This window comes from Cupriavidus necator, from assembly GCF_013141915.1.
Taxonomy (GTDB): domain Bacteria; phylum Pseudomonadota; class Gammaproteobacteria; order Burkholderiales; family Burkholderiaceae; genus Cupriavidus; species Cupriavidus necator_B.
The window spans coordinates 1-55,763 of the sequence record NZ_SROX01000022.1; the positions used below are offsets into that span (position 1 = coordinate 1).

Below are 55,763 nucleotides of genomic sequence, written 5' to 3' on the forward strand. Positions count from 1 at the left end.
CCCCGGAACGCTCGTGATGAACTGAATCTCTCTGCAATGGAGGCAACGTGACCACCCCCGCCACTACCCCAGCAGATGAGATCGCCGATTGCCCGTTCTGTGGTGAACCGGACGGGGAATGCGCCGAAAGCGCAGTGCCGAACAAGTTCGCGGTCTACTGCAACGGTTGCTTCTGTGAAGGACCGACTGCCGATACGCAGGCAGCCGCCATCTCCGCCTGGAACCGCCGAGCCACCCCCTCACCGGGGAAGGCGACGGAGCCGGTGGAGGACTTTCAAGCGCTATGCGACAGCCTGCCGGAAGGCGTGAATTGGGGCGATCCTCTGACGCTTGAGATTGCCGTAGCTCTCGCCTCACCGGGGAAGGCGGAGGCAGAGCGGTGGCAGCCGATTGAGACGGCGCCGAAGGATGGGAGCATGTTCCTGTGCTGGGTAAGCGCGGTCCGCCACACCCGCATCGACGGAGAGTTTGGCCTGCCGGCTGATGTGTCGGAGCCAGACTTCTGCCAATGGAATGCAAACGGCGGCGACGGTTACTGGGACAACATGATGGGGCAGATCGGCGACGAGTATAGCGTCACGCACTGGATGCCACTGCCAGCCGCACCGGGCGCCATCCAGCAGGGGAGCAACCATGACTGATCGTGATCTGTTGGTGCTGGCGGCTAAGGCGGCGGGGATGCGTCTGATGCGAACACCTGATGTGGGCGGCGTTTTCGTCCTCGATGGCCGGGAATGGAACCCACTGGAAGACGACGGCGACGCGCTGCGGCTGGCGGTCAGTCTGCATATTTGCATCGAGTTCGGATACTGCGCAGACGATGCGCCGATCGTGTACTGCGGCAGGTCGGAGTATCGCAGGGATTGGCCGCAGATGGCCAATTTCCCTGACCCGTACAAAGCCACCCGCCGCGCCATCGTCCGCGCCGCGGCCGAGATTGGACGGCAGGAGCGGGACAAATGAGCCAGCGATACAGTCTGTCCGTGAATCTCGGAGACGTGCTCAGCGTCTTTTTGGTGGCATACCTTCTCTGGAATGGCGAGTACCTGTTTGCTGCCATTCTAGGGATTCTGACCATTGGATTTTGGACTTCAGAAATCAAGCAGGAGCGGGACAAGCCGTGATCCGCACAGCCCAACGCCTGTATTCTCGATTTACAACGTATCGCCTGTAAATGCAGAAAGCAGCAGAACAGATGCTAGAGGTCACGCGCAGAGCGTGGCTCAGGGAGGATGAATGATCCGCTACCTTACAATTTCCAAGTTTGCGGCTGAGTCCGGTTACACGGAGAAGGCCATCCGCGCCAAGATCCACGACGGAGCATGGCCGGAAGGTGTATGGCTCAAGGCGGCAGACGGCCGCATTCTGATTGATGTGAAGGGGTATGAGGCATGGGTAGAGACGGCAGCGGTGTCAAGAAAGCCTCAGAGAGCAGCATCCAAATCTCGTTCACCTATCGTGGCGTTGAGTGCCGTGAGCGGGTTCGTCTCAAGCCCACTCCCGCTAACCTGAAGCGGGCCGAGCAGTGGCGGGCAACCGTCCTGCTCGCCATTGAGCAAGGGACGTTCGTCTACTCACAGAGCTTCCCGAACTCGCCCAACGCAGCCAAGTTTGCCGAGTACAAGGGCGAGGTGCAGACGGCCGGGGATTATCTGGAGGCTTGGCTGAAGCGCCAGGAGAAACACCTGAAGGCCAGCACCTACGACGGCTACCGCAAGATCGTGAACTACCACCTGATTCCGGAATTCGGCCGGATCAGGCTGGCCGACCTGAAGCGCACGACGGTGCGTGACTGGCTGGACAAGCTGGACTGCACGAACAAGCGCCTGGCGAATATCCAGAGCGTGCTGCGCAAGGCGCTGGACGACGCGGTTGATGACGAGCTGATCGCGGCGAATCCTCTTTATGGCTGGACGTACCGGAAGCAGGAAGGCCCGAAGGAAGAGGACGACATTGATCCGTTCACCCCGGACGAGCAGCGCGCCATCATCGACGCCCTGCCCGGCCAAGCGGCCAATCTAGTGCGCTTTGCCTTCTGGTCTGGACTCCGGACATCGGAACTCGTCGCGCTCGACTGGGGCGACGTGGACTGGCGCCGCGGCGTGGTGGTGGTCCGGAAGGCGTTGACGCAAACGGCCGAGGCGATGGAAGACACGAAGACGCGATCCAGCCGGCGCGAGGTCAAGATTCTGCCGCCCGCCTTGGCCGCGCTGGAGGCGCAGAAGGCTTTCACGTTCCTGGCCGGCAAGGAGGTGTTTCAGGACCCGCGCCACGGGGAGCGATGGGTAGGCGATTCCCCCATCCGTATCGTCTGGACGCGAGCGCTGAAGAAGGCGAAAGTCAGGTATCGCAAGCCGTACCAGACCAGGCACACCTACGCCTCCATGATGCTGTCAGCTGGTGAGCACCCAATGTGGGTGGCGCGGCAGATGGGGCATTCGAATGTGCAGACTACGACGCGGAGCTATGGGCGATGGATGCCGCTTGCGGACCCAGAAGCAGGCGGGAAAGCGGTGGAGAGATTCGCGGAACCGATGTTGCGATTCCCTGCCGATTCTTCACAGGATTCGACGGTAAACAGCGGGAAATAATCGCTGCCCTTACTGGCCTATTCCCTTATAAATCAAGGGCTTAGTGGCGGAGAGAGGGGGATTCGAACCCCCGATGGGCTATTAACCCATACACGCTTTCCAGGCGTGCGACTTAAACCACTCATCCATCTCTCCGGGAAGTCCGAGATTATAGCAGAGTTGCTTGGCGAATCCAGTGCTTCGTCGCCGGATCGGGCGCTGCGTGCCACGGCACCGCCCTACCCCTTGCGCAGGTAGGTCACCAATCTGTCGATCACCGGCGCGTTGCGCGGCGTCAGCAGGCTGACCACGATTGCCACCGCGAAGCCGGCCGGTACCCCGAAGGCGCCGGAGGCGATCGGATCGACGCCGAACCAGCGGTTGCCGAAGATGCCGGTCATGCGAGTGAAGAAGGGATAGTTGACGAAGATGTAGTACACCGCCACGCCGAGCCCGGCGACCATGCCGGCGACGGCGCCGGCGGCGGTGGTGCGGCGCCAGAAGATGCCAAGGATCAGGACCGGGAAGAAACTGGAGGCCGCCAGCGAGAAGGCGGCGCCGACCAGGAACAGGATATTGCCCGGGCGCAGCGATGTGACGTACGAGGCGAACAGCGCCACCGCCAGCAGCACGATCTTGGCGGTGGTGACGCGCCGCTGGTGGCTCGCTTGGCGGTCGACCATGTGATAGAAGACGTCGTGCGAAAGCGCGTTGGCAATGGTCAGCAGCAACCCGTCGGCGGTGGACAGCGCGGCGGCCAGCGCCCCGGCGGCGATCAACCCGGAGATGACGTACGGCAGGCCGGCGATTTCCGGCGCCGCCAGCACGATCATGTCGGGCTGCAGCAGGATCTCGGCCCATTGCACGATGCCGTCGCCGTTGACGTCGCGGATGCCGAACACCGGCGGATCGACCTTGCGCCATTGCACCACCCATTGCGGCAGTTCGGCGTACGAGGTGCCGACCAGGTGCTCGAAGAACTCGTATTTGACCAGCGCTGCTAGCGTGGGCGCCGAGACATAGAGCAAGGCGATGCAGAACACGGCCCAGGCCACGGAGTTGCGCGTTTCCCTGACTGACGGCGTGGTGTAGAGCCGCGTCAGGATGTGCGGCAGGCTGGCGGTGCCCACCATCAGGCAGAACACCAGCAGCACGAAATTGAGCCGCTTGGTCTTGCGCTCCTGCTCGGAGGCCGCGGGATAGGGTTCGGTGGACGACATCGAATGGCGGCTCCGGGCCAGCGCCTCTTCGCGCTGCTGGTGCCATTGCTGCTGCGCGGCGGCGGCGTCGCGCGGGAATTCCAGCCGCTCGCGCTCCAGCGCCTTGATCTCGCGCAACGGCGCATTGCGGCTGCGCAGATCCTGCAGGCGCGCGTCCAGCGCATCGCGCTCCTGCGAGAAAGAATCCGGCAAGCGGGCAATGCGTTCCTGCAGCAGGATGGCCTGCTGCCGATAGTAGTCGCGCACCGCCTGCTCGGCCGGCTCGCGCTCCAGTTGCTGTTCGCGGGCATCCAGTTGCGTCAGCAGCGAGCCGTAGCTCAGCTGCGGCAGCGGTTCCTGGTGATGCTTCCACGCGATCATCGAGACCGTGACCAGGAACGCCACGATCATCATGATGTACTGCGCCACCTGCGTCCACGTCACCGCGCGCATGCCGCCAAGGAAGGAGCAGACCAGGATGCCCGCCAGCCCGAAGAAGATGCCAACGGCAAACTCCACGCCGATGAAGCGCGTTACCACCAGCCCCACACCCTGGATCTGCGCCACCAGGTAGACGAACGAGCAAAGCGAGGCGGCCAGCACCGCGATGGCGCGCACCGGCAGGTTGCCGCCGGGCTTGCCGTTGCCGTAGCGCGCGGCGAGGAAGTCGGGGATAGTGTAGCCGCCGTACTTGCGCAGGTATGGCGCCAGCAGGAAGGCCACCAGGCAGTAGCCGCCGGTCCACCCCATCACATAGGCCAGCCCCTCGTAGCCGGAGGAAAACAGGATGCCGGCCAGGCCGATGAACGACGCCGCGCTCATCCAGTCGGCGGCAATCGCCATGCCGTTGAACATCGCTGGCACGCGCCGCGATGCGACGTAGTACTCGTTGAGATCGGAGGTGCGGCAGATCAGCCCGATGCAGGCATAGATCGCGATGGTGATGAACAGGAACACGTAGCCGAGCCACAGCGCATCGGCATTGGAGCGTTCCAGCAGTCCCATCATGCCCACGAAGCCGAACAGCCCCAGCGTGAACAGGCCGTAGTACAGCAGCAACCGTCGGCGAAAGCGCGACTGGGCTTCGGGCATGAGGGGACAGTCCGTGTCGGTGGGAAGCTATCGTAACAAACCCGCCGGCGCGCGGGTGCGCGGCGGCGGGTTCAGGTTGCGGCTCCGGCTGGCCGGATCACCAGCGGATTACTGCGCCTGCTTGAGCTGCTCGAGGATGGCCGGGTTCTCCAGCGTCGAAGTGTCCTGCGTGATCTCTTCGCCCTTGGCCAGCGAACGCAGCAGGCGGCGCATGATCTTGCCCGAGCGCGTCTTGGGCAGGTTGTCGCCAAAGCGGATGTCCTTGGGCTTGGCGATCGGGCCGATCTCCTTGCCGACCCAGTTGCGCAACTCGGTGGCGATCTTCACGGCTTCGTCGCCCGTCGGACGCGAGCGCTTGAGCACGACGAAAGCGCAGATGGCCTCGCCGGTCATGTCGTCTGGGCGGCCTACCACCGCGGCCTCGGCCACCAGCGGGTTGGCCACCAGCGCCGACTCGATCTCCATCGTGCCCATGCGGTGGCCCGACACGTTCAGCACGTCGTCGATGCGGCCCATGATGGTGAAGTAGCCGGTGTCCTTGTCGCGGATCGAGCCGTCGCCGGCGAGGTAGAGCTTGCCGCCGAGTTCCTCGGGGAAATAGCTCTTCTTGAAGCGCTCCGGATCGCCCCAGATCGTGCGGATCATCGCCGGCCACGGGCGCTTGACCACCAGGATGCCGCCGCTGCCGTTGGGCACGTCCTGGCCGGTCTCGTCGACGATGGCGGCCATGATGCCCGGCAGCGGCAGCGTGCACGAACCCGGCACCAGCGGCGTCGCGCCCGGCAGCGGCGTGATCATGTGGCCGCCGGTCTCGGTCTGCCAGAAGGTGTCGACGATCGGGCAGCGCTCGTTGCCGATATTCTTGTAGTACCACATCCATGCTTCCGGATTGATCGGTTCCCCGACCGTGCCGAGCAGGCGCAGGCTGGACAAGTCGTACTGCTTCGGGTGGATCTTCTCGTCGGCCTCGGCGGCCTTGATCAGCGAGCGGATCGCGGTCGGCGCGGTGTAGAAGATGCTGACCTTGTGGCGCGCGATCATGTCCCAGAAGCGGCCCGCGTTCGGGTAGGTCGGCACGCCCTCGAACACCACCTGGGTAGCGCCGGCGGCCAGCGGGCCGTAGGCGATATAGGTATGGCCGGTGACCCAGCCGATATCGGCGGTACACCAGAACAGGTCGTCGGGCTTGATGTCGAAGGTCCATTTCATCGTCATCAGCGCCCACAGCAGGTAGCCCCCGGTGCTGTGCTGCACGCCCTTGGGCTTGCCGGTCGAGCCCGAGGTGTAGAGCACGAACAGCGGGTGCTCGGCGCTGACGGGCTCCGCTTCGCAGGTATCCGGCTGGTTGGCGCTGACGTCCTCCATCGAGCGGTCGCGGCCTTCGGTCCAGCCGACGTTGCCGCCGGTGCGGCGGTAGACGATCACGTTCTTCACGGCCTCGCAACCGCCCAGCGCCAGCGCGTCGTCGGCGATGGCCTTCAGCGGCAACGCCTTGCCGCCGCGCATCTGCTCGTCGGCGGTGATCAGCGCCACCGCACCCACGTCGACCAGCCGCTCCTGCAGCGACTTGGCCGAGAAGCCGCCGAACACCACCGAGTGCGTCGCGCCCAGCCGCGCGCAGGCCTGCATCGCGACCACGCCCTCGACCGACATCGGCATGTAGATCACCACACGGTCGCCCTTCTTGATGCCGAGCGACTTCAGCCCATTGGCGAAGCGGCACACCTTGCCGTGCAGTTCGCGGTAGGTGATGCGGCTGACGGTGCCGTCGTCGGCCTCGAACACGATCGCGACCTTGTCGGCATTGCCATTCTGCAGGTTGCGGTCCAGGCAGTTGTACGAGGCGTTGAGCTCGCCGTCTTCGAACCACTTGTAGAACGGTGCGTTGCCCTCGTCCAGCACCTTGGTGAAGGGCTTGTTCCAGTGCAGCAGTTCGCGGGCGTAACGGGCCCAGAAGCCCTCGTAGTCGCGTTCGGCCTCGTCGCACAGGGCCTGGTAGGCTTCCATGCTGGGGATGGCGGCCTGGCTGGCAAACGCCTCGGGCGGGTTGAACACGCGATGCTCCTGCATCACCGATTCGATGGCGGACATGGACTGGTCTCCTGATTTTGAACTGGCTTTGGCTGCCACGTTACGCCCGACGCCTTACTTAAACCTGACGATAAATCCGCTCCAGCCGGCAGGACAAGACACTGCAACGTGTTGCAATGCAGCGGGAAGAATCGGGGGGCGCGCGCGAAAGTGCAGCCTTCTCCATTAGGCTAGCACAGCTATAATGCCGCGAGCCTGATACCTGAATGCGACGACGTCCCTTGCCACGCAGCCGTCGCGCTGGCCAGCCCTCATCAGTCCTCGCCAGCCCAACCCAGCCCGGATACTTGCACCCTGCCGGCCTGCTGGCCGGAAGACCCAAGGCAACTACGCCGTGCCCGCCAACGCTCCTGTCTTCGCTCCCGTCTACGTGCTGTTCCTGGTTGCCTCGATGGCGCTGGTCGGCAGCAACGTCGGCCTCGGCAAGTCGATCATCGCGCATGTGCCGGTGCTGCTGTTCGCGCTGCTGCGCTTTGTCATTGCCATCGTCTGCCTGTCACCCTGGTACCGGCCCGCCCGCATGCGCCGCGTCTCGCGCGGGGAATGGCTGAACTTGTTCCTGCAGGCGTTCTTCGGCACCTTCCTGTTTACGCTGCTGATGCTCAACGGCGTGCGGCTGACCAGCGCCATGGCCGCGGGCGTGATCACCAGCACCATCCCCGCCACCGTGGCGCTGCTGTCCTGGCTGCTGCTGCGCGAACGGCTGTCGCGGCGCACGATGGTGTCGGTGCTGCTCGCGGTGGCCGGCATCGCCGTGCTCAACATCGCCCGTGGCGATGCCCACGGTGCCGGCGCAGGCAGCCAGGCGTGGCTGGGCAACCTGATGATCATGGGCGCGGTGGTGTGCGAGTCGATCTACGTGATCCTGTCGCGCCGGCTCACGCAGACGCTGGCCGCCATCGAGATCTGCGCCTACACGCACCTGATCGGCGGCCTGCTGATGCTGCCGCTGGGACTGTTGCCGCTGCTGAACTTCGACGCCGCCGCGGTGCCGGCGCAGACCTGGCTGATGGTGCTGTGGTACGCGCTGTCGGCCAGCGTGTTCTCGTTCTGGCTATGGATGAAGGGCATCCGCCATGTGCCGGCGCAGCTTGCCGGCGTCTTCACCTCGGTGCTGCCGGTGGCCGCGGCCACCTACGGCATCGTCTTCCTGGGCGAACAGCCGGGCTGGCCGCACGGCGTAGCGCTGGCATGCGTGCTGGCCGGGATCGTACTGGCCAGCTGGCCGGGCCGGATGGCGCGCGGCGCGTGGCGCGGCAAGGCGGCTGGCGCGGATCCGGGCGCGCGGGCCTGACCGCTGCGACGTCAGCGGTTACCGCCGGTAACACAGCGTTGCCATGGTCGCTTGGTACAATCCACGCCGATTTTCAACTCGCCGACCCCGCCCCCCATGGCTTCCAACCCGATTCCCACACCGCAGCCCCAAACCCTGCGGCCCATCCCGAGCATCATCTTCGCGTCGCGCTGGCTGCAACTGCCGCTGTACCTGGGCTTGATCGTGGCCCAGGGCGTCTACGTCTACCACTTCCTGATCGAAGTCTGGCATCTGCTCGCGCATGTGACCGAGTTTGACGAGAACAAGATCATGCTGGTGGTGCTGGGCCTGATCGACGTGGTGATGATCTCCAACCTGCTCATCATGGTGATCGTCGGCGGCTACGAGACCTTCGTCTCGCGGCTTGGCATCGACAACCATCCCGACGAGCCCGAATGGCTCGATCACGTCAACGCCGGCGTGCTGAAGGTCAAGCTGTCGATGGCGCTGATCGGGATCTCGTCGATTCATCTGCTCAAGACCTTTATCGACGCCGAGCAACGCACCACACATACCATCATGTGGCAGGTGGCGATCCACCTCGCATTCCTGCTGTCGGCGGTGGCGATGGCATGGGTGGACCGCATGGTCACCCATCCCGCCGGCGCGCACGGCAAGCACTAAGGGCGGCTTGCATGGCCAACCGGCCTGCATTATTCCGACCGCGGCCATGTGCCGCGGTTTTTGCTTTTGAGCCGGCGCGACAACGGCCAGCGGCGCTTGCCGCACATTAGTGGCTGTGGACGGATGTATGCAGCCCGGCAGAGCGCCGCCGCTCAGTGTATGATTTCGGGCTGTGTTTCACCGCTGCCCACACCCCACAAAATGACCGTCATCAAGCAAGAAGACCTCATCCAGAGCGTCGCCGACTCGCTGCAGTACATCAGCTACTACCATCCGATGGACTACATCACCAGCCTGGGCCGCGCCTATGAGCTGGAGCAGAGCCCGGCGGCCAAGGACGCGATCGCGCAGATCCTGACCAACAGCCGCATGTGCGCGGAAGGCAAGCGCCCGATCTGCCAGGACACCGGCATCGTCACGGTGTTCGTCAAGGTCGGCATGGATGTGCGGTGGGACGGCGCCACCATGGGCCTGACCGACATGATCAACGAGGGCGTGCGGCGCGGCTATACGCATCCCGACAACGTGCTGCGCGCGTCGATCGTCAGCCCGCCCGAAGGCGGCCGCAAGAACACCAAGGACAACACCCCGGCCGTGATCCACTATGAAGTGGTGCCGGGCAACACCGTCGACATCCAGGTCGCGGCCAAGGGCGGCGGTTCGGAGAACAAGTCCAAGTTCGTGATGCTGAACCCGTCCGACTCGATCGTCGACTGGGTACTGAAGACCGTGCCGACCATGGGCGCCGGCTGGTGCCCGCCGGGCATGCTGGGCATCGGCATCGGCGGCACCGCCGAGAAGGCGATGGTGATGGCCAAGGAATCGCTGATGGAGTCCATCGACATCCAGGACATCATCGCGCGCGGCCCGAAGGACTGGATCGAGGAACTGCGCGTCGAGCTGTATGAGAAGGTCAACGCGCTCGGCATCGGCGCGCAGGGCCTGGGCGGCCTGGCCACCGTGCTGGACGTGAAGATCATGGCCTGCCCGACGCACGCGGCGTCCAAGCCGGTCGCGATGATCCCGAACTGCGCCGCCACCCGCCACGTGCATTTCACGCTGGACGGCAGCGGACCGGCCAAGCTGGAAGCGCCGGACCTGTCGCAATGGCCGAAGGTCGAGTGGGCGCCGAACACCGAGACCTCCAAGCGCGTCGACCTGAATACGCTGACGCCGGAAGAAGTCGCTTCGTGGAAGCCGGGCCAGACCCTGCTGCTCAATGGCAAAATGCTGACCGGCCGCGACGCCGCGCACAAGCGCATCGCCGACATGCTGGCCAAGGGCGAGAAGCTGCCGGTGGACTTCAAGAACCGCGTGATCTACTACGTCGGCCCGGTCGATCCGGTGCGTGACGAAGCCGTCGGCCCCGCCGGCCCCACCACCGCGACGCGCATGGACAAGTTCACCGAGATGATGCTGGCCGAAACCGGCCTGATCTCGATGATCGGCAAGGCCGAGCGCGGCCCGGTGGCGATCGAGGCGATCAAGAAGCACAAGTCGGCCTACCTGATGGCCGTCGGCGGCGCCGCCTACCTGGTGGCCAAGGCGATCAAGGAAGCCAAGGTGGTCGGCTTTGAAGACCTGGGCATGGAGGCGATCTACGAGTTCGATGTCAAGGACATGCCGGTGACGGTTGCCGTGGACAGCGAAGGCACTTCGGTGCACAAGACCGGCCCGGCGGAATGGCAGGCCAAGATCGGCAAGATTCCGGTGGCGGCGCTTTAATTCCTGCAGGCACGGCTCCACTCTCCCGCGCGCGGGAGAGGGGTTGGGGGAGAGGGCGGGCGCGTGGCAAGCACCGTGACGCCTCACTTCGTGGGCCCGCCTGCCCTCTCCCCCGCCCCTCTCCCATATATGGGAGAGGGGAGAAAACAATCCCTTCATCCCGCCCCGTGAACCCAGCACCCATCGGCGTCTTCGATTCCGGCCTCGGCGGCCTGTCGGTGCTGCGCGAGATCCGCGCGCTGCTGCCGCATGAGCCGCTGCTGTACCTCGCCGATTCGAAGTACGCGCCCTACGGCGAAAAACCCGAGCATTTTGTCGAAGCGCGCACGCTGCAGGCCTGCGAGTGGATGATCGGCCAGGGCTGCAAGGCGCTGGTGGTCGCCTGCAATACCGCCACCGGCCATGCCGTGGCCTTGCTGCGCGAGCGGCTGCCGGTACCGATCATCGGCGTCGAACCCGGCCTGAAGCCCGCGGCCGCGGCCAGCCGCAGCAAGGTGGTCGGCGTGCTGGCAACCGCCAATACGCTCAAGAGCGCGAAGTTCGCGCGGCTGCTGGCATCGCTGGACGGCGAAAGCCGCTTCCTGTGCCAGGCCGGGCTGGGACTGGTGACGCTGGTCGAACAAGGCCAGATCGACGGACCCAGCGTACGCGAGCGCCTCGAAGCCTATCTCGCGCCCATGCTGGAAGCCGGCGCCGATACCCTGGTGCTGGGCTGCACCCACTATCCGTTCCTGTCAGGCGCCATCCGGGCCATCGCCGGCAATCGGCTGGCGCTGGTCGATACCGGCAGCGCGGTCGCGCGCCAGCTGGCGCGCAAGCTTGCCGAGCATGCGCTGGCCGCCCCGCCCGGGACTGCACGGCGCGATCGCTTTCTCTCCACCAAGGACGCCGCGCATCTGCGCGCGATGGTGGCGACGCTGCTGCAGGTGCAAGCCGACGCCGAAACCGTGGTGATCGAACCGGCGCCGGCGTTCTGACCAGCGCCTGCCGTCAGCGCAGGAAGCCCAGCGGGCGGTGCTCGCGCACCTCCGGCTTGATCGCATGCTCCTGGCGCAACTGCGCCAGGAATTCATCCGGCGTCAGCGCCTCGCCCAGCAGCACGCACTGGCGCTTGACCGTGGCAAAGTCGCCAGGCGTCAGGCAATCCATCGCGCCCAGGTCGCTGCGCATGGCGTCGGTCAGGCCGGCGGCATCGCCATCGAGCGCCTCGTCGACAAACATCGCCACGCGTTGCGCGGGCTTGAGCGCGAGGAAGCGGATCTTGAACGAGAAGCGGCGCAGCGCGGCCTCGTCGATGCGGTCGAACAGGTTGGTGGTGCAGATGAAGATGCCGTTGAAGCGCTCCATGCCCTGCAGCATCTCGTTGACTTCGGAGATCTCGTAGTTGCGCACCGCCTGCTGGCGGCTCTGCATGAAGCTGTCGGCCTCGTCCAGCAGCAGCACCGCGCCGTCCTCTTCGGCACGCGCGAACATCGCGGCAATCTGCTGTTCGGTCTCGCCCACGTACTTGCTCATCAGGTCCGAGGCGCGCCGGATCATCAGCGGCAGGTCCAGCTCGGCCGCGATATGCTCGGCCAGCGCGGTCTTGCCGGTGCCCGGCGGGCCATAGAAGCACAGCGTGCCGCGCTGGCGCACGCGCAGCGCGTCGACGATCTTGACCACCTCGTAGCGGGTCTCGAGGTGCAGGTTCTCGAGCCGGTAGTGCGTGACCACCGGGCGCGCTTCGGCCTCGGGGCGCAGGCCCATGGCGCGGTCGGCATGCTCGAGCTGGCGCAGGATCAGCGCCTCGACCGGCTCCTCGACGTTCGGCCGCGCGAGTTCGACAAAGCGCGCCGCCGATTGCACCTGCGCGGGCGTCAGCGTCTTGCGCCCGGCCAGGCCGGTGATAAAGGCATCGCTGACATCCAGCCCGCCCAGGTGCTTGCGGATGATGTTCTCGCGCACCAGCGGCGGCGGGATCTTCAGCTCGAGGTGGAACTGGAAGCGGCGCAGGTACGCCGGGTCGATCTGCCGGATCGAATTGGAAATCCAGATCACCGGCACGGGATTCTGCTCGAGCGTCTGGTTGACCCAGGCCTTGCCATTGACCGACGCGCGTGTATCTTCCTGGCCGAACAGGCTCATCAGCTCGCGCCCGGTGCCGGGAAACACGTCTTCCACTTCATCGAACAGCAGCGCGGTATGGGCGCGCCCGCGCAGGAACGCCTGCGACACCTGCAGCGAGCGGTAGCGGTCCTTGCCCGATAGGCTGTTGCCGTCGCGATCCAGGCAATCGACCTCATACAGCTCGCAGCCGGCCTCGCGCGCCAGCAGCCGCGCGAATTCGGTCTTGCCGGTGCCGGGCGGGCCGTAGATCAGCACATTGACACCGCTGGCGTGCTGGCGCGTGGCATTGGCCAGCAGCGCGCGCAGGTAGCGCGCGTCGGTCTCCACATGCGGATAGTCGGCGGTGGTCAGCGTGGGCGGCGCGGCCGGGCGCGTGAATACCGCCATCATCTCGGCCTCGTTGGCGTAGTTGCCGAGCAGGACGTGCAGCAGCCGGTCCGACAACCGCATCAGGTCGCCCAGGTCGGTCACGCTGTTTTCCGGCAGCGGCTGCTCGATCAGGTTCAGCGTCTCCAGCCGCGAGCCGGGCCGCAGCGAGGCCGCCACGTCGGCCGCACCGGCGCCGGTCAGGCCCGCCAGGATCTGGAACGCCTCCTGGCTGTGCGCCACCTTGCAGTCGACCATGACCGCGCGCAAGTCGCGCTTGTACTTGGCCAGCGCCGCATACAGCAGCAGCTTGCGCTCATGGTCGGGCAGGTCCAGCACGTGGCTGAGCATGTCGATATTGCGCACCAGCAGCACACGCTCGCCTTCCAGCCGCTGGGCGATCGCCGCGGCCGACGCATCGAACACGGCGAACATGTCCTTGGCGTGGTGCTTGACGTACTCGTCGAGGTAATAGAACAGCGCGCTTTCATCGAAGGCGCTGTTCCACTGGCCATGGCGGTCCAGGAATTCTTCCGGCGTCAGGCGGGCCGCCCCTTTCCAGGCGGGCATGTCGGCACAGCGCGCGGCCAGGAAGCGCTGCACGCGCAGCACCACGCCGTAGGGCCACACCATCTCCTGCGCGCTGACAGTCAGGACATCGTTGATATTGCTGCGCAGGTTAAAGCGCGGTCCCAGCGCGCAGACCACGCGCAAGGCAAACTGGGCGCACATCCAGTCCAGCGCCGAACTCGACGATACGCCATGCATGGAGCGCAGAAGCGTCGATCGGTCATCTTCAGCAAAACGTGTGAAGTCCATGGACGAGTCCCCGAGCGCGCGATGCGCAATGGCGGGGCCGCGACAGGCGCACCGCCGCGTCTGCAGTGTCTTCCTATGCTAGCGCGCTTTCCCACGCTACGCGCACGCCTGCGCGCAACCGGTGCCCGTGATGGTGACCTGGGGCACGGAAACGCGGTGCACGGCGCCAGCGGGCATGCACGAACGCTTCTCGCTCCCGATGCAGGTCTGGACTTGCCGGTATAACGTGCCAGGGCAGAAAATTCCAGTTGCGACGCACAAATCACAACAAATAAGAATCATTATCGTTTATACTCAGCAGCTGACACGCTGCCCCAGAGTAGCGCTCCCACGGCAACCCTGTTGAAGGAGCGTTTATCATGGAATTGCTGCTTAGCCTGCTGGTCGGTTGCGGCATCTCGCTGATCCTGTTTTATCGCAAGTGACGGCGCACAGCCGCTACGGTGCCGCCGCCGGCAGACTTTTGTTGTTGACACATGTTCGATCAACGCTTCTTCAAGATTACGCTTGCCGTACTGCTGTTCCACGTCGGCCTGCTTTACCTCATCCAGAGCGGCCTGGGCCGCAAGCTTACCGAGGCCGTGATCGCGCCGGAGATCGTCGCGCGCATCATTCCGCTGGAACCGCCCAGGCAGGAAGCCCCGCCCGAGCCGCCCAAACCCAAGCCCAAGCAGGAAACCCCGCCGCCAAAGCAGGTCAAGGTGACCACGCCCAAGCCGACGCCGCCTCAGCCCAAGCCGGCGCCGCAGCCGGTGGCCGACCTGCCGCCGACGCCGTCCGCACCGGAAGCGCCGCCCGCCCCGCCGGCACCACCGGCACCGCCCGAGCCGGCGCCGGCACCGGTTTCCGCCGCGCCGCGCGCAGTCGGCATCGGCGAAATCCAGTGCACGCCGCCGCAACCGAAGTATCCTTCGCAGTCACGCCGCATGGGCGAGACCGGCAAGGCCGTGGTACGGCTGACCACCGACGAAAGCGGCAAGGTCGTGAAAACTGCAGTGGTCTCATCGAGCGGCTCGTCGCGGCTTGACCAGGCCGCGGTGGAGGCGGTGCAGGCGATGCGCTGCAAGCCTTACCTGGACAACGGCCGCGCCGTCGCCGTCACGGCGCAGCAGCCGATCGGCTTTGAACTGAATTGAGCGTCCCCTATTTCCGATCTCCGATCTGACCTAAACCAAGCGAACTCACAGGAACCAACACATGCAGGACCTCGGACTCACCCACCTCTGGTCGCAAGGCGACTTCGTCATGCGTGCGACCGCCATCATTCTGCTGATCATGTCGCTCGCCTCATGGATCGTAATCCTGACCAAGGCGTGGGATCTGGTGCGCCTGAAGAAGATGGCGCAAGGCGCGGAAAAGCGCTTCTGGCACTCGGACGATTTCGACCACGCGCTGGAAACCCTGGGCGCGGGCGATGCCAACCCGTTCCGCACGCTCGCCATCACCGGCAAGGAAGCCGCCCAGCACCATCGCGCCAGCCAGCCGCAACTGCACGACGTGATGGATATCTCCGACTGGCTGACCCGCTCGCTGAAGAGCTCCATCGATGAATCGGTGGCGCGCATGCAGTCGGGCCTGGCCGTGCTGGCGTCGGTGGGCTCGACCGCGCCGTTCGTCGGCCTGTTCGGCACCGTGTGGGGCATCTACCACGCGCTGATCGGCATCGGCGCTTCGGGCGTGCCGACCATCGACAAGGTTGCCGGCCCGGTGGGCGAGGCGCTGATCATGACCGCCTTCGGCCTGGCCGTGGCAATCCCCGCGGTACTGGGCTATAACGCCCTCACCCGCGGCAACAAGTCGGTGATCTCGAAGCTCAACCGCTTTGCCCACGACCTGCACGCCTACTTCGTCACCGGCGCGCGCGTACGCCCGACCGGCGCCCGCGCCGAGGACGGCACCGTGCGCCTGGCCGCGGCACAGCGCTAAACTCCTAGCAAGGAAGTCATCATGGCATTCGGCACTCTCGAAGGGGACGACGACGAGGTGATGAGCGAAATCAACATGACGCCGCTGGTCGACGTCATGCTGGTGCTGCTGATCATCTTCATCATCACCATCCCCGTGATCAACCATGCGGTGAAGATCGACCTGCCGCGCGCCACCAACACGCCGAACGAGCCGAAGCCGCAGAACATCAACGTGTCAATCGATGCGAGCGGCAAGGTCTTCTGGAACCAGGTGGAAGTGGACCAGGCCACGCTGGAAAGCAATATCGCGCTGGCCGCGCAGCAGCAGCCGCAGCCTGAGCTGCATCTGCGCGCGGACCGCGCGGTGCGCTACGAGCGCGTGGCCGAAGTCATGGCCGCCGCGCAGCATGGCGGCCTGGGCAAGATCGGTTTCATCACCGAACCCAAGCAGTAAGCCGGCGCCTGCGGGCGCCCTCGAACGACAAAGGGCACCTTCGGGTGCCCTTTTGTTATGGGGCCGCCAACTCGCACGCAGCTGCCCGCTCGCACTGCGGTACCTCCGTAGCCGTAACCTGAATCTTGGGAAGAGGCTATTGTAATGATAACGGTTCTCATTTAATATCATTCCATTGACTGCCCCAGCCGCGGCACGGCCGCCCTGGTTGCACTCCCCTTACTCTCCTATCGCAGAACGGAGCCAGATGATGAGCACACTTTCCCTGCCGCTGTCGCAACCCCGAGAAGTTAGCCGCCGCCGCTTGTCGCTGCGCCGCGTCGACGTGGTCGCGCAGCCGCGCCGGGATGCCAGCGCAAAGGCCACCCCGTCGGCGATCGCCTCGGTCAAGTCCGCCGTGGCCGCCCTGCCTGCGCGCCTGGAGGCGCTGGTGCGCGACAGTCTGAGCTCGGCGCCCGCCGGCGAGCCGGTGGCGCTGGAAGCTATCATGCGCGGTGCCAACACGCTGCCGATCCTGCACAACGGCGAGGTCTACACGCTGCGCGTGACGCGCTACGGCAAGCTGATCCTGACGAAATGAAGCGGCCCCGCGGCAATTCCTCAGGGAGGCAGGCGGGAGAAGCGATATGAAACCCGCGCCAGGCGCGGACGCCACGAGCGTGGCAGCAAAGACTTTTGTGGGGACCACCTCGGAACGAGGTGTTGGGCAGTAGCCAGGTATGCAAGCCGCAGGCGGGAGTCAGACCCCACGCCAGGCCGGCCGTACCCAGCCATGCCCTCTTTTATGCCGCCCCGCAGGCCATGCCTGCCGGGCCTTTTCATGCACCGGCGTCAGCGCCGGCGCGATCGCCTTACAGGCCCAGCGCGGCGATGCCGGCACGCGCGACCTGCGCGTCCTCGGTCGACTTCACGCCCGACACGCCGACGGCACCCACCACCTGCTCATTGCAGACGATGGGCACGCCGCCCTCCAGCATGCCGTGCAGCACGGGCGCCGTCATGAACGAGTAGCGGCCGTTGTTGATCATGTCTTCGTAGACCTTCGACTCACGGCGGCCCAGCGCGGAGGTACGCGCCTTTTCTCCGGCGATATAGGCCGAGATCGGGGCGGCGCCGTCCAGGCGCTGCATGCCCAGCATATGGCCGCCGTCGTCGACCACGACGATGGACACGGCCCAGTGATGGTTCTTTGCTTCGGTTTCCGCTGCGGCCATGATCTTCTTCACGTCGTCTGCCGTCAGAACCGTCTTTTGCTGCATGCCACTCTCCTGGTCATTGATTTGGATAGAGGCCGAAGTATAGCGCTGCACCTGCGCCATCGTCATGGCAAGCGGGCCGCCATGAACTGCCGCCGGACTTACCACGGCAAAATGGCCCGCGAGCGGGCCATTGGTCATGCGAGGGCTGGAGCGGTGCGATCACGCGCCGTCGGTGAACGTATCCGGCTTGCCCAGCTTGGCGCCGTCGGTGTACGGGTCAGCCTTGCCGACACGTGCGCCGTCCGTGAAGGGATCCGGCTTGCCAACCTTCGCGCCGTCGGTGTACGGGTCGACTGCGCCGATCTTGGCGCCGTCGAGATACGGATCGACCTTGCCCACAGCGGCGAACGAGGCGGTGGAGGCAGTGCCCAGGACCGCCAGGGCGGCGGCGGCAATCACGGCTTGTTTGATCTTCATAAGATTCCCCTTGCTTCTTGGTTGGTCAAGGCATCGCCGGCCCGGACAACAGGCGTCATAGCGATGTCACACCATTAGTTTAGGGAAAACCCCTACCCTGGTGCAGGTGACGCTTTGAGCAGTCTGTTCAAATATTTTGACCTCGATCAAGACCCGATGCTATGCCCGGAACCTGTCGGCGAGCGTTATGTCGCAGTGCAGCGCCAAATAGCAAAGGGCCCGGAATTGGGCCCTTTGCTTCAGAAGACGCAGACCGCGCCTAGTCGCGCCACCTGCCATGTCCGTGACCATGGCCACGGTGATAGCCCGGCGGGCCGTAGTAACCGCGGGGGCCGCCGTAATAGCGCGGCGGGCCATAGTAGCCAGGCCCGTAGTAGACCGGCCGCGGGCGAACCACCACCGGCGGCGGCCCGTAGTAGACCGGAGCCGGGGCCACCACCACCGGAGGCGGACCATAGTAAGCCGGAGCGGGCGGATAATACGCCGGCGCACCAATCACCACGCCCGGAACGCCGACAGCTACCCCGACGCTCACATGGGCCATGGCTGCGCCAGACGCCAACCCGGCGGCAATACCGAATGCTGCAAGCCACCAACGTTTCATATCCGCCTCTCAAAGTGGGATTTCTCTTAACTGGTATTGTAGGGGTTCGGAAATTTCCAGGTGCAACGGCGCACACGACATTGTTACCAGCCGTAACAGTGTCGTCACTTTTCCGTCTGGGGCGGCGGGGGCGACGACTTGTTAGTGGTCCGCCCGTCGGCGCACTTGCGTCCGGGATGCCAAGCCACCACAATACCGGGCTTGCCGTGCGGCCGTGGAGAAATTGGTAGACTCAGCAGACTTAAAATCTGCCGCCTTTCCAGGCTTACGGGTTCGAGTCCCGTCGGCCGCACCAGGAAGAGTTGCCAGGCCAGTTGCCGGGCAGTTGCTGTCTCAAAGCAAAAAGAGGGAGCCATCGCCCCCTCTTCCGCTTACGTCAGGACCGCTCCTGTCACGCCATCGCGTAGCACATCAGCGCTCCTACCCCCATCAGGAACACAAACAACACCCCTGCCAGCGCCAGCGGCTTGCGGCCGGCGCGCACCAGGTCGCCGATGCGGGTGTGCAGGCCGATCGCCAGCATGGCGCAGGCCAGCAGCCAGTTATCGAGCGCGATCAGCGGGCCCTTCCAGGCGGTAGGCACGGCACCGGCAGAATTGACCGCCATCACCGCGACAAAGCCCACGGCGAACCACGGCACCGACTTCATGATGCCGCGCAGGCGGCCGGCACCGGCGCCCTCTTGTGCCGACTGCGATCCGCCTTGCGGCCACAGCGCCATCAGCAGCAGCAGCGGGCCCAGGGCCAGCACGCGCACCATCTTGGCCACCACGGCGGCGTCGGCGGTCGGCTCGCTGATCATCTTGCCGGCGGCGATCACCTGGGCCACCTCGTGCAGCGTGGCCCCGGTGAAGATGCCGAACATGCGCTCGCTGACGGCCCAGTGCCAGTGGCCCGTGGCCAGTTCGTACAAGTAGGGATAGAGCAGCATGCCGACGGTGCCGAACAGCACCACCGTCGCCACCGCCACGGCAGTCTGCTTGTCATCGGTGCGCACCACTGACGACACGGCAATGGCCGCGGCCGCGCCGCAGATGGCGCTGCCGGAACTGACCAGGATGGCCTCGCGGCGGCTCAGGCCGAAGAACGCCGTGCCCACCCAGGTGCCGAACAGCAGCGTGGCGACCAGCATGGTCAGCGGCACCGCGATGCCCGGCAGGCCCAGCGCGACGATCGAGGCGAAGGTCAGGCGCAGCCCGTACAGCGCCACGCCCAGCCGCAGCAGGTAGTGCCGCGCGACTTGCATGCCGGGCGCCAGCGGCGCCAGCCACTGGCGCGGCAGCGTATTGGCCGCGACCATGCCGGCGCACATGGCCAGCGTCAGCGCGCTGAGCCCGTAGCGCGATACCGCCGGGTGCTCGGCCAGCGCAATCGCCAGCCAGGCAATGCCGCCAAGCGGGAGCAGTGTCAGCAGCCGCTGTGACCAGGGCGGCGGTAAGGCCGGCGCGGCGGCCGGAGCGGTGCGGGGGCTGGAGACGGAAGACATGGTGGGTTCAGGTGATGTGCTTTAGTGACTCCAGCGTAATGGCGCGCACCTAACCCGTAAAACGGGTAATATCGTTATGCGTTATTGATATTTTCGATATGGACCTGCATCCCACCCCACCTGCGGCATCCCGGCCCGAGCAACGCCCGTTGCGACTGACGCTGCGCCAGCTGTCGGTCTTCGTCGCGGTAGCGCAGCATGGCAGCACCATGGCGGCGGCGCAGGCGCTGGCGATGTCGCAATCCGCAGTCAGTGCCTCGCTGGCTGAGCTGGAGCGCGCGCTGGACAGCCCGCTGTTCGACCGCATCGCCCGCCGCCTCAGCATCAATGAAACTGGTAGGCAGTTTTTTCCGCGCGCGCTGTCGCTGCTGGACCAGGCCCAGGAACTGGAACGCTTTGCCAGCCAGACCGGGGTCCAGCTGCGCATTGCTGCCAGCAACACCATCGGCAGCTATATGCTGCCGCCGTTGCTGGCGGGCTTCCGCCATTCGCGCAGCGGCCCATGCACGCTGGACCTGCGCATCGGCAATACCCGTGAAGTGCTGCAGTCGCTGCTTCAGTTCGAAGCCGATATCGGCCTGGTCGAAGGCGCCAGCCATGAACGCGACCTTCGCAGTGTGCGCTGGTGCGACGACGAGATGGTGGTGATCGTCGGCCCGTCCCATCCGCTGGCCGCCGCCCCGCATGACATGGTGGCACTGCGCGATGCCGAATGGATCGTGCGCGAGCCCGGCTCCGGCACGCGCGAGGTCATCGAGGAGCGGCTGGTGCCGCTGCTCGGCGAATTGCGCTTCGCGCTGGAACTGGGCAACGCCGAGGCCATCAAGCGCGCCGTGATGAGCGGCTTTGGCGTGAGCTGCCTGTCGCTGCACGTGGTGCGCGACGAGCTGGAGCGCGGCACGCTGGTGGCAATCCGCGAGGGCCTGCCGCACATCGTGCGCCCCTTGCAGTTGGTCGTGCACCAGGACAAGTTCCCGACCCAGGGGCTGCTGGCGTTCACCGAATACCTGCGCACCATGGCGCCGCGCATCGGCGCCTGAACCGGGCCTCAGGCCGGCTGCGGGTCCGCGCCACGGGCGCGGCGCGCCGTGTACAGGTCCAGCATGTGGAACAGCACGGGATTGAGCATGATCGACAGCAGCGCGCCGGCCAGGATCAGCGCCTGGCCGCGCTCCGGCAGGATCTTCAGGTAGACGCCCAGGCTGGCGAGGATGAACGAGAATTCGCCGATCTGCGCCAGGCTGACGGCAATGGTCATGCCAGTCTGCCCCGCATGCCCGAAGGCGCGCACGATGCCCAGCGCCGCCAGCGACTTGCCGACCACGATGATAAACACCGTCGCCAGCACCCCCCACGGGTCGTTCACCAGCACCATCGGATCGAACAGCATGCCCACCGACACAAAGAAAAGCACGGCGAAGGCATCGCGCAGCGGCAGCGACTCCTCGGCCGCACGATGGCTGAATTCCGATTCGGCGAGCACCATGCCGGCAAAGAACGCGCCCAGCGCGAACGACACGCCGAACAATGCATAGGCGCCATAGGCCACGCCCAGCGCCGTCGCCAGCACGCCCAGGCGGAACATCTCGCGGTTGCCGGTCCAGACGATGCGTTCGAGCATCCAGGGAATAAAGCGGCGGCCGATCACCAGCATCACCGCAACGAAGGCCGCCACCTTGCCGAGCGTGGCGAAGATCGCCAGCATCACCTCGCCCGTGCCCGGGCCGGCATCGCTTGCAATCTCCCCCGCGCCGGCCAGCAGCCCCGCCATCGCCGGCAGCAGCACCAGCGCCAGCACCATCGCCAGGTCTTCCACGATCAGCCAGCCGACGGCAATGCGTCCCTGCGGCGATTCCACCAGGTTGCGCTCCTGCAGGGCCTTCAGCAGCACCACGGTGCTGGCCACCGACAGCGCCAGCCCGTACACCAGCCCCTGCCCCCACGACCAGCCGAAGCCCCACGCCACCAGCATGCCCATCAGCGTGGCAATGCCGATCTGCACCACCGCGCCCGGAATGGCGATGCGCTTGACCGCCATCAGGTCCTTGATCGAGAAATGCAGGCCAACGCCGAACATCAGCAGGATCACGCCCAGTTCGGCCAGTTCCGGCGCCAACGCCTGATCGGCGGTGTAGCCGGGGGTATGCGGCCCCACCACGATGCCGGCGCACAGGTAGCCGATCAACGGGGGCAGGCGCAGCCGGCTGGCGACCGCGCCAAGGATAAAGGCCAGGACGATACCGCCGACAATGGTGCTGATAAGCGGGGTGGCGTGATGCATGCGTGCGGGATTCCTCGTGTCAGGGGCTGAACGGCTAACCCGCTTCCTTGCCCTGGCAAGTGGCACAGCGCATCCGGCGCGCACCAGCGGGCAGCGCGGGACAGTCGCCGCGGCCATCGGCAGCAGCAGCGGAACGGGGAAGAACGGGAAATGCCGCAGCGGCCCCGGACACGCCGGCGGCGCGTCACGGATCGGGGATGGCGATTGACATGCTGCCCCGCGAACCAAGCCACGGAGCCCCCCGAAAAGCGTACGACAGGAGTAATGTAACATGCCCGCCACGTCCGGGCGGCGCCCCCGGTCGGGAAAACAAAAACGGCGCCCTAAGGCGCCGTTCTGCTTGCAACTGGAGGCGGAGGTCGGAATCGAACCGGCGTACACGGCTTTGCAGGCCGCTGCATAACCACTCTGCCACCCCGCCAGGTGACGTGCTGCTGGATTGTATCCGCATTCAGCCGGGGCTGCCGCAGCGCTTCGGTGCGGCAAGGTGCTGCGCGGCGATTCAACCCAAACAAAAAGGGAAGCGCTGCTTCCCTTTGGGGATTGGAGCGGGAGACGAGTCTCGAACTCGCGACCTCAACCTTGGCAAGGTTGCGCTCTACCAACTGAGCTACTCCCGCATACAACTTTCACTGCCGGCCCCGCACCGCGATAATCGCGCTGCCGAACCTGTTTTGACCTGGAGCGGGAGACGAGTCTCGAACTCGCGACCTCAACCTTGGCAAGGTTGCGCTCTACCAACTGAGCTACTCCCGCAGGGCACCACTGAAACACAAACAAGGTGTTTTATGCTGCAACATGCCGATATTTCGCAACATCTTGCGCTAAACCTACCTTATCTCGCTGCTTTCGTTTGTGTCGTCAGCAACGAGAATGAGATTATGCAAAGAACTGCCCTCGGCGTCAACCTCTTTTTCTAATTTCTTTCACTTCGGCGCGCCTGCGCGCGCCACCACGCCGCTGCGCTCGCGGATCTGCGGCCAGGCGAGCTTCATGTAATAGATCATCGACCAGAGCGTCAGCACCGCGGCCACGTAGATCATCCACGTGCCGAGCCGGTGGGCGTCGAAGCCGAACAGCTGGTCACTGAACAGCAGCAGCGGAATCGCAATCATCTGCACGGTGGTCTTGAGCTTGCCGAGGAAATTCACGGCCACGCTCTTGGAGGCGCCGATCTGCGCCATCCATTCGCGCAGCGCGGAGATGGTAATTTCCCGCCCGATGATGACCAGCGCGATCAGGTCGGTGACCCGCCCCAGCGCCAGCAGCGACAGCAGCGCCGCGGTGACCATCAGCTTGTCGGCGACCGGATCCAGGAACGCGCCGAACGACGAGGTCTGGTTCCAGCGCCGCGCGAGGAAGCCGTCGAGCCAGTCCGTCACCGCGGCGATGATGAAGAACGCCGCCGCGGTCAGGTTCTTGGTGTGCATCGGCAGCCAGGCGTCGGGCAGGTAGAAGACCCCTACCACCAGTGGAATCATGGCGACGCGAAGCCAGGTCAGCAGAATCGGGATATTGAAGGGCATGGAACTCGGGCGGCGGGGGGACGGTAACCAATCCCGCGATTGTCGCCGATTTCCGGGCCAATCGAGCATTCCTGGCGATTCTCGTGCCGCCCCGCCCCCTGTCGCGGCGGCCGCGGTCAGTGCAGCTGGCGGTAGATTTCCTCGGCAAGCCCGCGTGAAATGCCCTCGACGCTGGCCAGTTCATCGATGCTGGCCGCCATCACGCCGCGCAGCCCGCCGAAGCGGGTCAGCAGCTTCTGGCGCCGGCGCGCGCCGATGCCCTCGATCTCTTCCAGCCGCGAGGTGGTGCGCGTCTTGGCGCGGCGCGCGCGCATGCCGGTAATGGCAAAGCGATGCGCCTCGTCGCGGATCTGCGCCACCAGCATCAGCGCGGCGCTGCCCTGCCCCAGTTCCAGCGCGGGGCGACCATCGGCGAATACCAGCGTCTCCAGGCCGACCTTGCGGCCCTCGCCCTTGGCCACGCCGACCAGCAGGCCGATATCCAGCCCCAGCTCTTCGAACACCTGCCGCGCCACCTCGACCTGGCCCTTGCCGCCGTCGATCAGCACGATCTGCGGCACCAGCGCCGCGGTCTCGCTGCCGCCTTCGGTGCCGCCGTCTTCCTGGATCTGCTCGACCAGCTTCTGGTAGCGCCGCGTCAGCACCTGCCGCATCGCCGCGTAGTCGTCGCCGGGGATGATGTCCTGGATGTTATAGCGGCGGTATTCGCTGTTCTGCATGTCGTGATGGTGATACACCACGCATGATGCCTGCGTGGCCTCGCCAGCGGTATGGCTGATGTCGAAGCACTCGACGCGCAGCAGCGCCAGGTCCTCCAGGTCCAGCCCGATGGTTTCCGCCAGCGCGCGCGTGCGCGCTTCCTGGCTGCCCTGCTCGGCCAGCCGGCGCGACAGCGCCAGCGCCGCGCCCTGCTGCGCCATCTCCAGCCAGATCTTGCGCTGGCCTTGCGGCTGGCGCACCAGCGTGACCTTGCGCCCGGCATGCAGCGCCAGCGCCTCGAGCACCGCGGCATCGTCGGGCACATGGCTGACGACGACGATAGGCGGCGCCGGCTGTTCAAGGTAGTGCTGCACCATGAAGGCCGACAGCACGCGCGAGGCGATGCGGTCAACGGTCAGCGGCAGCGCGGGGTCCGCGGCGCCGCCTCCGTCGCTGCTGTCCTCGGCGCGCTCGTCGGCATCCTCGACAATCATCGCCGCCTCGTCCGCATGGGCCGGGAAGTAGGCCTTGTCGCCGAGGTGGCGGCCGCCACGCACCATGGCCAGGTTGACGCAGGCACGGCCGCCTTCGACCGCAACCGCCAGCACGTCGATGTCGCGCGCCTGCCCGCCCACCTCTTCCACCGCCTGGCGCTTGAGCACGGTCGACAGCGCCGCGATCTGGTCGCGCACCGCCGCCGCCTGCTCGAATTCCAGCCGCTCCGCGTGCTGTTCCATCTTGCTCTGCAGGCCTTCGAGCACCTCGCTCTGGCGGCCTTGCAGGAAGCGCGCCGCGTTGGCGACATCGCGCGCGTAATCGTCTTCGCTGATGGCGTTGACGCACGGCCCGGTGCAGCGGTGGATCTGGTGCAGCAGGCACGGCCGCGTGCGGTTGTTGAAGACGGTGTCCTCGCAGGTGCGCAGCTGGAACACCTTCTGCAGGATCTGCATGCTCTCGCGCACCGCGTAGGCGCTCGGGAACGGGCCGAAGTACTGATGTTTGCGGTCGGTCGCGCCGCGGTAGTACGCCATGCGCGGGAAGCGGTGCCCGGTCAGCTTCAGGAACGGGTACGACTTGTCGTCGCGGAACAGGATGTTGTAGCGCGGCGCCAGCGCCTTGATCAGGTTGTTCTCGAGCAGCAGCGCCTCGGCCTCGGTGCGCACCACCGTGGTGTCGATGCGGGCGATGCGCGACACCATCATCGCGATGCGCGGCGACAGCTGGGTCTTGTTGAAGTAGCTCGCCACCCGCTTCTTCAGGTCGCGTGCCTTGCCCACGTAGAGCACATTGCCGCTGGCGTCGAAATAGCGGTAGACGCCCGGCAGGCCTGGCAGGCGCGAGATGACCGGGCGGGCATCGAAGGGCTCGGCCGGAGGGTCGGCTTCCGGCTGTTCTGCCCGCGTTTCGACCGGTGTTTCGGCCGGCGCCGGCGGCATTACGGCGTGCGCCTCGGCCGGTACTTCGTCGGCAGGATTCGGGGAATCGGGTTGCTGGTCTGACATGTGGGGACGGTGACCGCTGCGGACCGGCGCGCATCAATGCCGCGCGGCCTCTAAAATCGCAAGTTTAGAGCAATTCAACCGCGCGCCCCGCCGACAACCGCCTCTCATGCCTATCCGTTCCTGGGACATCTTCTGCACCGTGATCGACAACTTCGGCGACATCGGCGTCTGCTGGCGGCTGGCGCGCCAGCTGGCGCAGGAGCACGGGCACGCGGTGCGGCTGTGGGTCGATGACCTGGCAAGCTTCGCCCGGCTGGCGCCGGAACTCGACACCGCGGTTGCCGTCCAGCACCTTGCCGGCGTGGAAATCCGGCCCTGGCATCCGGCTGCGGCGAGCGGGCAAGCCGATGGTACCGACGGCGCCGTCCCGCACGATGCTGTCATCGAAGCCTTCGCGTGCCACTTGCCACCAGCATTCCTCGACCGCATGGCGCAGCGCGCGCCCAAACCTGCGTGGATCAACCTGGAATATCTGAGCGCCGAGCCGTGGGTCCGCGAACACCACGCAATGCCCTCGCCCCATCCGCGCTTGCCGCTGGTCAAGCACTTCTTCTTCCCCGGCTTTGAGGCGGGCACCGGCGGCCTGTTGCGTGAATCGATGCTGGGTGCGCACCACCAGTCTTTTCTGGACGGTGCGGCGGCGCAGGCATCACTGTGGCACCGCCTGGGCGTGACGCCGGTAACCGACGCGCTGCGTGTAAGCCTGTTCGCCTACCGTAACCCCGCCCTGCCGGCGCTGCTGGAACAATGGCGCGACGGCGCCGAGGCCATCCATTGCCTGGTGCCGGCCGGCCTGGCCGCCAGCCAGGTGGCGGAATGGCTGGGCGCCCCGCTGGAACCAGGCCGGCCGGTAGCGCGCGGCAGCCTGTGCATGCAGGCCATTCCCTTCGTGCGGCAGGAGCACTACGACGAACTGCTGTGGGCCTGCGACCTCAATTTCGTGCGCGGCGAGGATTCTTTCGTGCGCGCCCAGTGGGCGGCGCGGCCGCTGGTATGGCATATCTATCCGCAGGACGACGAAGCGCACCGGGTCAAGCTCGATGCCTGGCTGGATCTCTTCGCCAGGGACGGCGCCGCACCGGAAGCGACCGCCGCGCTGGCCGATTTCTGGCACGCCTGGAACGGTTATGGCAATGCGCCCGACTGGCCACGTTTGCAGGCGCAGCTGCAGCCCCTTGCGGCGATCGCACCGCGCTGGGAGCGGCGTTTGCAGCATCCGGGCGACCTTGCCGCCAACCTGGTGGCGTTTTGCGAAAATCAGGTAAAATAGCCGGTTGATCCAAATGGCGACCGGGCCGGAGAACCAGGGTCTTGCCCAGCGTGAACCAGCGCGGGGCAAAGACCTAAAGCAAGCTGGGCACGGGGTCGCGAGCGCGTGGATCCTGGCTCTCGCGGGCTTACCGCGGGCACGCCGGCAGCGCGCCTTCGCCATTCCAAATTCCTAGACTTTATTTTTCAGGAAATCAGTTCAGATGAAAATCGCACAGGAACTCCGCGTCGGTAACGTGTTCATGATCGGCGGCGATCCGATGGTCGTGCAGAAGGCCGAGTACAACAAGTCGGGCCGCAACGCCGCTGTGGTCAAGATGAAGTACAAGAACCTGCTGACGGACGCACCGGGTGAGTCGGTGTTCAAGGCCGACGACAAGTTCGAAGTGGTGGTGCTCGAGCGCCGCGAATGCACCTACTCGTACTTCGCTGACCCGATGTACGTGTTCATGGACGCCGACTACAACCAGTACGAAGTCGAGAAGGACAGCATGGGTGACTCGCTGAACTACCTCGAAGACGGCATGAACGTCGAAGTCGTGTTCTACAACGACAAGGCCATCTCGGTCGAAATGCCGACCACGCTGGTCCGTGAAATCGTCTACACCGAGCCGGCCGTCAAGGGCGACACCTCGTCGGGCAAGGTGCTCAAGGGCGCCAAGATCAACACCGGCTTCGAGCTGCAAGTGCCGCTGTTCTGCAATATCGGCGACAAGATCGAAATCGACACCCGCACCGGCGAATACCGCAGCCGCGCCAACTAAGGCACTGGCGGTGCCCCGCTTCAACGCGGGGCGGTCAACAAAAAATGGCAGCCCAGGCTGCCATTTTTGTTTTCTCCGCACCCTTCGTTCAGGCGATCAGCTCGTGTTCCTTCAGCGTGCGCAGCGCGGCGCGATACTCGCCTTCCTGCTGCAGCTTGTTCCAGTCCAGCGGCTTGCGCCGCGCGAACAGCTTGCGGATGCGGCGCTGCGAGGCCTTGTCGATGCCGACGTCGAGTTCGCCCAGCAGCTGGTCGGCACGGTCCGGGTGGTTGCAGATCAGCACCATGTCGCAGCCCGCGGTCAGCGCGGCCCGGGCGGCCTCGGTGACGTTGCCGGCGACGCTGGCGCCTTCCATGCTCAGGTCATCGCTGAAGATCACGCCCTCGAAGCCCAGCTGCGCGCGCAGCACGTCCTGCAGCCAGTAGCGCGAGAAGCCGGCCGGGTTGGGATCGACCTTGGGGTAGATGACGTGCGCCGGCATCACCGACGACAGCGACAGCCCCAGCCACTCATACGGACGCGCATCGTGGCCCAGGATCTCGTCCAGACCCCGTTCGTCGACCGGGATCGCCACGTGCGAGTCGGCCTCGACGTAGCCGTGGCCGGGAAAATGCTTGCCGCAGTTGCTCATGCCCGCCAGCAGCAGGCCGTGGTTCAGGTGTCCGGCCAGCATCGACACCACGCGCGGGTCGGCGTGGAAGGCACGGTCGCCGATCACGGCGCTGCGGCCGTAGTCGAGGTCCAGCACCGGGGTGAAGCTCAGGTCGATATCGCAGGCGCGCAACTCCGCGGCCAGCACATAGCCGCAGGCCACCGCTGCCTTGGTCGCCGCCAGCACGTCGCGCTCCCACAGCTCGCCCAGGCGATGCATCGCCGGCAGGTGGGTAAAGCCATCGGTCTTGCAGCGCTGCACGCGCCCGCCTTCATGGTCGATGCAGATCAGCACGTCGTCGCGCACCGCGCGGATCGCGCGCGTCAACGCCTGCAGCTGCGCGCGCGACTCGAAATTGCGCGCGAACAGGATCACGCCGCCAGTCAGCGGATGCGCGATGCGGCGCGCGTCTTCCGCGTCGAGCTGCTTGCCGACGACATCGAGGACCACCGGGCCCGGCCGCTTGCCGGAATTCTTCTTGGACATGGAAGGGGTTGGGTTCACAAGGCTGTAGGTTGAGACGTCGCCGCGCCGCTGCGCTCGGCAATGGCGAAGGCGACTGCGTAATCGTGTTCGTCACTGACACTGACCCGCACGGCCAGCCCGCGTTCCGCCAGCCACGCTGCCAGCTCGCCATGGCACACCGCGGTGGGCTCGCCGGACGGCAGGTTCATCAGCTCCATCGCGCGCCACGTCATCGGCCAGCGCATGCCGAGGCCGATCGCCTTGGAGAAGGCTTCCTTGGCGGCGAAGCGCGTCGCCAGGAAGGCCAGGCCGCGCTTTTCGGAACGGGCCTTGCGGGCGTGGTACCTGACCAGTTCATCCGGGCCCAGCACCTTCTCGGCGAAGCGGCCGTTGGTGCGGTCCATCACGCCCTGCACGCGGGCGATCTGGATGATGTCGGTGCCGACGCCGTAGATCACGCCGGATTGCCCCCGGCGGGATACTGCGTGCCCAGCCGCGCGGCCACCATGATGGCCTTCATCTCGCGCACCGCGTTCTCCCAGCCCGCGAACACCGCGTGCGCGACGATGGCGTGGCCGATATTCAGTTCCTTGATGCCCGGCAGCGCGGCAATCGGCTGCACGTTGGTGTAGTGCAGGCCGTGGCCGGCGTTGACCACCAGTCCGTGCTTCTGCCCGGCATCGACCCCGTCGGCGATGCGGCGGAACTCGAGCGCCTGCTCGTCCGACGTATGCGCGTCGGCATAGCGGCCGGTATGCAGCTCGATCACGGGCGCGCCGCAAGCCGCGGCCGCGGCAATCTGGTCAGCGTCCGGATCGATGAACAGCGACACGCGGATGCCGGCACCAGCCAGCTGCGCGCATGCGGCCTTGACCTGCTCGAAGCGGCCAGCTACGTCCAGCCCACCCTCGGTCGTCACCTCTTCACGGCGCTCGGGCACCAGGCACACGTCCTGCGGGCGGATCTCGCAGGCGATGTCGAGCATCTCCTGGGTGATCGCGCATTCCAGGTTCATGCGCGTGGCCAGTTGCGGGCGCAGCATACGCACGTCGGCATCGCGGATATGGCGGCGGTCTTCGCGCAGGTGCAGCGTGATGAGGTCGGCGCCGGCCTGTTCGGCCAGCAGCGCGGCGCGGAGGGGATCGGGGTACACGGTGCCGCGCGCATTGCGCAATGTGGCCACGTGGTCGATGTTGACGCCAAGGTCGATGACGCCCGGATTTGCGTGGAAGATCATGCGAGCAGGTGCAGGAGTAGGTCGGAGGTTCTTGTCGGTCAGAGATACTGCAGGTCGATCAGTATCTGGCGCGTCTTCAGCGGCGCACCTTGCAGATAATAATGCAGCAGGAAACGCATCAGCGCGCGGCTTTGCGCAGCGGTCTGCGCGCGGCTGTAGTCGTCCTGCGCCATGTCAAGCAGCGTCTGGCCAGACACCACCGGCCATGTCGACGGGTCGCTTGGCTGCGCGCGGCGCACGCCGCGCTCGGGCTGGTAGACATAGTCCAGGCCCGGCAGCACGCGTTCGCCGGTGCTCAGGCACTGGTCGAAGGCCACCGCGAAACCGGTTTCCTGCAGCAGCACGCGCTCGAAGCTGCGCAGCACCAGGCCGGCCTGCTCGCCATGCGCCAGCCGCGTCAGCGTCGCCAGGTAATGGCGGAACAGCACCGGATGCGCATCCTCGCGCGGACAGAAGCGCATCAACAGTTCGTTCAGATAAAACGCCGACAGCAGCGCGTCGCCGTCCAGCGGCGGCATGCCGCCGACCCACTCGGCCTTGGTCAGGGTCTTGACCTCGCCGCGGCCGCTCCACGATACCGAGACCGGGTGGAAGTGCTGCAGCACCGCGCGCAGGGCCGAATGCGGCCGCTTAGCGCCCTTGGCCACCATCGAGATGCGGCCGTAGTCGCGCGTGAACACGTCGAGGATCAGGCTGGTCTCGCGGTACGGCCAGGCGTGCAGCACGAAGCCGGGCTGTTCGGCCACGCGCGACTCGGGCCGGGCCGGCACGATGCGCATGGCGCGGTCCATCATCGCGCGCGCGGCAGCGTCGGCCATGCCGGGCAGCGCCTTGCTGTCGAGCAGTTCGGCGGCCTCGTCGACCACCGGGTCCGCGCGCCGCGACCGTGGCGCAGGCGCGCGGGCGATATCAGCCGTCTTGCTCACCGGTCGCTCGCTGTTGTGCTCACTCGTAGCCGTACGCGCGCAGCCCTGCCTCGTTGTCGGCCCAGCCGCTCTTCACCTTGATCCACATTTCCAGGTAGACCTTGCCGTCGAACAGCTTTTCCATGTCAAGGCGCGCCTCGGTGGAGATCTGCTTGAGCTTGCTGCCCTTGTTGCCGATGATCATGGCCTTGTGCGCATCGCGCTCGACCAGGATGGTGGCAAAGACCCGGCGCAGGCGGCCTTCGGTCTCGAACTTGTCGATGATCACGGTGCTGGTGTAGGGCAGCTCGTCGCCGGTCCAGCGGAACACCTTTTCGCGGATGATTTCCGACGCCAGGAAACGCTCGCTGCGATCGGTCATGGCGTCGGCGTCGTACATCGGCTCGCCTTCCGGCAGGTAGGGCCGGATGATCTCGAACAGCCGCGCGACATGGTCGCGGGTCTTGGCCGACATTGGCACCACCTCGCGGAACGGGAACAGCTGCCCCATCTTCTCCAGGAAGGGCATCATCACTTCCGAGCGGTTCTCGCCAATGCGGTCGAGCTTGTTGGTTACCAGCAGCACCGGCGTGTTCTTCGGCAGCAGCGACAGCACCTTCTCATCGTCGGCGCCGTAGTAGCCCGCCTCGACCACGAACAGCACCAGGTCCACCGACGACAGCGTCGACGTGACCGCGCGGTTCAGCGAACGGTTCAGCGCACTGGCGTGGCGGGTCTGGAAGCCCGGCGTGTCGACGAACACATACTGCGCGTCATCCGTGGTCTGGATGCCGACGATGCGATGCCGCGTGGTTTGCGCCTTGCGCGAGGTGATGCTGATCTTCTGGCCGACCAGCGCGTTCATCAGCGTGGACTTGCCCACGTTGGGACGGCCGACGATGGCCACGGTGCCGCAGCGGAACGCCGCGGCCGGGGTATCCGCCGCGTCTTGCTGCGGATGGGTAGATTCGGTCATTCCTTCAACCTGAGAGACAGCTGCGGATCCTGCGGCTGGGGTTGCTTGCGGGTCTTGCCGGTACGCTCGGCGCGGCTGCGCTTGAGCAGCTGCGGCACCAGCTTCTGGACTTCATCCAGCGCCAGCTTGGCGGCGGCCTGCTCGGCGGCGCGCCGCGACGCGCCGGTGCCGAACACCCGGACTTCCAGTTTAGGCACGGTGCACTCGACTTCAAACTGCTGGCTGTGCGCGGCGCCGTGGGTGGCGATTACGTTATATTGCGGCAGGGCAATCTTGTGGCCCTGCAGGTATTCCTGCAGCAGTGTCTTGGCGTCCTTGCCCAGCGTGCGCGGATCGACCTGCTCCAGGATCGGGATATAGAGCTTGCGGATCAGCGCACGCGCGGCGTCGAAGCCGGCGTCGAGGAATACCGCGCCGACAATGGCCTCGAGCGCATCGGCCAGGATCGACGGGCGGCGAAAGCCGCCGCTCTTCAGCTCGCCTTCGCCCAGGCGCAGGGTGTCGGACAGCTGCAGCATCTGGGCGATTTCGTACAGCGCCTGCTGCTTGACGAGGTTGGCTCGCACCCGCGACAGGTCGCCTTCGTCGAGCTTGCCGAACATGCCATAGAGCATGTCGGCCACGGCGCAGTTGAGCACCGAGTCGCCGAGAAACTCAAGGCGTTCGTTGTGCTGGGCGCTGTGGCTGCGGTGCGTCAGCGCCTGTTGCAGCAATTCGGGCTTGCTGAATCGGTAGCCGAGTCGTTGCTGCAAGGCGTCGAGGTTCATATCAGTGCTGCGTTCCTGAATAGGTAATCAACAGGCTCAGGGGTCCGTAGACAGGCACCTCGGTCCGGTACGAAAAATCGACCGATCGGATGGTGCCGTTATCGTCTTCCCGGATCAGCAGGTCTTCGCCCTTGACCGCGGTGATCCGGTCGATGGCGGCCTGCTTCTCGAAGAATTCGACCACTTCACGTTTGTTGGCGGCGCGCTGCTTGGCGTAGCCGGCGGCGCGCTTGACCGAAAAATATTCCACCAGGCTCGGGATCGCGCGCAGCGCCGGCAAGGCGACGCCGACCACGAACACCACGATCACCAGCAGCGTCCACACGGAAAACCCGCCGGCGCCAGCCCGGCGCCGTGCCGGATGGTTGCTTGCCCCCACCTTCCCCAATCGACCCATATCGCGCCTGCCCTCGTTATGTTGAGTGTTCTTGCGCCGCGGAGATGCTTATTTGAACGATCCCACGCGTCCGAAATTGCCCAGGTTCATCCAGATCACGAACGCCTTGCCGACGATATTCTGGTCCGGCACGAAACCCCAGTAGCGAGAGTCCAGGCTGTTGTCGCGGTTGTCGCCCATGACAAAATAGTGACCTGCGGGTACCTTGCAGGTCACGCCCTGCTGATTGTAGGTGCAGTTGTCCCGGTACGGAAAATCCGGGTCCGCGCCGGCGACAAAGGCGGGCCGGTCCGCGTCGTTCAGGATGCCATGATCGACGCCGCCCGGCAGTTTTTCGCGGAAATGGCGCGAATAGGCCAGGCGTTCCTCGTCCAGGAAATCCGGCAGCGCGGTGTACTCGGCCGGCTTGCCGTTGATGGTCAGGCGCTTGTTGGCGTACTGCACCACATCGCCCGGCACGCCGATCACGCGCTTGATGTAGTCGAGCGACGGGTCCTTCGGGTAGCGGAACACCATCACGTCGCCGCGCTGGGGCTCGCCCATGTCCATGATCTTCTTGTTCACCACCGGCAGGCGGATGCCGTACTCGTACTTGTTGACGAGGATGAAATCGCCGATCAGCAGCGTCGGGATCATCGAGCCGGACGGGATCTTGAACGGTTCGACCACGAACGAGCGCAGCACGAACACTGCCAGGATCACCGGGAAGAAACTGGCCGAATACTCCAGCCACCACGGCTGGCGCAGTTTTTCCTCGGCCAGGCGCTTGCGCGTGGCGTCGGCATCGGTCGCGCCAAAGCTGCCCTGCAGGCGGCCCTGCTGCGAATCGAACTCGGCCAGCGCGAGCCGCGCCGAAGAGCGGCGCTGCCGCTCGAACACGAGCTTGTCGGCCACCCACGCCACGCCCGTAATCACCACCAGCACAAAAAGGATCAGTGCAAAATTCATGACGGCTTCTGGTTCTTGGAAATCCTGGTACAGCCTGTTCTGTCACCACGCCGACAAGGCTGCCGGGCGTGGCCCTGGCACTGCCCTTGCCCGCGGCAATTTATTTGTCGTCGACCTGCAGAATGGCCAGGAAGGCCTCTTGCGGAATCTCGACGGTACCGACCTGCTTCATCCGCTTCTTGCCCGCCTTCTGCTTTTCCAGCAGCTTCTTCTTGCGCGAGATATCGCCGCCGTAGCACTTGGCCAGCACGTTCTTGCGCAGCGCCTTGACGTTTTCGCGCGCGATGATGTTCGAGCCGATGGCGGCCTGGATCGCCACGTCGTACATCTGGCGCGGAATGATCTCGCGCATCTTGGCCGCGACTTCGCGCCCGCGGTATTGCGAGTTGGAGCGGTGCACGATCACCGACAGCGCGTCGACCTTGTCGCTGTTGATCAGGATATCGACCTTGACCACGTCCGACGGACGATATTCCTTGAATTCGTAATCCATCGACGCATAGCCGCGAGACACCGACTTCAGGCGATCGAAGAAGTCCATCACGATTTCCGCCATCGGGATCTCGTAGGTCAGCTGCACCTGCTTGCCGTGGTAGCTCATGTTGATCTGCGAGCCGCGCTTCTGCGTGCACAGCGTGATCACCGAGCCGACATACTCCTGCGGCATATACAAATTCACCGTGACGATCGGTTCCAGGATCGCCTCGATCTTGCTCGGGTCCGGCATCTTTGCCGGATTTTCCACGGTGACCGTGGTGCCGTCGCGCATCTCGACCTGGTACACCACCGTCGGCGCGGTCGTGATCAGGTCCATGTCGAACTCGCGCTCCAGGCGCTCCTGCACGATCTCCATGTGCAGCAGCCCCAGGAAGCCGCAGCGGAAGCCAAAGCCCAGCGCCTGCGACACTTCGGGCTCGAACATCAGCGAGGCATCGTTGAGGCGCAGCTTTTCCAGCGACTCGCGCAGCGCTTCATACTGGTTGGCTTCCACCGGATACAGGCCGGCGAACACCTGTGGCTTGACTTCCTTGAAGCCCGGCAGCGGCGCTTCGGCCTTGCGCTGCACGGTGGTGATGGTATCGCCCACCTTGGCAGCCTTCAGTTCCTTGATGCCGGCAATGACAAAGCCCACCTGCCCGGCGGTCAGCGCGTCGCGCGGGATCGATTTGGGCGTGAACACGCCCACCTGCTCGACCAGGTGCTGCGAGCCGGTGGCCATCAGCAGGACCTTGTCCTTGGGGCGCAGCGTGCCGTTGACCACGCGCACCAGCATCACCACGCCGACATAGTTGTCGAACCACGAGTCGATGATCAGCGCTTGCAGCGGCGCGTCGGCATTGCCCTTGGGCGGCGGCACCTTGGCGATCAGCGCCTCGATCACGTCCTGCACGCCCTGGCCGGTCTTGGCCGAACACGGCGTAGCGTCCTGCGCATCGATGCCGATGACGTCCTCGATTTCCTGGATCGCGTTGTCCGGGTCGGCCTGCGGCAGGTCGATCTTGTTCAGCACCGGCACCACTTCCACGCCCAGCTCGATCGCGGTGTAGCAGTTGGCCACGGTCTGCGCCTCGACGCCCTGCGAGGCATCGACCACCAGCAGCGCGCCTTCGCAGGCGGACAGCGAGCGGCTGACTTCATAGCTGAAGTCGACGTGCCCCGGGGTATCGATCAGGTTCAGGTTATAGAGCTGGCCATCGCGCGCCTTGTAGCTCAGCGCGGCGGTCTGGGCCTTGATGGTGATGCCGCGCTCTTTTTCGATATCCATCGAATCGAGGACCTGCGCTTCCATCTCCCGATCCGACAGCCCTCCACAAAGCTGAATGATCCGGTCGGCCAGGGTGGACTTCCCATGGTCGATGTGGGCAATGATCGAGAAATTACGGATATGGTCCATCTAGTGTTCAGGAAGCGCCGGCTGAGAGTCCGGGCGGCAACAAGCAGTGGAGCGGCCCGGCGCCGCGCGCCGCAAGGCGTGCGCGGGCGTACCGCGGGTTCGGGGGGTGCAATTTTTGCGCCAATCTGCAATTTTACCGGATTTTCAATGACTTCCGGTCGCCATCTGGCGGTGCAGCACGTATGCCGGCGGCGCTCAGCCGACGGTGCGCGCGGCACCATGTGCGGCAAGCCATACCCTTGCCGCCGCTTCGTCCAGGAAATAGTGACAAAGGGGCGCGGCACCCGCCTGCAAATCCGCCGGCGTGCCGGGCATCAGCACCGGCACCAGTTCGCCAAAGCGCGCTTCCAGCGCGGCATCGGCGTCGACATCGACCTCATGCAGGGTAAAAGAAAAATCGCGTCGGAGCGGCTCCAGCGCGACTTTCATGTCTTCGCAAAGATGGCAGTACGCCCGGCCGTACAGCGTCAGCGCGGGCGTGGCTGCCATGGCCGGTCAGCGCGCCGAGGCGGCGCCCGGTCGCAGCGTCAGCACCTGGGTGGCATCGCCGCGCCGCACGAATACCGCGGCGATGCGGTTCTTGTCCAGGCCGCGCACCAGTTCGTTGAACTGGCGGGCGTTGGTCACGTCGGTGTCGCCCAGGCGCAGGATGATGTCGCCCGGGCGGATGCCGGCACGCAGCGCCGGACCGTCGGCCACCTCGACCTCGACACCGGACTTGAGCTTGAGCTCTTTCAGGCGCGCCTCGGGCAGGTCGCTGACCACCAAGCCCAGCGCGTTGGGCTTGCCGGCCGGCGGCGCACCGTCGTCCTTGGGCGTCGCGCCGCTGCGTGCGCGCGCCTTGCCATCCGGCTCCAGCTCGGTAACGGTGATGCTGACCTCGCGGGTCGCGCCCTTGCGCCACAGTTGCAGCGGCACGCGCGTGCCGGGCTTGGTCTCGCCGACCATGCGCGGCAGGTCCGAGGCCCGCTCGATATCGCGGCCGTTGAACTTCAGGATGATATCGCCCGCCTCGATGCCCGCTTTTTCCGCCGGACCGCCCGGTTCGACGCTGCCGACCAGCGCACCGCGCGCCCGGCCCAGGCCGAGCGAATCGGCAACTTCCTTGGTGACGTCGCCGATGGCCACGGCAATGCGACCGCGCGTCACGCGCCCGGAAGACTTGAGCTGCTCCGACACGCGCATGGCCTCGTCGATCGGGATCGCGAACGAGATCCCCATGTAGCCACCGCTGCGGCTGTAGATCTGCGAATTGATGCCGATCACTTCGCCGCGCAGGTTGATCAGCGGCCCGCCCGAATTGCCGGGATTGACCGCGACGTCGGTCTGGATGAACGGCAGGTAGTCGCCGGTGTCGCGGCCCTTGGCCGAGACAATGCCGGCGGTCACGCTGTTGTCCAGCCCGAACGGCGAGCCGATCGCCAGCACCCACTCGCCGGCGCGGACCTTGTTGGAATCGCCCAGCGGCAGGCGCGGCAGTCCGTTGGCCTCGACCTTGAGCAGCGCCACGTCGGTGCGCTTGTCGGAGCCGATCAGCTTGGCCTTGAATTCGCGCTTGTCCGGCAGCGTCACGTAGATGGTTTCGGCATCCGCGACCACGTGCGCGTTGGTCATCACATAGCCGTCCTGGCTGATGATGAAGCCCGAACCCACGCCGCGGCTCTGCTCTTCCTGCTGCGGCGGCTGGCCGCGGCGCGGCGGCGTGCCGGGGGCGGGGGCGCCAGGCATCGGCACGCCGAAGAAGCGGCGGAAGAATTCCGCCATTTCATCATCGCCACCGGGCGCGCCGCGCTGGCGCACCAGCTCGGTGGTGCGGATATTGACCACGGCCGGGCTGGCCTTTTCCACCAGGTCGGTGAAATCGGGCAGATTGTAATTGGAGGCAGCGGCCTGGGCGTGGCTGACTTCGGCAACGGTCGGGCCGAGCAGCATCATGGCAGCCATGACCACGGCCCGCGCCAGGGCTGGAGATCTGAACATCATCGACAACTCCCGGGATTCAGCGAAAAGAAGAAAAACCGACTGGATGTGATCCCGTGGCGGGGACCCCTGCGCAGGTTTCATGGAGCCGGCCCCGGATGAAATCCGGGCGCCGGCTGCACCTGCTCAGGCTCAGTGTACCGTCTTGGGCGGGCGGTACTCTACGGCCGTCGCAAACTGGCGCACGGTGCTCGCCGGCACCTCGCCCACCACGGTGATCCAGAAATCGGCAATCCGGCGCACCACGACCTGGGTCGCGCCCAGCGCGGCCACGCCTTCGCGGCGCGCACGTTGCTCGGACACCGGCTCAATGAAGACCGACAGGCCGGTCAGCCCGTCGCTATAGACCACCTGCAGTACTTCGAACACCTGCCCGCGGGCATTGCCCGGAGCCGGGGCACGCAACTCGCCGAGCGGGCGGCGGACCTCCCTGATCTTCTGGAACCCCTTGAGCGGCACCGCGATCGACCAACCCTCGTCGGCGATGTTGGTTGACTGGTAGGTCACCTCATAGTGATTCCAGCCGCTGGAATTCTTGATCGCGCCAAGGATGCGCTGCTTCTCGGACGGCACGCCGATCTGCACCTGAGAGAACGACACCTGCTCCAGCACCTTGCCGCCGTCGCCGATGGTCTGCGCGCGCATCAGCAGGCCGGAGTTCTTCTCCGCCCACAGCCGCACCGCGTAACGCGCGGCATCATGCGGCTCCAGCGCAAAGACCTCGCACTCCATGCCGGCCACGCGCTCGGCGGGCATCTTGCGCATGTCGTACAGGTCCAGCACATCGTTCTTGTTGGTGGCGAGCAGCGCGGGGAAGCGGTCCTTGGCTTCCTGCTTCTCCACCACCACCAGCTTGGCTTCAGGAATCAGGCTGTGCACCACGTCGTTCTGCCGCAGCACTTCACGCGGCTTGCCGTCGAGGGTCTCCAGCCGTTCGTATTCGTTGTGGACGAGATCGCTGTAATGCTGGATACGCGAGGCGTGCATGACACTGCCGCGCTGATAAATCAGCGTGCCGACATAGTTCTCGCGCTGTGCGGCTTTGTGGATCTTGTTGAGCCAGGCAGTGGCGTCGCGTCGGTTCAGCGTATTGTCCGAGGGCTGCGCGGTCGCCGCTGCAGCGCTCAGACACAAGGCCAGAAAAAAGGACCTGCGCAGGGTCCTAATTCTCTGCGCGCCCGCTACATGGGCGGGCGAACCTCCTTTATGCATGTCCGGCATTATTCCTGCGTATTTTCCTGAGTGAAGTTTGCACCGTTGGCAACCGTGCGCATGGTCGGCACGAAAGCATCCGTTGCCACTGAAGTGCGATGCGCACGCAGGTATTCGTCCAGGCGCGGGTCGCGGATCATCTGAGGGGCGTCCGCAGCTACCGTCACGATGCCAGCGGCGTGGCCGGGGGCCGGCTGCTCGGCACGGGCCACCACGGCGTCAGGCGTTCCCACCGTCGCCGGGCCGCGCAGCTGCGGCACCACCACCCAGCTGACCGCGGCCACGGCGGCGGCGATCGCGGTGCCAGGCATCACGCGGCGCACCCATGACGGCCTCACCAGTAGGCGATGGCGCGCGCCAGCCTGCGCCACCGCCGGCACCAGCACGTGTGGCTCGGCTTCAAGGCGCGCGGAGAAGCGCGAGAGGAAATCGGCGGTGGAACCCGCCTGCGTCAGGTCTTCGGAACGCAGTGCGTCGCCGATCAACTGGTATGTGGTCCAGTCCGAAATGCCGGCCTCGCTCTTCGCAAGATCCAGCACGGCATTAACTTCATGCGGCGCCAGTTCGCCATCCATCAATACGGAGATCTGCTCCGCTGCTTCCACTACATGAACCGACTGCTTATGAGCCTGACCCATTTCCCACCCCAAGACATTCCATTGAACACCGATAATCCCGTTACTGCTGTCGCTTATCGATGCAGGAATAGGCTGCAACGCTGGCCGCACGACATTCTTCTCTACAACTGAACCGCCACTACCACCGCTTGCCCTCTGCCGTTCCCAGCAGCGGACGCAATTTCTCGGCAATCGCTTCGCGCGCCCGGAAGATCCGCGAGCGCACCGTGCCGATCGGGCATCCCATCGCTTCGGCGATTTCCTCATAGCTGAGGCCCTCGATCTCGCGCAGCGTGATGGCGGTCCGCAATTCTTCCGGCAGTGCTTCCATCGCGCGGTTCACCGTCTCGGCGACTTGCCGCGTGTGGAGCATCGACTCCGGCGTATTGATATCCCTTAGTTGTTCACCGTCCGCAAAAGTTTCAGCCTCTTCCGCATCGATATCGCTGGACGCTTCCGGGCGGCGGCCCTGGGTGGCCAGGTAGTTCTTGGCGGTGTTGACGGCGATCCGGTACAGCCACGTGTAGAAGGCCGATTCCCCGCGAAACTGGGGCAAGGCGCGGTAGGCCTTGATGAAGGCATCCTGCGCCACATCCTCGACTTCAGCGGGATCCCTGACCAGGCGCGAAATCAGGCGAATGATCTTCCGATGGTATTTGGTCACCAGAAGTTCAAAGGCCCGCTTGTCGCCCTGCTGGACGCGTTCAACTAGGAGCTGATCGGCTTCGCGTTCGCTCACGTATGGCTCACCTGCAGTGTATCTCTTGGTTTGGTCGTCACGACAAACGTTGTATTTTACCTACGATTCTCAGCCCGCCCGGTGAAGCAACGCGCCTCCTGTGACCGCAAGCTAACAAAATCGTTCCCTGCCCGGGCATCAGGTTGCACCCGCAGTGCAACTCGCGCGGACCGTTGCAGCCACCGTGCTAACTCAGAACCGGCTGCCTGCCAGGGAAGAAGAATGACGCCGGGCATGACGGGGTCACCGGGGGCAAAGCTCACCACCGCGACGCCTCCCAACTGCCAGCACTGCCGTACAACGGCCTCCCGCCGCGCACCGCCTGGCGCTTCCAGCCAGATACGCAGGGGCCCTTCGGCGTCGGCGTCCTGCACGGCCGTACAGACCCAGCGCAAGCCGCGCCACCATGCCGGCCAGGCGCGCAGTGTCGCCACCGTGGCCAGCGCGAGGCCAAAGCCGGCGGCAAGGTGCCACCACAGGAATCCGGCCTGGCTGCCGGCGATGGCGTCGGCCAGCGTCCGCGCCAGCAGCGCCAGCGCCAGTAATTCGACGGCACAAAACACGAACAGGGCCCACCCCAACGGGTGGACCCTGCCATGGCGCAGCCCGTGCAGGGCCCGCCTCAAGCACGGATCAGGCGCGGCGGAAAACAAGCGTGCCGTTGGTGCCGCCGAAACCGAAGTTGTTCTTCACCGCCACGTCGATCTTCATCTCGCGCGCCGTGTTGGCCACGTAGTCCAGGTCGCACTCGGGATCCTGGTTGTCGATGTTGATCGTCGGCGGCGAGACCTGGTTGTGCAGCGCCAGCACGGTGAAGACCGATTCCAGCCCGCCCGCGCCGCCCAGCAGATGGCCGGTCATCGACTTGGTCGAGTTCACCACCATCTTGTAGGCCTGGTCACCGAAGGCAGCCTTGATCGCATCGGATTCGTTCTTGTCGCCCAGCGGCGTCGAGGTGCCGTGCGCGTTCAGGTAGTGCACCTGGTCGGGGTTGATGCCGGCGTCCTTGAGCGCATTGACCATGCAGCGGCGCGGGCCGTCCATGTTCGGTGCAGTCATGTGGTAGGCGTCGCCGCTCATGCCGAAGCCGATCAGCTCGGCATAGATGCGCGCGCCGCGCGCCTTGGCCGACTCGTACTCTTCCAGCATCATCACGCCCGCACCCTCGCCCAGCACGAAGCCGTCGCGGTCCTTGTCCCACGGACGCGAGGCCGCTGCCGGATCGTCGTTGCGCGTCGACAGCGCGCGCGCGGCGGCGAAACCGCCGATGCCCAGCGGTGACACGGTCGATTCCGAGCCGCCCGCCAGCATGGCGTCGGCATCGCCGGCCTGGATCAGGCGGGCCGCCAGGCCAATGCTGTGCAGGCCGGTGGTGCACGCCGTCACGGCTGCCAGGTTCGGGCCCTTGATGCCGTGGATGATCGACAGGTGGCCAGCGATCATGTTGATGATCGAGCCAGGCACGAAGAACGGCGAAATCCGGCGCGGACCCCGCTCGCTCAGCACGGCGTGGGTATCCTCGATCATCGGCAGGCCGCCGATGCCCGAGCCGACCAGCACGCCGATGCGCTCGGCATTGGCTTCGGTCACTTCCAGGCCGCTATCCTTCAAAGCCTGCGTACCGGCCGCGATGCCGAAATGGATAAACGTATCCATGTTGCGGGCTTCCTTGGCGGGGATGTAGTCCTCGGCATTGAAACCCTTCACTTCGCCGGCAAAGTGCACGGACAGCGCGGAGTGATCGAATTTGGTGATGGTGGCGATGCCGGACTTGCCGGCTACCAGGTTGGCCCAGCCTTCGGCAACCGTGTTTCCGACCGGAGACACAAGGCCAAGCCCAGTGACGACGACGCGACGACGGCTCACTATGTTTTCCTACGGGTGCGTGAAACGGGAACGGAACGCGGAGCTGCGCGCCGCGGGCCCTGCGGGCCCGGCGGCGAAGCACATTCCATTCTGCTTCTTCGAACAGACGAAAGCCACAGAAAACAGCAAGGCGCGGCCGCAACGGCCCGCCCACCTGCCTTCTGTGGCTCGGAATGCAGAGACGACGGGCTTAGGCCTTGACGTGCGCGGTGGCGTAGTCGATAGCTTGTTGCACGGTCGTGATCTTTTCGGCTTCCTCATCGGGAATTTCCATGCCGAATTCATCTTCCAACGCCATCACGAGTTCAACCGTGTCCAGCGAGTCCGCACCGAGATCGTTCACGAACGAGGATTCGTTCTTGATGTCTGCCTCGGCCACGCCAAGCTGTTCTGCCACGATTTTCTTGACGCGTTGTTCGATATTGTCCATGTAACCCTCCAGGGAAGTTCGACAAAAAGTGGGCGCATTTTAGCAGGTTTGGCACAACAGAAATGCTGCCTGCCAAGCTTTGCAAGAATCGCGCCCGATTGGTTCGGAAAACTACGACTTCCGGCAGCTTCTTCCGGCTTCTTGCCGGAAAATCACTGCGGAAAAACCATCAATTCATGTACATCCCGCCGTTCACATGCAGCGTAGTGCCGGTGATGTAGGCGGCTTGCGGACCGGCCAGGAAGGCCACCGCATTGGCGATATCCTCGGGCTGCCCCAGGCGGCCCAGCGGGATTTGCGTCTTGAGCGAAGCATGCTGCTCTTCCGACAGCGCCTTGGTCATGTCGGTATCGATAAAGCCCGGCGCGACGCAATTGACCGTCACGTTGCGGCTGCCGATTTCGGCGGCCAGCGAACGGGTCATGCCCGCCACGCCCGCCTTGGCCGCGGAGTAGTTCATCTGGCCGGGATTGCCGACCGAGCCCACCACCGAGGTGATATTGATAATGCGGCCCTGGCGCGCCTTCATCATCGGGCGCAGCACGGCACGCGACAGGCGGAACACCGAAGTCAGGTTGGTCTGGATCACGGCCAGCCAGTCCTCGTCCTTCATGCGCATCGCCAGCTGGTCCTGGGTGATGCCGGCATTGTTGACCAGCACGCCGATGCCGCCGTGGCTCTTGACGATCTCTTCGATGAGCGCGTCGCAGGCGGCGGCATCATTGACGTTGAGCACGGCGCCCTTGCCCTTCAGGCCTTCGGCGCCAAGGTAGCCGGTGATGCTGGCCGCGCCGGCTTCGCTGGTGGCGGTGCCGATCACGGTGGCGCCCTGCCGGGCCAGTTCCAGCGCGATGGCGCGGCCGATGCCGCGCGACGCGCCGGTGACCAGCGCAATCTGGTTATCGAGAAGTTTGGTCATGCGGTTGTCCTGTTGCTTACTTCAGCAGCGCCAGCGTGTCCTGCAGCGAGGCGGGATCAAAGATCGCGCCGCCGCTCAGGCTGCCGTCGATGCGCTTGGTCATGCCGGCCAGCACCTTGCCCGGGCCGCACTCGATCACGTGCGTGATGCCTTCGGCGGCCATCTTCTGCACGCACTCTACCCAGCGCACCGGCGCGGCGGCCTGGCGCACCAGCGCATCCTTGATGGCTTCGGGATCGTTGACGATGGCGACGTCGACGTTGTTCACCAGCGGGATCGCCGGCGCCGAGAACGCGAGGCCGGCCATGCGCTCGCGCAGGCGGTCCGACGCGGGCTTGAGCAGCGAGGAATGGAACGGCGCCGACACCGGCAACGGCAGCGCGCGCTTGGCGCCCTTGGCCTTGGCGATTTCGCAGGCCTTCTCGACCGCGCCCTTGTGGCCGGCGATCACCACCTGCGACGGGGCGTTGAAGTTGACGGCCTCGACCACGCCGGTGGCCGACGCCTCGGCGCAAGCAGCGCGCACGTCGTCATCGGACAAGCCCAGGATCGCGGCCATGCCGCCCTCGCCCACCGGCACGGCTTCCTGCATGGCCTGCGCGCGGAAACGCACCAGCGGTACCGCCTCGGCAAACGGAATCACGCCCGCGGCCACCAGTGCGGAGTACTCGCCCAGGCTGTGACCTGCCACCAGTGCCGGTGCCGGGCCACCGGCATCGAGCCAGGCACGGTAGACCGCCACGGCGGCGGTCAGCATCACCGGCTGCGTATTGGTGGTCAGGTTCAGTTCTTCGGCAGGGCCTTCGGCGATCAGGCGGCCGAGATCCTGGCCGAGCGCCGTCGAGGCTTCTTCGACGGTGGCGCGCACCACGGCGTTGTCGGCGAAGGCATTGAGCATGCCGACCGACTGCGAACCCTGGCCGGGAAATACGAAAGCGAATTTCATCGGATGGAAACCCTAACAAGAAATCGGGGGCCGGCGCCGCGGCAGGACCTGCCTGCGCGGCACGCCTTGGCACCGGCCGCATATCACATGCGCAGCAGCACCGCGCCCCAGGTGAAGCCGCCACCCACGCCTTCCATCAGCACGGTCTGGCCCGGGCGAATGCGGCCGTCGCGCACGGCGACGTCCAGTGCCAGCGGAATCGAGGCGGCCGAGGTGTTGCCGTGCTCGTGCACGGTGGCGACCATGCGCTCGGCCGGCAGGCCGAGCTTCTTCGCCGTGCCCTGCATGATGCGGATATTGGCCTGGTGCGGGATCAGCCAGTCGACTTCGGCCGGGGTCACGCTGGCAGCGTCCATGGCTTCGCGCGCCACCTTGTCGAGCACGTTCACGGCAAGCTTGAACACCGCCTGGCCGTCCATGTGCAGGAACGGGTTGCCGGTGATATTGCCGCCCGCGACGTTGCCCGGCACGCACAGGATGTCGACATGGCTGCCGTCGGAGTGCATGGCGCTGGACAGGATGCCCGGCTCGTCGGACGCTGACAGCACTACCGCGCCGGCGCCGTCGCCGAACAGCACGCAGGTGGTGCGGTCGTTGAAGTCGAGGATGCGCGAGAACACTTCGGTGCCGATCACCAGCACGTTGCGGTGCGAGCCGCTGCGGATGAACTTGTCGGCCGTGGCGAGCGCGTACACAAAGCCAGAGCACACCGCCTGCAGGTCGAACGCCGGGCACTGGTTGGTGATGCCCAGTTTTTCCTGCACGATGCAGGCGGTGCTGGGGAACACGAAGTCCGGCGTCGAGGTGGCGACGATGATCAGGTCGATGTCCTGGCGGTCGATGCCGGCGGCCGCGATGGCCTGCTCGGCGGCCTTGACCGCCAGCGCGCTGCTGGTCACATCAGGCTCGGCCCAGTGGCGTGCCGAGATGCCGCTGCGCGAGACAATCCACTCGTCGCTGGTCTCGATGCCTTTTTCGGCAAGCTGCGCGGCCAGGTCATGGTTGGTCACGCGCCGCGGAGGCAGGTAGCTCCCGGTACCGATGATTTTTGCGTACTTGGTCATGTATTGTCGGATCGTATGGCCCGCGGGCACCCTCGACCGGCGCGCGTGGCGCTCAGGCGACGTGGGGGCTGGGATGCGCGCCAGGCGTCTCTGTCTCCGGGGCGGGCTGGGTACCGCCTGCGGCGCTGGATTTATCGGCGAAAGCCCGGGTAATGCGGGCAATCACGCCATTCTTGGCGGCATCATACCCGCGTTTGATGGCCCACTCAAAAGAATGGGCATCGGCCGAGCCGTGGCTCTTGATCACCAGCCCGCGCAGGCCCAGCAGCGAGGCGCCGTTGTAGCGCGCGGGGTCGAGCCGCTTGGCCAGGCGCGACAGCACCGGCATGGCGACCGCGGCCAGCAGCTTGGTGAACCACGAGCGGGTAAATTCTTCCTTGATCATGCTGCCGATCATCTTGGCCAGGCCCTCGGTGCTCTTGAGCGCCACATTGCCGACGAAGCCGTCGCAAACCACGATGTCGGTCGTGCCCTTGAAGATATCGTTGCCCTCCACGTTGCCGTAGAAGTTCAGCTCAGAGGCGCGCAGCAGTTCGCCGGCGCGCTTGACCACTTCGTTGCCCTTGATGACTTCCTCGCCGATGTTCAGCAGGCCCACCGTGGGGTGTTCCTTGTGATCGACGACGGCCACCATGGCCTCGGCCATGCGCGCGAACTGCAACAGGTGCTCGGGCTCGCAGTCGGCATTGGCGCCCAGGTCCAGCACGGTGGTGCCCCAGCCCTGTTCGTTGGGAATGGTGGTGGCGATGGCCGGACGCTCGATGCCTTCGAGCGTCTTCAGCACGTAGCGCGATACGGCCATCAGCGCGCCGGTGTTGCCGGCGGAGATGCAGGCGCCGGCCAGGCCTTCCTTGACCTGGGTAACGGCAACGCGCATCGAGGAGTCGCGCTTCTTGCGCAGTGCCACCTCGACCGGGTCATCCATGGTGATGACCTCGGTGGCCTCGACGATGCTGACGCGCGGATGGTCCAGCGCGTGCAGCTTTTTCAGCTGCGCCCGAATGGCGTCGGGCAAGCCGACCAGCACCATCTCGGCATCGTCGTGGCGGGAAAGAAAACTGATCGCCGCAGGCACCGTCACGGAAACACCGTGATCGCCGCCCATGCAGTCGATAGCGATTTTGATCGTCATTGTTCCTGGTACGGATAGCGCGGCGGCGCACGCCATGCCCGGCGGGAATCCCGAGCGCCCAACAAAAAAGCGGCAACGATCTTGCCGCTTTTTTGTGTCTGACCGATTATTGTCCGACCCACAGGCATGCGCGAGCGAGACGCAACGTCACGCCTAGCGAAGCTATCAGTCGTTCTTGGTCTTGATGACCTTGCGACCGCGGTAGTAGCCATTCGGGCTCACATGGTGGCGCAGGTGGGTTTCGCCGGTGGTCGGCTCGACTGCCAGCGGCGCGGCCGACAGGTGATCGTGCGAACGGTGCATGCCGCGCTTGGACGGCGACTTCTTGTTCTGTTGAACAGCCATGATGACTCCTTCGAGAATTTTTCAATATTAACACACGCATCCCGCCCAGGGCGTAGCCGGGGCCCGGCCGGATGCTTCAGATTCACCTGCAAGACCCTGCAGGCCGCGCGTTGGCGGCTTCAGTGCCGGTTCTTCAGGCCGGCCAGCGCCGCGAAGGGCGAAGGCCGCTTTTCTTGCTCAGGCTCAGCTTCAGGCTGGGCCTCGCCGTCCGATCCGGTCACGAGGCTTTCGTGCACCGTCGGGCAGACGTCATGCTTGGGTGCAACCGGCAATGCCAGCAGCACTTCATCTTCAATCAGTTCCAGCAGCGAGAACCGTTTCGAGCCGGCGATAACGTCGACTTCGTCGTCGTCCACCGGCGCGGCATCGGCGGCCTCTTCGCTCTCCACCACCTCGAAACGCGTTGCCGTGTCGATCGGCTGGGCATAGGGCGCCAGGCAGCGCTGGCAATCCAGCCACATCCGGCCCTGCACCGTTACGTCGAGGAACAGCCGCTGCGCCACCGGGGCGCCAGGCCCGGCCGCTTCTTCGCGCACGAAGCCGGTACCCGTATAGGCAAGTGTCTCATCGGGTGCCGAGGCTGGCGCTTGCGCGGTGGTCTCGGCTAAGATGCGCGGCAAATCCCGCACCGCCACGTCGCCGGCCAGGCTTTCACCCTTTCGGCACATGGCGAAGAGGTCAAGCGCACGCAGGTCGATCGGCTGGGTCATGTGCGGGGCTCCTGTCGCAATTCAATGACGGGTTCGCCACATTCCTCACCTGACGGTCTGCGGGCCGCGCACATTGGCGGCACTGCGCCCGGGTGCGGATGCGGCTAAACGCGCGATTATACGGTGTAAACCGTCCCGAGGTCAAAGGCCTTGCTCGGGAAGCCACTTGGCTCCCTGCTCTGATTCTATTACTTATGTCTCAAGACCCTCGCCCCCGGCTGATCCTCGGCTCCGGCTCGCCCTACCGCCGTGAACTGCTGGCGCGGCTGCGCATCCCCTTTGAAGTCGCCGTGCCGAACATCGACGAAACCCCGCTTGCCGGCGAATCGCCCGAGGCCACGGCGCTGCGGCTGTCGCAGCGCAAGGCCGAGGCTATCGCGACTCGCCACCCCGGCGCGCTGGTGATCGGCTCGGACCAGGTGCTGACACTCGATGGCGCCCAGATGGGCAAGCCTGGCACGCACGACAACGCCGTGGCGCAACTGCGCCGCATGCGGGGGCGCACCGCCACCTTCCACTCGGCGCTGTGCCTGCTGGATTCCCGCACCGGCGCCGCGCAATTGGCCGACGTGCAGACCCGCGTGACATTGCGCGACCTGACCGACGCCGAAATCGAAACCTACCTGCAGCTGGAGCGCCCATACGACGTCGCCGGCAGCGCCAAATCCGAGGGACTGGGCATCACCCTGCTGGCGCGGGTCGAGTCCGACGATCCGACCGCGCTGGTCGGCCTGCCGCTGATCGCGCTGACCGGCATGCTGCGCCAGGCCGGCTACCCTCTCCTTTCCGCATGACCCGCACCCACCCACGATGAGCGGCACCCTTTTCCTGATCCCCAATACCCTCGGCAAGCGCGACGAAGCCGACCCGCTGCCCGATGTGATCCCGGCCGGCGTGCAGCAGATTGCGGCCGGCCTGGACTACCTCGTCGCCGAGAACGCCAAGACCGCGCGCGCTTTCCTGAAGAAGCTGGGCGAAACCGCGCCGCTGGCGCGCCCGCTCCAGCAGATCGAAATCCGCGAGCTGAACGTCAATACGCGCGCCGATGCCCTGGCGGCGCTGCTGGCCCCGCTGGCATCCGGTCGCGACGGCGGGCTGCTGTCCGAAGCCGGCGTGCCGGCGGTGGCCGACCCCGGCGCCGACCTGGTGCGGCTGGCGCATGCGCGCGGCATCCGCGTGCGGCCGCTGGTAGGACCCAGCTCGATCCTGCTGGCGGTAATGGGCTCGGGCCTGAACGGCCAGAGCTTTGCCTTCAATGGCTACCTGCCCGTCGATGCCAGCGAACGCGCGCAACGGCTGCGTGAACTGGAACAGCGCTCGCGCAAGGCCAGCCAGACCCAGGTCTTCATCGAAACGCCATACCGTAACGGCGCGCTGCTGGAGGCCATGCGCCAGCATTGCGCCGGCACCACGCTGCTGTCCGTGGCGGTGGACCTGACCTTGCCCAGCGAGGCCATCGTCACGCTGCCGCTGTCGGACTGGCGCCCCGAGCGGATCGCCCTGCACAAGCGCCCGGCGATCTTCTCGCTGCTCGCCATATAACAAGCGGCGAGCTGGCAAACGACAAGGGGGCGTGAACGCCCCCTTTATCCTGACCGGTCACGCCAGGCTTCAGCGCATGCCCTGCATGCCGGTGCTCCACAGCATGGTCTTCATCGCCGCCGTGCCGACGGCCGCGCCAAAGCGCTTGGCCACGCGTTCGGCGATGTTCTCCTTGACCGTGTAGTCGACGATGTCCTCGGCCTTGAACAGGTCGCGCGCCACGTAATCGGCACTGCCGAGGCCGTCGGCCAGCCCCAGCGCGACGCTGCGCTCGCCCGACCAGAACAGGCCGGAGAACAGCTCAGGGTCGTCCTTGAGCCGGTCGCCGCGCCCTTCCTTGACCACATCGATGAACTGCTGGTGGATTTGCTTGAGCATTGCTTCGGCAAAGGCCTTCTGCTTCGGCACCTGCGGCGAGAACGGGTCGAGCATGCCCTTGTTGGCCCCCGAGGTGTAGAGCCGGCGCTCCACGCCCAGCTTGTCCATCAGCCCGGTAAAGCCGAAGCCGTCCATCAGCACGCCGATCGAGCCGACGATGCTGGCCTTGTCGACATAGATCTTGTCAGCCGCCGCCGCAACGTAATAGCCGCCGGACGCACAGATTTCCTCGACCACCACATAGAGCGGCTTGGACGGGTAGAGGCCGCGCAAGCGGTGGATCTCATCGTTGATGAGGCCGGCCTGCACGGGCGAGCCGCCCGGGGAATTGATCTTCAGGATGACGCCGGCGGCGTTGTGGTCGGCAAAGGCCGCCTGCAGCGAGGCATTGATCGCTTCGGCGCTTGCCGGCGTGCCGGCGGCGATTTCGCCTTCCAGCGTGACCATGGCGGTGTGGCGGCCCGAGGCGGTAAGGGCGCCATCGCCCTTGAAGTCGAACACCGCGAACAGGATCAGCGCCAGCAGGCCCAGCGTTACCAGGCGGAAGAAGATGCGCCAGCGCCGCGCCGCGCGCTGCTCGCGCAGCGATGCGGTGAGCACTTTCTCAAGCACATCGCGCTCCCAGCCTCCGCCAGCCTGTCCGCCCACCTGTCCGCTACCAATGCCAGTGGCGCCGGCCAGGCGCGCCTTGCGCTCGCGCGCTTCGCGCCGCGTGGCATCATCGCCCGCGCGGAGTTCATCCTCCAGCGGAAAATCGGCATGCGGCGCCGTCACCAGGCGCTCGGACTCCGGCACGGGCGTTGCCCCGGCCGACCCGGCCTCTCCGACGGGCTTGCGCTCGTCCGCCTGCCCAGCCTCACTCAGCTCACCCGAAGGCGGTTTCTGTTGTTCTGTCATGCAAATCGCTCGTGGAATTCCATTCAGGCACCGCCCGAAGGCTCGGGCGCGCGGTACGGCGCCCGTGGCAGCCAGTAGACCTGGCCATCGCGCTCTTCGACTTGCAGCTTGGCCAGCGCGGCCCCGCGGCAGGGACCGCCGACGCACTCGCCGCTATCCGGCGCGTACACCGCGCCATGTGTGGCGCACATCAAGTATAGGCCCGAGGCATCGAAGAACCGCCCCTCCTGCCAGTCAAGCTCCATGGGCACGTGCGCGCACTGGTTCAGGTACGCATGGGCAACGCCGTCGAAACGCACCACAAAGGCGCCCATTTCGCGCCGGTCGACTGCAACCGAGAAACGTATGCCGAGTCCGCCCTCCTGCAGCGCATCCGCGGCACACAGCCGTACCGGCGCCTGGCCGGAGGGAGTGTCAGGCATGGGCCAGCAGCCACTCGGTCAGGTCGGCGATCGAACTGGCGCAGTGCACCGGCGCCATGGCGCGCAGCGACTCGGCGGGGTGTGCTCCGTAACAGACCCCAAGCCCCTTGGCGCCGGCGTTGGCCGCCATCTGCAGGTCATGGGTGGTGTCGCCGATCATCACGGTGCGCTCCACGTCCTGGCCGAGTTCGCGCGTCAGTTCGTGCAGCATGGCCGGATGCGGCTTGGAGAAGGTCTCGTCGGCACAGCGGGTAGCATCGAACAGTGCGGTCAGGCCGCTGGCCGCCAGCGCGCGCTGCAGCCCGACGCGGGTCTTGCCGGTGGCCACGCCAAGAAAATAGTGTTCTGCGCGCAGGGTTTCGAGCATATCGCGCACGCCGTCGAACAGCACGAGATCGGCGTCGCGGGTCAGGAAATGGTAGCGGTAGCGCTCGGCCAGCCGCGGATAGTCGGCGGGATCCAGGGTCGGCACCGCATACGACAGCGCATCCTTGAGCCCCAACCCGATGACGTGGCTGGCGGCGCTGCCGTCCGGCACCGGCAGGCCCAGGTCCCGGCTGGCCAACTGGATGCACTTGGCGATGGTCGGGGTCGAGTCCATCAGCGTCCCGTCCCAGTCGAAAACGATCAGGTCAAATTGTTGCCTGGCCATGGAAATCCTTGTGGCGTTTGAGGCACTACCCTACTCCGGGGCGTGCAGCTCGCGCAATTGTTGCAGGAATCCGACGCATTCGTCGGGCAGGGGCGCTTCCACGGAGAGCGGTTCGCCGGTGGCCGGATGGATAAACACCAGCCGGTGCGCGTGCAGGAACATGCGCTTGATGCCGGGCCTGGCCCCGGAACGCGCCAGCGACTTGTTCAGCGTGAAATCGCCATATTTTTCGTCACCGACAATCGGGAAACCCGAATGCGCCAGGTGGACGCGGATCTGGTGCGTGCGGCCGGTCTTCAGTTCGGCCTCCAGCAGCGTAAAACCTGGGAAGGCCTCGACCCGGTTGAACACGGTATGCGAGGCCAGCCCGTCGGCCTGGACCCGCACCCGGCGTTCGCCGTCCGGGGTGCTGTACTTATATAGCGGCAGCTTCACGTGCTGGCGGGCGTTGAGGAACGCGCCGGCGACGCAGGCGAAATAACGCTTGTCCATCGCGTTGGCGCGAATCTGTTCATGCAGGTGGACCAGCGCCGAGCGCTTCTTCGCCAGCACCAGGATGCCGGAGGTCTCGCGGTCGAGCCGGTGCACCAGCTCCAGGAACTTGGCGTGCGGCCGGGCGCGGCGCAGTTGCTCGATCACGCCGAACGCGACCCCGGAGCCGCCATGCACGGCGACGCCGGCCGGCTTGTTGATGACCAGCAGGTGGTCGTCTTCGAACAACACCGGGAATTCCCCGGCAGGCACCATGGCGGCCCCGGATTGCGCTGGCGCCGCCACCCGCATCGGCGGGATGCGCACGACGTCCCCCGACTGGAGGCGATACGTGGCGTCGATCCGCCCTTTGTTGACGCGCACCTCGCCAGAGCGAAGCACCCGGTAGATGTGACTCTTGGGCACCCCCTTGGCGACCTTCAACAGGAAGTTGTCGATGCGCTGGCCTTCGGAGCCTTCGTCAATCGTGACATACGCCACCTGGGGGCTGGCCGGCGCAGCTTCGGCAGCCTTTTCAATTTGATGGCGTAACTCATTCATTTTCAATATAATTTCCTCGCTGTTCCGGCATGTGGCCGGCAGCGCAAGACCTGTGTAAGCGATCGATCTCGAGTTTTATTCGATTTTTCGCATTCTACACTTGGGGTTGCCGCCAGCCCCGCCCGTCTCCCGCAACTTCGCGTTCCGCCAAGCGCCAGACGGGCAAATGGCAGTAAAAAGCAGCACGCACGGTGCCGCCGGCATGCAGGAAGTCGCCCAAAGGTGGCTTCGGCACGGGCAGGCGGTGACGTGGGAACTGAGTGTTCAGGTAAAACAGAATTTAAGGGCGGATGCCGCAGCCGGCATCCGCTTCGGTGAGAGAAGTCCCGCCCGCACCGGGAAACGGTGCCGGCCGGCAGGTTGAGCTGCCGCCTGACTGGAAGTTACCGGCGCCCGGTCGCAGAACTCCAAGAAGTAGTAGGTGCGCCCGCCAGGAGAAGTCAGGCAGCAACGGCAACCATGCCGTGTCCGAAAAATTTGCTCTTTGACGCGTCTAGGCCTTCCGCGGCCGGCCGCGATGCCGCCGGCGCTGGTTGTGCCGGCGTCCAGCATCGCCTCCGGCGCAGGAATGCGCCGGATGTCTGCGCAAGAGCAGCCTCCGGTGCCCTCTCCTGCCCTGCGGTCGTTACCCCGACGTCATCGCTCTCTTTCACCCGCGCCCAGCCGCTCGCATGTCTTGCGCAGCGGCGCATTCCGGCAATTCTCGCGCCTCGCTCGCTCCCTCGCGTGCTCCATGGATCGCCGCGGACACCGCCCAGACGGTGCCACCCGCGACACTGGAGTGAGGTATTGCGATGAAACGCATGCTGTTCAACGCGACGCAACAGGAGGAATTGCGCGTCGCCATCGTCGACGGTCAGAAACTGATCGATATCGACATCGAGACTGCCGGGCGCGAACAGCGCAAGGGCAACATCTACAAGGGTGTCATCACCCGCATCGAGCCGTCGCTGGAAGCCTGCTTCGTCAACTACGGCGAAGAGCGCCACGGCTTCCTGCCGTTCAAGGAAGTGGCCCGCGCCTTCTTCAAGGAAGGCATCGACGTGCGCAACGCGCGCATCCAGGACGCCCTGCATGAAGGCCAGGAACTGATCGTCCAGGTCGAGAAGGAAGAGCGTGGCAACAAGGGCGCGGCCCTCACGACCTTTATCTCGCTGGCCGGCCGCTACCTGGTGCTGATGCCGAACAACCCGCGCGGCGGCGGCGTATCGCGCCGCATCGAGGGCGAGGACCGCCAGGAACTGCGCGAGACCATGTCGCAGCTGCAGGTGCCGGAAGGCATGAGCATCATCGCCCGCACCGCCGGCATCGGCCGCTCGGCCGAGGAACTGCAGTGGGACCTGAACTACCTGCTGCAACTGTGGAAGGCCATCGACGGCGCTGCCGGCGACAACAAGGCGCCGCTGCTGATCTACCTGGAATCGAGCCTGGTCATCCGCGCCATCCGCGACTACTTCCAGCCGGATATCGGCGAGATCCTGATCGACACCGACGAGATCTACGAACAGGCCCGCGCCTTCATGAGCGTGGTGATGCCTGACAACATGAACCGCGTGAAGAAGTACCGGGACGACGTGCCCCTGTTCTCGCGCTTCCAGATCGAACACCAGATCGAGTCGGCCTATTCGCGCATGGTGATGCTGCCGTCGGGCGGCGCCATCGTGATCGACCACACCGAGGCGCTGGTCTCAGTCGACGTGAACTCGGCCCGCGCCACCAAGGGCGCCGACATCGAGGAAACCGCGCTGCGCACCAACCTGGAGGCCGCCGACGAGATCGCCCGCCAGCTGCGCCTGCGTGACCTGGGCGGCCTGATCGTGATCGACTTCATCGACATGGAGTCGGGCAAGGCCCAGAAGGATGTGGAAACGCGCCTGAAGGACGCGCTGCGCCACGACCGCGCGCGCGTGCAGATGGGCAAGATCAGCCGCTTCGGCCTGATGGAGCTGTCGCGCCAGCGCCTGCGTCCGTCGCTGTCGGAGGGCTCGCACATCACTTGCCCGCGCTGCAACGGCACCGGCCATATCCGCGATACCGAATCGTCCGCCCTGCAGGTGCTGCGCATCATCCAGGAAGAGGCGATGAAGGAAAACACCGCCGCCATCCATTGCCAGGTGCCGGTGGAGGTTGCCGCCTTCCTGCTGAACGAGAAGCGCCAGGAAATCAACCTGATTGAGCTGCGCTTCAAGGTCAACGTGCTGCTGATTCCCAACAAGCACCTGGAAACCCCGCACTACAAGCTGGAGCGCCTGCGCCACGACGACCCGCGCCTGGAAGACAGCACCGCCAGCTACAAGATGGCCGAGGCTGCCGCCAAGGAACTGGAAGCCGACACCAGCTACAGCAGCCGCCGCAAGGAAGAAGCCAAGCCGCGCCAGGAAGCCGCGGTCAAGGGCATCACGCCTGAGCAGCCCGCCCCGGTCTCGGTGCCGCGCCCCGAGCGCGCCCCGCGCCCGGAAACCGCGCCCGTGGCCCCGCCGGTGCCGGCCACCAAGCCGGTGGAAGCCGGCGGCTTCATCGCCTGGCTGAAGGGCCTGTTCGGTGCCCGCCCGGCCACCCCACCG

At 65.6% G+C, this 55,763-nt stretch carries 55 protein-coding genes and 5 tRNA genes (1 of these 60 running past the window's edge); 19 read left to right on the forward strand and 41 right to left on the reverse strand.

All coding sequences use genetic code 11. The features are described from left to right. Nucleotides 1–47 precede the first annotated feature (47 nt). The 4 genes from E5S69_RS32835 to E5S69_RS28150 all read left to right on the forward strand — a co-directional run bounded on the left by E5S69_RS32835 (nt 48) and on the right by E5S69_RS28150 (nt 2,591). Nucleotides 48–641, forward strand: coding sequence for a Lar family restriction alleviation protein (locus tag E5S69_RS32835; protein WP_171517739.1), 594 nt, complete (start codon nt 48–50; stop codon nt 639–641). Next, nucleotides 634–963 (forward strand): hypothetical protein, encoded by a 330-nt coding sequence (locus E5S69_RS28140; protein ID WP_171517740.1) that lies wholly within the window; start codon nt 634–636, stop codon nt 961–963. Before E5S69_RS32835 ends, E5S69_RS28140 begins: the two co-directional genes overlap by 8 nt. Continuing rightward, entirely contained in the window at nt 960–1,124 is a 165-nt protein-coding gene (locus E5S69_RS28145) for a hypothetical protein (RefSeq protein WP_171517741.1), read from the forward strand. Before E5S69_RS28140 ends, E5S69_RS28145 begins: the two co-directional genes overlap by 4 nt. A gap of 267 nt (nt 1,125–1,391) precedes the next feature. Continuing rightward, nucleotides 1,392–2,591: a site-specific integrase gene (locus E5S69_RS28150; RefSeq protein WP_171517742.1), complete on the forward strand. Its 1,200-nt coding sequence runs from the start codon at nt 1,392–1,394 to the stop codon at nt 2,589–2,591. 44 nt (nt 2,592–2,635) lie between these two features. On the opposite strand, the gene E5S69_RS28155 is transcribed toward E5S69_RS28150, so the two are convergent. The 3 genes from E5S69_RS28155 to acs form a co-directional block, all read right to left on the reverse strand. Then, a tRNA-Ser gene (locus tag E5S69_RS28155) sits at nt 2,636–2,726 on the reverse strand. An 83-nt stretch (nt 2,727–2,809) separates the two neighbouring features. Then, nucleotides 2,810–4,861: a VC_2705 family sodium/solute symporter gene (locus tag E5S69_RS28160; protein WP_171517743.1), complete on the reverse strand. Its 2,052-nt coding sequence runs from the start codon at nt 4,859–4,861 to the stop codon at nt 2,810–2,812. 108 nt (nt 4,862–4,969) lie between these two features. Then, entirely contained in the window at nt 4,970–6,952 is a 1,983-nt protein-coding gene (gene acs / locus E5S69_RS28165; RefSeq protein ID WP_171517744.1) for an acetate--CoA ligase, read from the reverse strand. Between the two features lie 334 nt (nt 6,953–7,286). Here acs and E5S69_RS28170 point away from each other — a divergent pair, with 334 nt between their 5' ends. The 4 genes from E5S69_RS28170 (at nt 7,287) to murI (ending at nt 11,593) form a co-directional block, all read left to right on the forward strand. Further along, entirely contained in the window at nt 7,287–8,246 is a 960-nt protein-coding gene (locus tag E5S69_RS28170; protein WP_171517745.1) for an EamA family transporter, read from the forward strand. Between the two features lie 96 nt (nt 8,247–8,342). Beyond that, the gene (locus E5S69_RS28175; RefSeq protein WP_171517746.1) at nt 8,343–8,891 is read left to right on the forward strand and encodes a TIGR00645 family protein; all 549 of its coding nucleotides are present in this window, start codon (nt 8,343–8,345) and stop codon (nt 8,889–8,891) included. Nucleotides 8,892–9,092: 201 nt separating this feature from the next. Beyond that, entirely contained in the window at nt 9,093–10,616 is a 1,524-nt protein-coding gene (locus E5S69_RS28180; RefSeq protein ID WP_171517747.1) for a fumarate hydratase, read from the forward strand. A 167-nt stretch (nt 10,617–10,783) separates the two neighbouring features. Beyond that, entirely contained in the window at nt 10,784–11,593 is an 810-nt protein-coding gene (gene murI / locus E5S69_RS28185; RefSeq protein WP_171517748.1) for a glutamate racemase, read from the forward strand. Nucleotides 11,594–11,606: 13 nt separating this feature from the next. Here the strand turns inward: murI and E5S69_RS28190 are convergent, their stop codons facing one another. Next, on the reverse strand, nt 11,607–13,907 hold the full coding sequence (locus E5S69_RS28190; protein WP_171517749.1) for an AAA family ATPase: 2,301 nt from the start codon (nt 13,905–13,907) through the stop codon (nt 11,607–11,609). Nucleotides 13,908–14,383: 476 nt separating this feature from the next. On the opposite strand from E5S69_RS28190, the gene E5S69_RS28195 reads away from it, so the two are divergent. The 4 genes from E5S69_RS28195 (at nt 14,384) to E5S69_RS28210 (ending at nt 16,848) form a co-directional block, all read left to right on the forward strand. Continuing rightward, nucleotides 14,384–15,043, forward strand: a complete 660-nt coding sequence (locus E5S69_RS28195) for an energy transducer TonB (RefSeq protein ID WP_171517750.1) — start codon at nt 14,384–14,386, stop codon at nt 15,041–15,043. Between the two features lie 61 nt (nt 15,044–15,104). Then, the gene (locus tag E5S69_RS28200; RefSeq protein ID WP_171517751.1) at nt 15,105–15,833 is read left to right on the forward strand and encodes a MotA/TolQ/ExbB proton channel family protein; all 729 of its coding nucleotides are present in this window, start codon (nt 15,105–15,107) and stop codon (nt 15,831–15,833) included. 21 nt (nt 15,834–15,854) lie between these two features. Continuing rightward, nucleotides 15,855–16,268: an ExbD/TolR family protein gene (locus E5S69_RS28205; RefSeq protein WP_171517752.1), complete on the forward strand. Its 414-nt coding sequence runs from the start codon at nt 15,855–15,857 to the stop codon at nt 16,266–16,268. Nucleotides 16,269–16,518: 250 nt separating this feature from the next. Beyond that, nucleotides 16,519–16,848: a hemin uptake protein HemP gene (locus tag E5S69_RS28210; RefSeq protein ID WP_171517753.1), complete on the forward strand. Its 330-nt coding sequence runs from the start codon at nt 16,519–16,521 to the stop codon at nt 16,846–16,848. Between the two features lie 271 nt (nt 16,849–17,119). Here E5S69_RS28210 and E5S69_RS28215 read toward each other — a convergent pair whose 3' ends face one another. The 3 genes from E5S69_RS28215 to E5S69_RS28225 all read right to left on the reverse strand — a co-directional run bounded on the left by E5S69_RS28215 (nt 17,120) and on the right by E5S69_RS28225 (nt 18,548). Then, nucleotides 17,120–17,527: a heme-binding protein gene (locus tag E5S69_RS28215; RefSeq protein ID WP_171517754.1), complete on the reverse strand. Its 408-nt coding sequence runs from the start codon at nt 17,525–17,527 to the stop codon at nt 17,120–17,122. A gap of 159 nt (nt 17,528–17,686) precedes the next feature. Beyond that, complete coding sequence (locus E5S69_RS28220) at nt 17,687–17,944, reverse strand: hypothetical protein (protein WP_171517755.1); 258 nt, start codon at nt 17,942–17,944, stop codon at nt 17,687–17,689. 259 nt (nt 17,945–18,203) lie between these two features. Further along, a complete protein-coding gene (locus E5S69_RS28225) occupies nt 18,204–18,548 on the reverse strand; it encodes a hypothetical protein (protein ID WP_171517756.1) in 345 nt (114 codons plus the stop codon). A 208-nt stretch (nt 18,549–18,756) separates the two neighbouring features. On the opposite strand from E5S69_RS28225, the gene E5S69_RS28230 reads away from it, so the two are divergent. Beyond that, nucleotides 18,757–18,843, forward strand: a tRNA-Leu gene (locus E5S69_RS28230). 96 nt (nt 18,844–18,939) lie between these two features. Here E5S69_RS28230 and E5S69_RS28235 read toward each other — a convergent pair. Continuing rightward, a complete protein-coding gene (locus tag E5S69_RS28235) occupies nt 18,940–20,034 on the reverse strand; it encodes a YeiH family protein (RefSeq protein WP_171517757.1) in 1,095 nt (364 codons plus the stop codon). Between the two features lie 98 nt (nt 20,035–20,132). Between E5S69_RS28235 and E5S69_RS28240 the strand changes: the two genes are divergently transcribed. Continuing rightward, nucleotides 20,133–21,074: a LysR family transcriptional regulator gene (locus E5S69_RS28240; protein ID WP_171517758.1), complete on the forward strand. Its 942-nt coding sequence runs from the start codon at nt 20,133–20,135 to the stop codon at nt 21,072–21,074. Between the two features lie 8 nt (nt 21,075–21,082). Here the strand turns inward: E5S69_RS28240 and E5S69_RS28245 are convergent, their stop codons facing one another. The 6 genes from E5S69_RS28245 to uvrC form a co-directional block, all read right to left on the reverse strand. Then, nucleotides 21,083–22,315 carry a cation:proton antiporter gene (locus E5S69_RS28245; protein WP_171517759.1) on the reverse strand — a complete coding sequence of 411 codons (1,233 nt, stop codon included), beginning with the start codon at nt 22,313–22,315 and terminating at the stop codon, nt 21,083–21,085. 347 nt (nt 22,316–22,662) lie between these two features. Further along, nucleotides 22,663–22,736, reverse strand: a tRNA-Cys gene (locus E5S69_RS28255). 123 nt (nt 22,737–22,859) lie between these two features. After that, nucleotides 22,860–22,935, reverse strand: a tRNA-Gly gene (locus tag E5S69_RS28260). Nucleotides 22,936–22,995: 60 nt separating this feature from the next. Continuing rightward, nucleotides 22,996–23,071 (reverse strand) — tRNA-Gly (locus tag E5S69_RS28265). A 170-nt stretch (nt 23,072–23,241) separates the two neighbouring features. After that, on the reverse strand, nt 23,242–23,841 hold the full coding sequence (gene pgsA / locus E5S69_RS28270) for a CDP-diacylglycerol--glycerol-3-phosphate 3-phosphatidyltransferase (RefSeq protein WP_171517761.1): 600 nt from the start codon (nt 23,839–23,841) through the stop codon (nt 23,242–23,244). A 116-nt stretch (nt 23,842–23,957) separates the two neighbouring features. After that, on the reverse strand, nt 23,958–26,042 hold the full coding sequence (gene uvrC, locus E5S69_RS28275) for an excinuclease ABC subunit UvrC (RefSeq protein ID WP_236901457.1): 2,085 nt from the start codon (nt 26,040–26,042) through the stop codon (nt 23,958–23,960). A 106-nt stretch (nt 26,043–26,148) separates the two neighbouring features. Between uvrC and earP the strand changes: the two genes are divergently transcribed. Together earP and efp are read left to right on the forward strand one after the other, a co-directional pair. Beyond that, nucleotides 26,149–27,312: an elongation factor P maturation arginine rhamnosyltransferase EarP gene (gene earP / locus E5S69_RS28280; RefSeq protein WP_171517762.1), complete on the forward strand. Its 1,164-nt coding sequence runs from the start codon at nt 26,149–26,151 to the stop codon at nt 27,310–27,312. A gap of 202 nt (nt 27,313–27,514) precedes the next feature. Beyond that, nucleotides 27,515–28,075, forward strand: a complete 561-nt coding sequence (efp, locus tag E5S69_RS28285; protein ID WP_010814696.1) for an elongation factor P — start codon at nt 27,515–27,517, stop codon at nt 28,073–28,075. Nucleotides 28,076–28,163: 88 nt separating this feature from the next. Here efp and nagZ read toward each other — a convergent pair whose 3' ends face one another. From nagZ to E5S69_RS28400, 23 genes are all read right to left on the reverse strand, one after another. After that, nucleotides 28,164–29,213: a beta-N-acetylhexosaminidase gene (nagZ, locus tag E5S69_RS28290; protein WP_171517763.1), complete on the reverse strand. Its 1,050-nt coding sequence runs from the start codon at nt 29,211–29,213 to the stop codon at nt 28,164–28,166. A gap of 14 nt (nt 29,214–29,227) precedes the next feature. Next, a complete protein-coding gene (gene acpS, locus E5S69_RS28295) occupies nt 29,228–29,650 on the reverse strand; it encodes a holo-ACP synthase (protein ID WP_171517764.1) in 423 nt (140 codons plus the stop codon). Next, nucleotides 29,647–30,429, reverse strand: coding sequence for a pyridoxine 5'-phosphate synthase (pdxJ, locus tag E5S69_RS28300; RefSeq protein ID WP_171517765.1), 783 nt, complete (start codon nt 30,427–30,429; stop codon nt 29,647–29,649). Before pdxJ ends, acpS begins: the two co-directional genes overlap by 4 nt. A 38-nt stretch (nt 30,430–30,467) precedes the next feature. Then, nucleotides 30,468–31,355 carry a DNA repair protein RecO gene (recO, locus tag E5S69_RS28305; RefSeq protein ID WP_171517766.1) on the reverse strand — a complete coding sequence of 296 codons (888 nt, stop codon included), beginning with the start codon at nt 31,353–31,355 and terminating at the stop codon, nt 30,468–30,470. Between the two features lie 19 nt (nt 31,356–31,374). Next, nucleotides 31,375–32,310, reverse strand: a complete 936-nt coding sequence (gene era, locus E5S69_RS28310) for a GTPase Era (RefSeq protein WP_171517767.1) — start codon at nt 32,308–32,310, stop codon at nt 31,375–31,377. After that, nucleotides 32,307–33,077, reverse strand: a complete 771-nt coding sequence (gene rnc / locus E5S69_RS28315; protein ID WP_012353305.1) for a ribonuclease III — start codon at nt 33,075–33,077, stop codon at nt 32,307–32,309. The genes era and rnc overlap by 4 nt, the downstream gene beginning before the upstream one ends. 1 nt (nt 33,078) lies before the next feature. Further along, nucleotides 33,079–33,474 (reverse strand): DUF4845 domain-containing protein, encoded by a 396-nt coding sequence (locus E5S69_RS28320; RefSeq protein ID WP_171517768.1) that lies wholly within the window; start codon nt 33,472–33,474, stop codon nt 33,079–33,081. A 48-nt stretch (nt 33,475–33,522) separates the two neighbouring features. Then, nucleotides 33,523–34,422 (reverse strand): signal peptidase I, encoded by a 900-nt coding sequence (lepB, locus tag E5S69_RS28325; RefSeq protein ID WP_171517769.1) that lies wholly within the window; start codon nt 34,420–34,422, stop codon nt 33,523–33,525. 100 nt (nt 34,423–34,522) lie between these two features. Next, complete coding sequence (gene lepA / locus E5S69_RS28330; protein ID WP_171517770.1) at nt 34,523–36,316, reverse strand: translation elongation factor 4; 1,794 nt, start codon at nt 36,314–36,316, stop codon at nt 34,523–34,525. 195 nt (nt 36,317–36,511) lie between these two features. Beyond that, nucleotides 36,512–36,805 carry a glutaredoxin family protein gene (locus E5S69_RS28335; protein WP_171517771.1) on the reverse strand — a complete coding sequence of 98 codons (294 nt, stop codon included), beginning with the start codon at nt 36,803–36,805 and terminating at the stop codon, nt 36,512–36,514. Nucleotides 36,806–36,811: 6 nt separating this feature from the next. Further along, nucleotides 36,812–38,299 carry a DegQ family serine endoprotease gene (locus E5S69_RS28340; protein ID WP_171517772.1) on the reverse strand — a complete coding sequence of 496 codons (1,488 nt, stop codon included), beginning with the start codon at nt 38,297–38,299 and terminating at the stop codon, nt 36,812–36,814. 129 nt (nt 38,300–38,428) lie between these two features. After that, a complete protein-coding gene (locus E5S69_RS28345; protein WP_171517773.1) occupies nt 38,429–39,508 on the reverse strand; it encodes a MucB/RseB C-terminal domain-containing protein in 1,080 nt (359 codons plus the stop codon). 8 nt (nt 39,509–39,516) lie between these two features. After that, nucleotides 39,517–40,146, reverse strand: a complete 630-nt coding sequence (locus tag E5S69_RS28350) for a sigma-E factor negative regulatory protein (RefSeq protein WP_171517774.1) — start codon at nt 40,144–40,146, stop codon at nt 39,517–39,519. Between the two features lie 118 nt (nt 40,147–40,264). Further along, the gene (gene rpoE / locus E5S69_RS28355) at nt 40,265–40,864 is read right to left on the reverse strand and encodes an RNA polymerase sigma factor RpoE (protein ID WP_010814682.1); all 600 of its coding nucleotides are present in this window, start codon (nt 40,862–40,864) and stop codon (nt 40,265–40,267) included. Nucleotides 40,865–40,920: 56 nt separating this feature from the next. Further along, nucleotides 40,921–41,445 (reverse strand): hypothetical protein, encoded by a 525-nt coding sequence (locus E5S69_RS28360; RefSeq protein WP_236901458.1) that lies wholly within the window; start codon nt 41,443–41,445, stop codon nt 40,921–40,923. A gap of 52 nt (nt 41,446–41,497) precedes the next feature. After that, nucleotides 41,498–42,730: a beta-ketoacyl-ACP synthase II gene (gene fabF / locus E5S69_RS28365; protein WP_171517775.1), complete on the reverse strand. Its 1,233-nt coding sequence runs from the start codon at nt 42,728–42,730 to the stop codon at nt 41,498–41,500. 190 nt (nt 42,731–42,920) lie between these two features. Continuing rightward, on the reverse strand, nt 42,921–43,160 hold the full coding sequence (gene acpP, locus E5S69_RS28370) for an acyl carrier protein (RefSeq protein WP_008644813.1): 240 nt from the start codon (nt 43,158–43,160) through the stop codon (nt 42,921–42,923). 169 nt (nt 43,161–43,329) lie between these two features. Beyond that, complete coding sequence (gene fabG, locus E5S69_RS28375; RefSeq protein ID WP_171517776.1) at nt 43,330–44,079, reverse strand: 3-oxoacyl-ACP reductase FabG; 750 nt, start codon at nt 44,077–44,079, stop codon at nt 43,330–43,332. Nucleotides 44,080–44,095: 16 nt separating this feature from the next. Further along, nucleotides 44,096–45,025: an ACP S-malonyltransferase gene (fabD, locus tag E5S69_RS28380; protein WP_171517777.1), complete on the reverse strand. Its 930-nt coding sequence runs from the start codon at nt 45,023–45,025 to the stop codon at nt 44,096–44,098. Nucleotides 45,026–45,108: 83 nt separating this feature from the next. Beyond that, complete coding sequence (locus E5S69_RS28385) at nt 45,109–46,089, reverse strand: beta-ketoacyl-ACP synthase III (RefSeq protein WP_171517778.1); 981 nt, start codon at nt 46,087–46,089, stop codon at nt 45,109–45,111. 52 nt (nt 46,090–46,141) lie between these two features. After that, nucleotides 46,142–47,221: a phosphate acyltransferase PlsX gene (gene plsX / locus E5S69_RS28390; RefSeq protein WP_171517779.1), complete on the reverse strand. Its 1,080-nt coding sequence runs from the start codon at nt 47,219–47,221 to the stop codon at nt 46,142–46,144. A 165-nt stretch (nt 47,222–47,386) separates the two neighbouring features. Further along, a complete protein-coding gene (gene rpmF, locus E5S69_RS28395) occupies nt 47,387–47,566 on the reverse strand; it encodes a 50S ribosomal protein L32 (RefSeq protein WP_010814675.1) in 180 nt (59 codons plus the stop codon). Between the two features lie 119 nt (nt 47,567–47,685). Beyond that, nucleotides 47,686–48,276, reverse strand: coding sequence for a DUF177 domain-containing protein (locus E5S69_RS28400; protein ID WP_171517780.1), 591 nt, complete (start codon nt 48,274–48,276; stop codon nt 47,686–47,688). Nucleotides 48,277–48,470: 194 nt separating this feature from the next. On the opposite strand from E5S69_RS28400, the gene E5S69_RS28405 reads away from it, so the two are divergent. Together E5S69_RS28405 and E5S69_RS28410 are read left to right on the forward strand one after the other, a co-directional pair. After that, entirely contained in the window at nt 48,471–49,070 is a 600-nt protein-coding gene (locus E5S69_RS28405) for a Maf-like protein (RefSeq protein ID WP_171517781.1), read from the forward strand. Between the two features lie 16 nt (nt 49,071–49,086). Beyond that, entirely contained in the window at nt 49,087–49,818 is a 732-nt protein-coding gene (locus E5S69_RS28410; RefSeq protein WP_171517782.1) for an SAM-dependent methyltransferase, read from the forward strand. Between the two features lie 69 nt (nt 49,819–49,887). Here the strand turns inward: E5S69_RS28410 and E5S69_RS28415 are convergent, their stop codons facing one another. From E5S69_RS28415 to E5S69_RS28430, 4 genes are read right to left on the reverse strand one after another with little or no spacing between them, the layout of a single operon-like run. Then, on the reverse strand, nt 49,888–51,093 hold the full coding sequence (locus E5S69_RS28415; protein ID WP_171517783.1) for a S49 family peptidase: 1,206 nt from the start codon (nt 51,091–51,093) through the stop codon (nt 49,888–49,890). 23 nt (nt 51,094–51,116) lie between these two features. Beyond that, nucleotides 51,117–51,515, reverse strand: coding sequence for a Rieske (2Fe-2S) protein (locus E5S69_RS28420; protein ID WP_171517784.1), 399 nt, complete (start codon nt 51,513–51,515; stop codon nt 51,117–51,119). Then, the gene (locus E5S69_RS28425; RefSeq protein WP_171517785.1) at nt 51,508–52,167 is read right to left on the reverse strand and encodes an HAD-IA family hydrolase; all 660 of its coding nucleotides are present in this window, start codon (nt 52,165–52,167) and stop codon (nt 51,508–51,510) included. The genes E5S69_RS28420 and E5S69_RS28425 overlap by 8 nt, the downstream gene beginning before the upstream one ends. Nucleotides 52,168–52,197: 30 nt before the next feature. Beyond that, entirely contained in the window at nt 52,198–53,199 is a 1,002-nt protein-coding gene (locus E5S69_RS28430; protein ID WP_171517786.1) for an RluA family pseudouridine synthase, read from the reverse strand. A gap of 794 nt (nt 53,200–53,993) precedes the next feature. Here E5S69_RS28430 and E5S69_RS28435 point away from each other — a divergent pair. Next, nucleotides 53,994–55,763 carry the 5' portion of an Rne/Rng family ribonuclease gene (locus E5S69_RS28435; protein WP_171517787.1) on the forward strand. It continues 1,326 nt past the right edge of the window, so the window shows 1,770 of its 3,096 coding nt (coding positions 1–1,770); its start codon is at nt 53,994–53,996; its stop codon lies beyond the right edge, outside the window.

What these genes read in the sequence shown, in the direction of transcription:
- E5S69_RS28195 (WP_171517750.1), top strand. Translation starts at nt 14,384, where the DNA reads ATGTTCGATCAACGCTTCTTCAAGATTACGCTTGCCGTACTGCTGTTC.
- E5S69_RS28235 (WP_171517757.1), bottom strand. Translation starts at nt 20,034, where the DNA reads ATGTCTTCCGTCTCCAGCCCCCGCACCGCTCCGGCCGCCGCGCCGGCC.
- E5S69_RS28220 (WP_171517755.1), bottom strand. Translation starts at nt 17,944, where the DNA reads ATGAAGATCAAACAAGCCGTGATTGCCGCCGCCGCCCTGGCGGTCCTG.
- E5S69_RS28205 (WP_171517752.1), top strand. Translation starts at nt 15,855, where the DNA reads ATGGCATTCGGCACTCTCGAAGGGGACGACGACGAGGTGATGAGCGAA.
- E5S69_RS28430 (WP_171517786.1), bottom strand. Translation starts at nt 53,199, where the DNA reads ATGAATGAGTTACGCCATCAAATTGAAAAGGCTGCCGAAGCTGCGCCG.
- E5S69_RS28385 (WP_171517778.1), bottom strand. Translation starts at nt 46,089, where the DNA reads ATGACCAAGTACGCAAAAATCATCGGTACCGGGAGCTACCTGCCTCCG.
- E5S69_RS28245 (WP_171517759.1), bottom strand. Translation starts at nt 22,315, where the DNA reads ATGCATCACGCCACCCCGCTTATCAGCACCATTGTCGGCGGTATCGTC.
- E5S69_RS28425 (WP_171517785.1), bottom strand. Translation starts at nt 52,167, where the DNA reads ATGGCCAGGCAACAATTTGACCTGATCGTTTTCGACTGGGACGGGACG.
- E5S69_RS28350 (WP_171517774.1), bottom strand. Translation starts at nt 40,146, where the DNA reads ATGGGTCAGGCTCATAAGCAGTCGGTTCATGTAGTGGAAGCAGCGGAG.
- E5S69_RS28240 (WP_171517758.1), top strand. Translation starts at nt 20,133, where the DNA reads ATGGACCTGCATCCCACCCCACCTGCGGCATCCCGGCCCGAGCAACGC.
- E5S69_RS28225 (WP_171517756.1), bottom strand. Translation starts at nt 18,548, where the DNA reads ATGAAACGTTGGTGGCTTGCAGCATTCGGTATTGCCGCCGGGTTGGCG.
- earP (WP_171517762.1), top strand. Translation starts at nt 26,149, where the DNA reads ATGCCTATCCGTTCCTGGGACATCTTCTGCACCGTGATCGACAACTTC.
- rnc (WP_012353305.1), bottom strand. Translation starts at nt 33,077, where the DNA reads ATGAACCTCGACGCCTTGCAGCAACGACTCGGCTACCGATTCAGCAAG.
- E5S69_RS28145 (WP_171517741.1), top strand. Translation starts at nt 960, where the DNA reads ATGAGCCAGCGATACAGTCTGTCCGTGAATCTCGGAGACGTGCTCAGC.
- E5S69_RS28340 (WP_171517772.1), bottom strand. Translation starts at nt 38,299, where the DNA reads ATGATGTTCAGATCTCCAGCCCTGGCGCGGGCCGTGGTCATGGCTGCC.
- lepB (WP_171517769.1), bottom strand. Translation starts at nt 34,422, where the DNA reads ATGAATTTTGCACTGATCCTTTTTGTGCTGGTGGTGATTACGGGCGTG.
- E5S69_RS28410 (WP_171517782.1), top strand. Translation starts at nt 49,087, where the DNA reads ATGAGCGGCACCCTTTTCCTGATCCCCAATACCCTCGGCAAGCGCGAC.
- E5S69_RS28180 (WP_171517747.1), top strand. Translation starts at nt 9,093, where the DNA reads ATGACCGTCATCAAGCAAGAAGACCTCATCCAGAGCGTCGCCGACTCG.
- pdxJ (WP_171517765.1), bottom strand. Translation starts at nt 30,429, where the DNA reads ATGATCTTCCACGCAAATCCGGGCGTCATCGACCTTGGCGTCAACATC.
- pgsA (WP_171517761.1), bottom strand. Translation starts at nt 23,841, where the DNA reads ATGCCCTTCAATATCCCGATTCTGCTGACCTGGCTTCGCGTCGCCATG.
- fabG (WP_171517776.1), bottom strand. Translation starts at nt 44,079, where the DNA reads ATGACCAAACTTCTCGATAACCAGATTGCGCTGGTCACCGGCGCGTCG.
- acpP (WP_008644813.1), bottom strand. Translation starts at nt 43,160, where the DNA reads ATGGACAATATCGAACAACGCGTCAAGAAAATCGTGGCAGAACAGCTT.
- E5S69_RS28345 (WP_171517773.1), bottom strand. Translation starts at nt 39,508, where the DNA reads ATGCATAAAGGAGGTTCGCCCGCCCATGTAGCGGGCGCGCAGAGAATT.
- E5S69_RS28420 (WP_171517784.1), bottom strand. Translation starts at nt 51,515, where the DNA reads ATGCCTGACACTCCCTCCGGCCAGGCGCCGGTACGGCTGTGTGCCGCG.
- uvrC (WP_236901457.1), bottom strand. Translation starts at nt 26,042, where the DNA reads ATGTCAGACCAGCAACCCGATTCCCCGAATCCTGCCGACGAAGTACCG.
- efp (WP_010814696.1), top strand. Translation starts at nt 27,515, where the DNA reads ATGAAAATCGCACAGGAACTCCGCGTCGGTAACGTGTTCATGATCGGC.
- E5S69_RS28215 (WP_171517754.1), bottom strand. Translation starts at nt 17,527, where the DNA reads ATGCAGCAAAAGACGGTTCTGACGGCAGACGACGTGAAGAAGATCATG.
- E5S69_RS28405 (WP_171517781.1), top strand. Translation starts at nt 48,471, where the DNA reads ATGTCTCAAGACCCTCGCCCCCGGCTGATCCTCGGCTCCGGCTCGCCC.
- E5S69_RS28210 (WP_171517753.1), top strand. Translation starts at nt 16,519, where the DNA reads ATGAGCACACTTTCCCTGCCGCTGTCGCAACCCCGAGAAGTTAGCCGC.
- E5S69_RS28175 (WP_171517746.1), top strand. Translation starts at nt 8,343, where the DNA reads ATGGCTTCCAACCCGATTCCCACACCGCAGCCCCAAACCCTGCGGCCC.
- era (WP_171517767.1), bottom strand. Translation starts at nt 32,310, where the DNA reads ATGACCGAATCTACCCATCCGCAGCAAGACGCGGCGGATACCCCGGCC.
- E5S69_RS28190 (WP_171517749.1), bottom strand. Translation starts at nt 13,907, where the DNA reads ATGGACTTCACACGTTTTGCTGAAGATGACCGATCGACGCTTCTGCGC.
- fabD (WP_171517777.1), bottom strand. Translation starts at nt 45,025, where the DNA reads ATGAAATTCGCTTTCGTATTTCCCGGCCAGGGTTCGCAGTCGGTCGGC.
- E5S69_RS28415 (WP_171517783.1), bottom strand. Translation starts at nt 51,093, where the DNA reads ATGACAGAACAACAGAAACCGCCTTCGGGTGAGCTGAGTGAGGCTGGG.
- E5S69_RS28320 (WP_171517768.1), bottom strand. Translation starts at nt 33,474, where the DNA reads ATGGGTCGATTGGGGAAGGTGGGGGCAAGCAACCATCCGGCACGGCGC.
- plsX (WP_171517779.1), bottom strand. Translation starts at nt 47,221, where the DNA reads ATGACGATCAAAATCGCTATCGACTGCATGGGCGGCGATCACGGTGTT.
- rpmF (WP_010814675.1), bottom strand. Translation starts at nt 47,566, where the DNA reads ATGGCTGTTCAACAGAACAAGAAGTCGCCGTCCAAGCGCGGCATGCAC.
- lepA (WP_171517770.1), bottom strand. Translation starts at nt 36,316, where the DNA reads ATGGACCATATCCGTAATTTCTCGATCATTGCCCACATCGACCATGGG.
- E5S69_RS28140 (WP_171517740.1), top strand. Translation starts at nt 634, where the DNA reads ATGACTGATCGTGATCTGTTGGTGCTGGCGGCTAAGGCGGCGGGGATG.
- E5S69_RS28400 (WP_171517780.1), bottom strand. Translation starts at nt 48,276, where the DNA reads ATGACCCAGCCGATCGACCTGCGTGCGCTTGACCTCTTCGCCATGTGC.
- nagZ (WP_171517763.1), bottom strand. Translation starts at nt 29,213, where the DNA reads ATGTCCAAGAAGAATTCCGGCAAGCGGCCGGGCCCGGTGGTCCTCGAT.
- E5S69_RS28200 (WP_171517751.1), top strand. Translation starts at nt 15,105, where the DNA reads ATGCAGGACCTCGGACTCACCCACCTCTGGTCGCAAGGCGACTTCGTC.
- E5S69_RS28335 (WP_171517771.1), bottom strand. Translation starts at nt 36,805, where the DNA reads ATGGCAGCCACGCCCGCGCTGACGCTGTACGGCCGGGCGTACTGCCAT.
- acs (WP_171517744.1), bottom strand. Translation starts at nt 6,952, where the DNA reads ATGTCCGCCATCGAATCGGTGATGCAGGAGCATCGCGTGTTCAACCCG.
- E5S69_RS28160 (WP_171517743.1), bottom strand. Translation starts at nt 4,861, where the DNA reads ATGCCCGAAGCCCAGTCGCGCTTTCGCCGACGGTTGCTGCTGTACTAC.
- E5S69_RS28150 (WP_171517742.1), top strand. Translation starts at nt 1,392, where the DNA reads ATGGGTAGAGACGGCAGCGGTGTCAAGAAAGCCTCAGAGAGCAGCATC.